The sequence below is a fragment of the Paenibacillus sp. SER-28 genome, assembly GCF_052906305.1.
This window is the reverse complement of record NZ_JBRECM010000001.1, coordinates 403,395-461,065: the sequence shown is the minus strand read 5'-3', so window position 1 is coordinate 461,065 and position 57,671 is coordinate 403,395. Positions and strand designations below refer to the sequence as shown.

The following is a 57,671-nucleotide window of genomic DNA, read 5'->3' as shown; positions in this document are numbered from 1 at the left end:
GGTAACCAATCAGATCAATCAAAAAATCCTTCTTGAAACGATTGCGATATTCACCAGCCATACGTGCCGCTGCAATGCAGGCTTCAGGATTATCCGCGTTCACATGTACAATTGGAATTTCATAGCCTTTAGCCAAATCACTGGCATAACGGGTCGAACGTGAATCGACACTCTCTGTCGTAAAACCCAAACGATTATTCACAATAATATGGACCGTGCCGCCATTACGGAAGCCACGCAAATTCGTGAAATTAAGTGATTCTGCCACGATACCTTCACCTGGGAAAGCCGCATCACCATGCATAATAATTGTAGCTGCCTTGCTCACATCCAGCTTCGGATAACCAGCCTCACTGCGGTCTTCCTGTGCAGCTCGTGAAAATCCTTGTACTACCGGATTTACATATTCCAGGTGACTTGGGTTATTCGCCAATGTCAGACGGGCCTGCACTGCTCCCCCATCTTTTACAAAACGATCAGCACCCAGATGATATTTCACATCGCCAGTCCAGCCGTAGTTAATTCCTGTGGAACCTTCCGACGGGATCAAATCCTTATTCGGCGAATGATGAAATTCAGAGAAAATTTTACTGTAAGGCTTGCCCAGCACATGAGCCAGTACATTCAAACGGCCGCGATGCGCCATGCCCATCAGGACATGACTTGCTCCTGCATTTGTCGTTAGACGAATAATCTCGTCGAGAACAGGGACAAGCACATCATTACCCTCGATGGAAAAACGTTTCTGTCCGACGAATGTTTTATGCAAAAACTCTTCGAACTGTTCTACTTCTACCAATCTGCCTAGCAACGACTTGCGTTCCTGTGTTGTAAGTGGCTTGGAGGACCAGCCAGATTCTGCATAGCTGTTCAGCCAGCGGCGTTCCTCCTCGTTGTGAATATGACTAAATTCATAGGCAATCGGTCCTGTGTACGCTACACGTAACCGTTGAATGGCTTCCCATCCGTTAAGTGTTCCCGCAGGAGCGTTATCCCATATTAAAGAGGCTGGAAAAGCCTTTAAGTCTTGTTCAGTTAAACCGTAAGATGCTGGATTAAGCAAGCGTGTATCCTGCTCTGCATCCAGTTCCAGCGGATCGATTTGGGCGGCTAAATGTCCGTACTCACGGATATTCCACACCATTTTCCCCGCTGTAACCGCTTTCTGTAATGTGTTTGAATCAAGGTGCCCCAAAGCACTTGTGGGGGGGCCTTGCAATTTGTTGTCTATCATGGAAGCAGCCGAATATTCGGATTGTGGCGGCTCACCCCATTGATCAAACAGCTCGCGGTAAGCCGGATCAACCGTTCCGGGGTCCGCTACATACTTTTCATACTGATCCTGCACATAACCTAGATTAGGTCCATAATACGCCTGCCAAGGTACCTGTCTGCTGCTCTCTTCCATTGTCATCTCGTTCCCTCCGTCAAATTTTGAAATTCATAGCTGGACGGAAATCATTTTCATTTTTTATTAAGTCTTCAATTTAAGTTGTTCACAATATGCTCACATTATATGAAATCCTTCATCAAAAGTCGAATTTCACAATTCTTATTCCTCTTCCATTGTATAAAGTTTTCTAGCTAGGAGCATTTCCTTTTTCTCAACATATCCATGCGTAAATGAGATGAATCGGGCTAATCTGTAATCAAACACCTGGCAACTTAAATAACCAGCCGTTGGATATCAACCGTCGGCTGGTTATTTAAGTTTATATTGCTCCTCATACTACGCCAAACCATTTTGAAAACAACTTCCCAGTCCACCTCACTATGATTATCGTTAACAGCAGAATTTAAAAGGTAGAGGGTCCGATACGATGCAAATTCAAACTTAAAGTGACATTAAAGTCACTTTTCTGTACAATATTCCTACTTTTCACTATTATTTTAATTAGGCATCTAAAAACCGCTTTGAAAGCGAAAGGGATGGAACTGTGACTGGATTAAAACAAGTACTCAGAAACAAGAATTATGTCAGGTTTTTTCTGGCAACCTTCGCCTCACAAATGGGAGGAATTATCGGGGTTACTGCATTCATGTTTTATTTGTTGAAACGGTTTACAAATCAGCCATACTATGCAACACTTGCCGAGTTAATGTATTCGCTCCCGATGCTGGTAGTATTTCTCGTGGTTGGAGTGCTGGCAGATCGGATGGACAGACAAAAAATTGCTGTTAATTGTGACTGGATCAGCGCTTTTTTATCCTTATGTTTGCTTATTTTTATTTGGGTCGATTCGATTCCTTTGATATTTGCCCTCCTCTTCATTCGTAGTGCTGCCTCCAAATTCTTCTTCCCAGCCGAAAGTGCCATTATACAGGGGATATTAAGCGAAGATGATTACACCATTGCCGCAGGCCTCAATCAAATGATGGGGAGTCTTTTCATGTTATTTGGAGGAACTCTGGGGGCCGTCGTCTACTGGCACTTTGGAATTACTGGAGCCATCCTAATTGATGCTATTTCTTTTATTGTGTCTGCACTGCTTATTCGTTCCTGCAAAATCCCAAAGGAAGTACGCCTTCCGAACGGGGCACATCAATTCAAACAATTAAAATTCAAACTTGTCATGATCGATTTTAAACAAGGGTTTCTTTACATATTACGCAACAGACTATTGCTTTGGTTGGTTTCAGGCTTTTTTATGTTCGGTATTTTAAATGGTGGTTTTAGCGTTTTACCGATGTTTATTCTTAAATATAAGCTAGCTCCAGGCAACTATGAGCAGTATATGGTTTGGACAGGTATTATTTTTGGAGCTGGTGTGTTGCTTGGTACCCTAATCGCTTCTCTCATCTCCGCCAAGCTAAAGCTACACCAAATGATTGCAGCGGGAGTTCTGGTAGCCGGAATAGGTATGTGCATACTAGGATTTGTTGACCACATCTACGCTTTTCTGATTATCAATTTTGTCATTGCACTGATACTTCCGTTCATTAACATTGGCATAGGAGGATGGCTTCCTCGTATTGTAGATCCTCAAATGATGGGACGTGTGCAAGGTTTGATTAATCCGTTAATGATGCTGTCCCAATCTCTTACATTAGGTTTCATTGCTATAAGCTTTCCTTCATTTATTTCAATTGAGCTCTTGTTTTTATTAGTTGGGGTCTGTACCGTTATTGTAGGAATATACTACACTATTGTGCTTCCCCGTTATGCTGATTACAGCACTTCTTCCAAGACCCTTCAGGAATCTTTATAGGCAAATTAAAAAAGTCAAACAGCAGACCATTCCGCCAGCGATTGTTGAGTTGCCACTTCTGCCTCCATATCCAGTGCAGAGGTGGCTTCATCATATCTCCTCTCAAATGCTCCACAAGTACATACGTTGGTTGCATACGACTAGCTCGTCACAACCCAGTAGATACATAGACCGATAGGGTATGTAATATTCAAAAAAAAAACGCCCGGCAGACGCATTAGCTGCATCAGCAGGACATTTTGATTGAAATCGGAGTAGCGGGATTCGAACCCACGACCTCACCCACCCCAAGGGTGCGCGCTACCTAGCTGCGCTATACCCCGATAACCAAGTGTATGTAGATCGATGCTGTTATTTACCATTATATTCTGGTCATAAAATCCTGTGAAGGGATTATTTTCTCATCCTTCCGTTGCATTTTTAAGTTGTTTTCATTATGGTAGATACAAAAGTTAAGAGGTCAAAAACAGAGATCATAGGAGCTAACCATGCAAAGCAAAAAAGTGCTTATACCCGTTGCATTACTTCTTTTAATACAGTTAAGTGTTCCTATCTTCTATACCTTTGCACAGGATAACCTTGTCATAGATCATGAAACGAAAGAGAGAATCAAAGAACAATATGGCTTGGATGAACCGGAATTTCCTTCATCAAAGCAGCAGCAAAACATATTATTGGGAGGTGATTTTGGATTTACTCCCTCTGGTGATGCTGTTGTAGTGGAATTGACCATATTGATTCGGTATCCGCTCATTTTTATCAGTCAACAACTGGTACATTCACTGAAATCATAATTTTTTTTCTACAAGTTCCATGATATAGAGCATAAGAATCATTTATTTCGTAGCAAGTTGTCTGCCACTCGGGGTCACTTCATCCTTCTTATTGAAAAGGTTTAATTCAATGGGGCCCCTCCCATGTAGCCACAGCAGTTCATCGAATAAAAATGTCAGTCCATCCTTAGCGCGTAAGCGTTCGATGATCTCCGTAACAACTTGCATAACTTCCCCTTGTACACCCTCTGCCAGTTGCAAGCCTCCGCTCTCTCCATCTAGGTAAAGATGCGTATGATATGATTGCTCCACCTTCTTCACATGGCGCAAACACAGTATGCCATTTTCGAGGTAAAAGAAATATTGATGGTCATACAGAATCCCCTCGCATATCTCATACATATGAGGTAAATCATATGGCCCCTGAACCATGGATACCCGTTCCAATCCCATTACCCATTCTGTCATACATCCTCGCTCCATTCCTTTGTTCAAAGTTTCTTATTTGCCAATATACTTTCTTCTACAGGTAGTTTTTCAAACTAGGTGGTTGAACGATAATTAATTGCTAATTGTCAAACGTTTTGGTACGATAAGCATATTACTACGACGTTCACAAATAACATTTCAATAAACCAAATGCACATTACAGTGTTATTTTTGTTGTTTTCAGAATACATCGAACAGTGTTTATTGTCAATACTTTGATGTTGCTTTTTAATACTATAGTATGCATTTAGCTGGAGGAAAATATGATAAAGATTCATCTTTCCCGTATTATGGGCGAAAAACGAATAAATATTGCCGAGCTTTCCCGCATGACTGGATTACATAGAAACGGAATCACCAAACTTTACAACGAAGAAACAGACGGTGTGAAATTTGATACGCTAGATAAAATTTGTAAAGCTCTAGACTGCCATGTTCAAGATGTTATCGAGTATGTAGAGGATGATGCAGACTAGAACTGTTGCTAATTTTAAAACATTTTGATACTATGATGGCATTAAATTAGTTTACTTGTAATCTTGTTAACTAGATTACTTATTTACAAATATATGCCCCTAACCTACACTTATCAACTAGTTTACTTGATTACTTTTGGAGGAATTGTTGTGATTAGATTTTCTCTTGATAAAATTATGAAGGACCGTGGACTCGAACAGAAAGATATTGTTTCTATTACGGGAATTAATAGGAATACGGTTAAAGCTTTAGCCTCCAACGCAAATGCCCGAATTGACTTTCCAACCTTGAATACACTTTGTAGAACCCTTGGTGTACTCCCTGGTGAACTGATCGAATACTTGTCGGAAGACGACAAAGAGAGCCGTTAACATGTTACGGCTCTCTGTTCTTTGTATAATATTCAAAATACTTTTTTACCGATCTTCCCACTCAATTAGATTCGAACATCGTAATCCCTTTCTATCAGGCACTCTTTAAATATATTTCTCCCACGTATGATAAATGTCGAATAAAGCATTGGGAAACGCTCTCCGTCTAGAACCAGATACATTTTATTCGATGCAATCCTGATCACATCCATATCTGTTTCCTTAGTCAAACCAGTGATAACAGGGCGATTAACGCTAACATACGACTTAGGTTTAAACAACTCCCCAATCCAACCCACTGTGATTACTTTTTACAACCTCTCCTAGATAAATGGCAATATCCAGTGTAAAAGCTTGGGATTTTGTGTCGAGTTTTTTTTCATATATAGCTCTTCAACCATTCTTCGGTTTCTGAATGCTCCTCTTCTAATTCCGAAGCACTTTTATTTTGAATCTGTACATTTCTTAGATACCATTCCCAAATGTCTATAAGCGAACGATCACTATAATCCAGATGTATGTGAAAATGTGCCAAGTTGCTCTAAACGCGAAGGTATTTGTTGTTTAAACCAGTTAAAATGTTCTTTCGCTTCTTCTTTACTCATTTCTGAGTATTCTTTTATCTCAAAAGGTGGTTGCATTAATTTATAATCCATTTTGTTTGACCTCCTATTATATACTTTCTCAATTATATATTTAATACCGTTTGCATCAAGCATGTCTAACAAAGGTTTAGTTGCTCCCACCTTTCCAGTAATACCACTTTTGTAAAAATGCCAAACCGCTCCTTCAATGTCTCCCGTCCGAATTAGCTCAGCATCTTTTTGAATCTGTTTACTCACAAATGAAGTTAAAGATGTGTATCCTACCTTACTTTCATGAGCTATACCATTCTTCATAACATCTATATATTGTCTTACAAGTGATGTATTAAAAAACTTACGTTTGCTTAGAGCCAATTGATTTCGCTAAAAATTGTTCACCAGCCTTTCCTCCTTCAAAACCTATTCAATTACTGTTTGTTTAGAAAATAAACGTGAAACTCTTGATAAAGTGATTTACCAATAGATGTTCCACTCTTAATGATAAGACCATCTACTCACGCGCCAATTATGGTATCCGTAATAAATTCAGAAGTATAATCTTCTCTTGCATTTGAATCAGCACGGACTAATTCACTATACGAAAATATATCTTTTGGATTATCTGAATTCGTATCCTCATTCATAAATCTTCCACTATCAGGATCATACCAGCGGGCACGAAGGTATTGTAATTCCGTCGTATCGTCCCGCAGTTCGCCTGAATATCGGAATAGGTTGTGGACTTTTTCTTCCTTTCTTCCGTCCTCTCATGGCACTCTGCCACCACATGCTCGGTCATCTGGGCTTGGCTTGCGACCCTTGATTCAAAACTGCCCCCAGCAGTTTCGTGATCCAACGTATCTTGAGAAACTTCCTAGAAAAGTTGATGCACGAGCTCTGCATCTAGGGGAGTTTGATATAGAGCCATGTCACTACACACCTTGTCCTTTAGAATGTTGTTTCAATAACTCTATTCTAACTGAGGGTTTTGAACATGGCTCTCTGTTCATTTTTTGAAAACCTTTTTTGCACATTTGATATATGGACTCAACTAGGCATAGTGTCCCTCAAGGTTAGCAAAATAATTTCACAACAATTATTTTAATTTCTCTAAAATCTCTCCAGCAATCCGGTCGACTTCTTCAAGTTTATCATCCAAACTGGGATGCATAATAAGCTCTTCCAACTCTAATGCTATCTCTCCAATTACACTATTAGGAAGATATCTACAAAAATCTTCAAGAACAAAGTACTTCCAAGTGCTATCATCAGATTTTAATATTTTTTTCAAGTTTGGAACCAACTCTACATCAAATTGAAATAATATATTCCTAATTTCTGATGAAATCGGCCAGTTACTATCTTTTAACCAAACGAATAGTTCAGATATTATGGGTCTAATTTGTTTTTTTTCTAAAAGTTTCAACTGATTTATATTATTAAAATCAGATTTGTGTCTAGGAATATAATCTCGTGGCTTCACCTCATAGCCCCTTTCCAATAATCAGTATTTTATTGATATACTTTTTAATATCTCGGTTAAATAATAAGGCGACTGGTTAGCTTTTTCTCTGGAAGCTATCCACATTTTATGCTCGTAGGGATCAACGGCGCTAACCGAGACATGCCCCGTAGCAGCGTTATCTATAACTGCTTTAAGTACACCAGTTGCATTGACTGCTTCTACAGTTGTAAGTGTGCCTTTATCCCCCACCACTTTAAGAAAATAAGAAAGTCCAGATGTATCCACAGTTCTTGGTGTCAGATTTACATTCGTACCACTCCCACTTCTATAAATTGTTCTAGGTTTAATGGTATTATTTGTATCTACCTTTGTTTTACTAGCCTCTATTCCAATTGCTGCACTAATTCCTAGAACCTGAATTAGAGAATTAACTGTGGAACCAGCATTATTAACTGGTAAAGCAACTTCATTTTTAGATATTCGAAAAACAGATATATTTCGAGCTTTATCTATTGCCATCAATTTTTGTTTCTCATATATCTGAACAATAGAACTGTATGGCTTATGCTGATTAGCTTTATATAATGAATCAGGAACATATCTATCAATTTTACTTAGATCGTTACATCCACCACTGTGAGATGATTTCCCATCAATTGATTGGCACCAATTTCCAGTTGGATCTACATAAATCAAGGGATTATTATTTACATATACGTACCAGTTCAAGCTTTGCGGATCGCTTATCTTCCCTTCATACGTATCCTCATTGATAAATCTTCCACTATCAGGATCATACCATCTAGCTCGCAGGTATTGTAATTCCGTTGTATCATCCCACAGTTCGCCAGAGTAACGGAATGGATTATGGACTTTTTCTTCCTTGACCTCTTCATTGCCCCAGATATCATACTGATATTGATTCAGCAAGGCTCCAGATGAATCTCTTATTTCAATAATATCTCCGTGACCATTATAGACTGGATAGGCTTCCGATTGATCCGCATAGGTTATAGCGTCTAATTTCAGACCTCGAATATAATTAGCTTTTAAAACAGGCTTTCCATTTTCAATCGTAGCTTCTGCTATGATTTGTGCACTGTTTCCATCGTAGTAGTATCGGGTATGAACACCATCCTGTATACGGTCTGTCAGCAATCCATCCCCGTTGTATCGGTACTCTACGAGTTTTCCATCAACCTTGACTTGAGTCAAACGGTTCTGATCGTCAAAGCTGTTCTCACGTGGCTTCGTGTGAGGAGGTCTCTCCGTTTCCATAGTAAGACGATTCCCTCTGGCATCATACGAATAAGCATCCTGATTTTCGGTGGAGGTAGCAATCCGATTCAGCTTATCGTACGTAAAGGCATCCTCTACACCATTTTGAGTGCGTTTCGTGATATTTTTACCTGGATCGTAGCTATATTGAAAGCTATTCGTTTCCGCATCAGATCGTGTGTGCTTTAATTCAACCAACTCAATGAAGTTATATTGATTTTGCTGACGATAACCATTGGCAGATACTGTTGAATCCAGCAATCCATTTTTGGTATAGGTATATTCCGAAACAGGCTTATCTTTTGTGCTGCCTACGGTCTTCAATCTGTTCAATTGATCATACGTGTAATTTACTTGCTCGCCAAATGGTCCTGTCATTTCGGTTCGATTCCCATTAGCATCATACTGATTGGAGAGCTTTAAACCATCCGGGTAAGACAAGGTATCTAATTGCTCCGTATACGGATCATACGCATAGGATGTTGTACCCGTCTGATCTGTCATACTTAGTCGTTTGCCTGCAGCATCGTATACGTAGCTGACCGTCTCATCTTTTCCTACACGCGACTTCAAGCGATTGTGGCTATCGTATTCAAACGAAGTGACGTTCCCATTGCGGTATGTTTTCTTGGATAAGTTTCCGTTGGTATCAAAATAACGCTTCTCAACCTGGTTTTCCTCATCTTTAGTTTGAATCACTCTACCCAGTTCATCATACGCCTTCACCTTGGAATGACCATCCGGATACGTGATCTGAGTGAGATTCCCCAGCATATCATAAGTGTACTTCGTCGTTTCACCGTTTGGCTCCGTCACAGATGTTTGGTCACCCAAGGCATTATATGAAAATTGAGTCTCATTACCATTGGCATCGGTTTGTTTTAAAATCTGATCGTTTACAGCATCATACTCTACATTGGAAGTTATTTTCTCAATACCGTCCATTGCTGATTTTTCTTTGTTTTGCACCAGACGATTCCATTTATCGTAGATTTGAATTTGTTCATTAAGCTCGCCATCTCGTTGAGTTACTTGACGAAGAGCATCATTATACTCGACTACTGCTTGTGATCCGTCCGCGTAGGCTGTTGACGTTGTACGGCTCCAAGCGTCATAGCCATAACGTGTCAGGTGCCCAAGCGCATCTTCACTGGATACTAATCTGCCATTAGCGTCATAAGCTGATTTGGACTTAATCACGTAATCGTTACCTTCATACAGCCCTGACTCGATATTCCAACCCAAAGCATTGTAACGTGTTTTTGTTCGTATCCCCAGCTCATTCGTAACCGTTACGGTGTTCTCAAGATCATCGTAGGCAACACGGATACTTTTACCGTCCGGATAGGTTACAGCCTTTACGCGATCAAGAGCATCGTATTGATACCCAGTTTTCTGACCTTTCCCATCCAGCGAGGAAGTGATTAAACCAGTTGACTTATCATACTCTGACTGAATGGTTACAATAGATTTTTCTCCATCAATATTTGTAACCCCTACAGTTTGTTGCGTAGGAAAAGCATAATCGTAGGCTGGGCTGTAATCCGTTGTTGTGGTCACGGACTTGTTACCATTTGCAATCGTCTGAATCTTTGTATTTCCGTAAGCATCGTAAACTGCGTAATTTACTTTTTGTAGTAATTCTCCCCCGGAATGATCCTTGTAGACGCTGACCTGCGATACTTTCCCCTGTGGGTTTCGAATGTACTCTGTAACTCCAGTGCTGTTGGAATCAATCGGTTCCGTAACTGTTTTAATCCTATGCTTGTCGTCATACGTGTACGTAGTTTGTGAACCTTTTTCATCCACTGAGCTTGTCATATTACCGTAATCATCATATTCAGCAGTCGTTGTCAAAACGTCTCCGTTTTGATTATTGCTGGACGAAGTACGGGTTGGAACAGGTACGATATAGGGTTTGCCTGTCACCTGCTTGCCATATTGATAAGCTGTGCTCTTTTCAGAATCTCCTGCTTTAACCACAGATTGATCCAGGTAATACTGTGGTGGCGTGTCTGCACTAATAAACTTTTTAGTGTAATTGAAGGTCGAACGAACTGATCCATTGTCTGTTACAGTAGAGAACGAAGTATCTTTCACATAGCTCTCAGCCATATCAGAATTATAATGAATCGTTTCCTGATTATAGTTTTCTGTTTGATTATTTTGATATGTGATTTGATCTACACGTGAGACTGCTCTATATGCCTCGTTTACCGAATTGGAGCCAATATAGCGTTTTACTGGCTGGTCTTCGTAAGTATACAAAGTAGAGGCTCCTGTAGGATGAAAGACTTTGGTTAACAAAGCATACGGATTAGAGATTTGTCTTTCTGGATGTGACGCACTCAAATTAAACTTGGCCGGTGCCAATGTATAGGAATATGTCGTTTTTCTGCCTGCAGCATCTGTCACTGAATCCAGTAATTCAACACCTTGTTCTGTATGTTTATGATAGACAACTGTATGGTTTCCTTTAGACAAAGTAACGTCTGTAGCCGTATATTGAATATCAATCGAGTTGCCGATCGCATCTTCTACCTTACTAAGCAATTTGCGTTTATAAGTAGCATTGAGTTCATAATTGAACTTTATCGTGTTATGATATGCATCTTCAATTTGTAGCAACTGCCCGTCTTTGGAGAAATATTGTTTTTTCGTTCCATCAACAGAAGTTAACACATAGGCTGAATTTTCTCCATTAACTGTTACTGAAGTATCAGGAGCAAAGCTCAGTCCTTTCCAGTCGTAACCTTTGAGCTGGTCGCCCTCAATTTCATAGCTGCCACCATCCCCCAAGTGTACGTACTGTTTGCCTTCTTTGGTTTCTACATAAGGTAAATTCCATGACCACCCCTTGCCAAGAGGGCTCAATTGATCTTCCATAGCAGGATAGGTACGGTTTTGAAAAATAAATGAAGGTTGAAAGGCTACAATCTCGGCGAAAACAGTAGCATCCGCATCTGCTGCAATATAATATTTATTCCCATCGTCACTCGGAATTTCAGTCTGAGGACTACTGTTAATTAAATCCCTATAGTGCTCAGCCTCAGCAATCGTTGCGAACAGGGCTGTCTGTCGACGAACAGCCGTTTCGAGCCCCTCTGAAACAATCGTTTCAATTTGCGGTGAGCCTTCCATGGTAAAGGCCGTTCTTGTCCTTCCGCCTTTTCCATTGCTAGTCCACTCGCTATAACCAATATCGCTAGTATAACCGGGCTTAGTAACGGTTCCGCTGTAATCTTGCCTCCATTCTCGGGTATCATACCCTGGTTTTGAAACAGATCCTTTGTAATATTTAGTTCCTGATACATAGCATATAGAATTTGCTCTAGAACTATCATAACTTGGACAAGTCGAAGAATAATAAGTATTGTAGGCATAAAGTGTCCCACTAAATCCATTAGCAGAAGAGTAATACATTGAATTACCACAATTTGTAATACTACTACCAGAATAGTATCCTTGTGAGTTGTAAGATCCCATACCAAAAAAACTACACGAATCAACTGCACCCATAGAAGCAGGCTGAGATTCGCTCCCAGAAATAACATAAGGTGAACCACTTTGAGAAAGAGTCCCTTTAAATCCATGATGGTCATATTTTATGGAACTAACAAAATCATTTCTGGATTTACTTCTTCTATAATCTGTTTCTGTTCTGGACTCCGAAGGTGTAGTATAGGTTATTTTTTGTCCTGCCGCTTGACTAGCAGCTTCATAAGTTGTGTATGTGCCTATAACTTTGGTTTCCGGCTGAAGATTATAGGTATTCACATCAACATTTCCATCACCGTCTGTGTCCTCTTGCACCCATCTTTTTTGCTGATAGGCTACCTTGTATGACTTGGTGACAGGTTTCATCATCGCCTTAAAGTAGACATAATAATTTTGCACAGCAGCACTGTTGTCAACAATTTCAGCACCTTTGTCAAAAAATTGAGCCCGATTCGTATCATATTGACGCGTCAAAGAAAAGCCCAGTCCGTTTCGTCCGGGCAAAGTTAAATCTGTATTTTGTAACGATAAGCTGCCTGATAAAGTGGATATCGATTCTTTATCATCGCCAACAGAATAAGGTGCTTCATTAAAAGAAGATTTATTGTAAACAGGCGCTTCCTCTCTAATAGGTGGAAGCTGGGGTACATTAGCCATGAGATTTAGTTTCAGAAAATCCGTCTTATATACATCTTCGGTGACTTTGTTCGTAGGAGCAGGATCGTCTGTTGGATAAACATCATCTGTAACACTATGAGAAATCAGGTTATCTAATGGAGCATCCGATAGCTTATTATATACGTCACTTGTTACAGTCTGTGACTGGTTTTCCTCTGAGGGAAATAACGAAGCTACTGCCTGCTCATAGCTTATATGATCCTGCTCAGCCATATATAACGCTGTATAAATTTGATTTAATGAATACCCTTTTCTTAATTGTTCCGAAAGAAAAGATGATGTGGCTCCAAATCGGGCAGCCAATTGGTCCGTCGAATATTGCGAACTGTCATTTCCTGCACCGAACACATTTGGAGGAACAATGCCGCTAATTGTACTGAAAATAAATATGATAATCATGATCTTTGCTATATGACGCCTTATTGTTCTAAATTGCAAGTTCTTCTCTCCATTCCCGACTTTAAATTAAATTACTTATCATTTATTTGGAGCTGCTCACTTTTATAATCTGTATCAGGTTACCATTAGAGTCATATTGATATTGGAAAACAACCTGACCCTCCTGTTCAATATGCTCAAGCCTTCCATTAGCGTCATAAATATATTTATACTTTCTAGATAAGCCGCTTTTAACACTATTGCTAAATTCCGAATAGTTACCAGCCGCATCCTTAGCTTTAACTGCAAACATATATATTTTCTGAGGTTCTAATTGGTCTACTTGAAAGGTTAATTCCTTAGTATTGCCTATCATTTGACCATCACGATACACATCATAGCTAACGACTCCAACATCATCGGTAGATGCTTCCCATGTTAAAACAATGCTGCCTGGCGTAGGTCTGGAGCCTGCTAATTTCTTAGGTTTGGAAGGGCTTGTTATATCCTTGGGCAAATCATCAATAGCTGGTATGCGATCCAAACGGCCGTTAAGATGTACTTTGTCTGAATCATTTAGATTCATTACTAGAGCTCGGGCCATATTAATCTCCGTTTGTAATTTTGAAGATTCTGCTTTTTCAACTGCCTGCGTAGCTATCGTTAATTGTTCAGTATAGGCAGCTTTCGTATCAATGCTTTTCTGTACTGCTACTACCCTTTCAACAAGCTTACCTTTGTCTGGATCACGCAGCTTATTTATTAGCTCTACAGCTGCATTCACATCCGTCTGTATTTGGGTTGTCTCTGCTTGTGCTACCGCTGCTTCAGCTTGGGCCAGTTGCTCTGTATATTTGGTATCCAAAACTTTTACAACAAAATTCTGCGATACAGACTTACCTAACGGGTCTGTAGCTGTAATCGTTATCGTGGATTCCCCCGAGCTTTGGGGTTGCAAATTCAGTATTGAGTTATTTTCCTTTGAATCCTTGACCAATTGATGGGTAACTACAGCTGAGTTGGAATTTGTACTCGAATATTGAAGTTGCTGCTGGTCAGGGTCTGTAAAATATTCGGATAAATCTTTATTTGAGGCTCCCTCATCCATTTCAATCGTGGTAGCTGGAATGCCCTTAATCGTTACTGGCGTTCTATTAATCAAATTTATTACCGATTCCGTAACTTGCGACACATTTCCGGCACTATCTGTTGCCCGTGCCTGTATACGCGTCCCATACTCATTGACATCAATGGGAGAGTTGTACACTTTCCAGTCGCTTTGATTGACACGGTATTCCCTTGTCGATGCATCAGAAGGATAGTTGATTGTCACTCTGATATTATTTGCTACTTCATTCACAGGGCTATTACTGAATGACGGTGGGGCAGGAGGTGTTTTATCAATGTTGTTGATCACCAATGAGTTTTCAGCGCTTATATTCCCGTAATTATCTGTACAACGAGCAAAAATGGTCGTGTTGTCGGATACTTGAAATGGGCTATTATATGTGGTCCACGTACCGTTCGCACCGATTTTATATTCTCGTTGATAATTACCAGGTACTCCGTCCAATTGGATAAGGACATTTTGATTCGTTATTCCTGTCATATTGGAACTTATGTGTGGACTGGCTGGAGTGGTTAAGACAATCCCTGAGTATGTAAAAGTCCCCGAACGTTTAGCTCCATCCCTCTCATCTTTATAAAAGTAACCAACCGTTATAGCATTAGAAGATACAGATACATAGTAAAATTTAACTGATAATGCAAATCCAAGATCTTTGGAATAAACAACTACATTATTGCGAGTGAAAGTGACGTAGGGAGAACTCGCTTGCACATGAACTATCGAACCATCTGACAAGGTTACTGTTTCATGTGTAGATGATGGTTCTGTCCCCGGTGTTTGACTATCCTCCGGTATTCCGATTGATCCGCCCTTGTTTGGTGGTGGATAAAGATTTGGTATCCCACCTGTAAAAGCTGCTGACACTACTGCCTGAGGAAGCACAGCTATGCTCCACGGAGATAAAAAAACAAATAGGCCAATCATTGTTAAAACGAATGTCTTAGCATTCTTTCCTTTTCCTCGCTGCCTCACTTCGTTTAAAAAAAATTTCATTTTCAAAATCATCCCCCTGCATATAGTGGTAATGCCTAGTTAGAAGAATACTAAAATTAAAAATAATTTATAATTCAATCATATTTCGCCCTCTTTCAGAAAAATGTATTTTGATTTACATATGATAACAATGTCGTATTAAATTTGTATATAGCGAATATTGTCGAAATAAAGAAAAATATATAAATATTTTTAAATTGCCATAAATTATGTTTAAAACAATAACATCCTTTTTTAAACATTATATGAATTTGAATATCTAATATACTTTAATAATCATCCCACTCATTGATTTAAAATAAACAAAATGTTATATTGTCTATAAAATAATCATCATTTAATTGAGGTGTTTGCTAAAATGGATCATTCCGAACTATTCTGGAATGCTGGAATTGAAGAACTGAAGCGTGGATATATTCGCCAAGGAGAGCAGGTAATTTGCCTGTTGGATGGACAGCGGTTTGAGCAAGGCATCATATATCAGGATCAAGGGGTATTTTATGACGCGGAGAGGTACATGCGACTTCATATTGAGCGGACGTACGGTTCGGTCTTTGACTATTTGATCGGTCTGGACAAAAAGCTGACTGGACTGACGGATCATCAGAATCGGTTGCTTCAGTTATTTTATCAAGGCATGGGCGATGCGGATATTCAAAAGGAAACTGGAATCGGCAGCGCATCCACCATACGTAATCATCGCTTTGGTCTCAAAGAAAAAGAACGACAGGCCAAGGTATTTCTCACATTAATGGAGCTGCTAAAGGAGAAAGACCGTCACGCTCCCGCCATTGTAGAAGTACCAGTACAAGCACGGATGGTGGACGAACGCTACAACATTACGGAAAACGAGCGGCAAAAGGTACTCACGAAGTATTTTCCGAATGGGACAGACGGACGCCTAAAGACCTTTAAAATGCAAGAAAAGCACAAGCTGATTGTGCTGCGTGAAATTGCGAGCCGTTTTGTAAAGGGACAAATATATCATGAGAAGGATATCAATGCGATTTTACAGGAAGTATATGACGATTATGTCACGGTGCGAAGATATATGATTGAATACAATCTATTGGATCGTAAGCCGGATGGCAGTGAATATTGGTTGAAGGAATCTTGAATCTCAACGTTTATACAATAGGAGGATTCGACAATGAATCGAAGAAAAGAATTGGTGCAGCAGTACATGGAGATGAAGACAGAGGCAGGAATCTATTGCATTCGCAATACACGTAATGGGAAAATTTTCGTCTCTTCCACGCCGAATTTAAAGTCGCTGAATGGACGGCGTTTTGAGCTGAACATGGGTGGATTTAAGAATAAACAACTGCAACAGGAATGGAATGAGTATGGCGAAGATTCGTTTGAATTTGAAGTGCTGGACGTTTTGAAGAAAAAGGACTCAGCGTTCTTTGATGTCAAAGATGCACTGACAAAGCTGGAGCAGACCTGGCTTGATCGACTCCAGCCATACGGAGACAAGGGATATTTGTAAACTTACCGATCCACGGAAAACTCCTTCCGAAGGTAGCCAAAAATAACAGCGTCGACAAACTGACCTTTTTCATAAAAATAGTCTCTCAGGTGACCTTCTTTAGTAAAGCCACTTTTGAGCAGTAGCCGTCTGGAGCCTTCGTTATCTGGATCAATGAAGGCTTCTATACGGTGAACCTGCGGCAATTGAAAGCCATAATTCACGACCACCTTCATCGCTTCTGTCATCAGACCTTGCCGCCAATATTCCGGTGCCAGCTCATACCCAATTTCAATACGGGAGTGCTCCTTGTGCCAGTTATGGAATCCAATTGTACCCACGATCCGCTCAGGAGCTTCTTTTAACGTAATCCCCCAACGAAAGCCCTCTTGCTTCTCATATCTGGTTAGCATCGAACGAATAAATTTTTCGGCTTGCTCTACCTCTGTAAAGCTTTCCAAGTCATAATATTGTGTGACCTCATCCTTGGAAAAATAGCCGAACACATCCGCCGCATCACCTACTGTAAGCTGCCTTAAACGAAGCCTATCGGTTTCTAAAATCGGAAACGTTTCCATTGACATTATCCATCTCCTCCTTTACATCGAAGAACCTATCTTATCAGCCACCAGCCAATCCCAACCATCACTCCATTTATGAAGAATAATACAATACATGCTCTCCACTTGTGGATTCCACTTGTTTGAAAAAAACCTGTGACTTTACTACGACACATGAACAACGTAAACAACAAATTCCAAATAATACGCATACCATATTTTACGTAGTATAGAGCAGGGTTTAGCTGCACACCGCCCAACGTTGGAGGGACATCCGGAATAAACAGAATTGCACACGTATAACGCATGGTCTCATATGTAAAATAAAATACTGCCAGCCACCAAGCCCACTTCTTACCAAATAACATACCGACACCGGCAGTCGTCCCTGCCAAACCGAGTAACGCGATAAATCCTTGAAACATGCCCCTACAAATGCCTACTAACGTAGAAGCCTCATTTAATGCATTAAGCGTCAATAGCTGGGTCACCAACAGAAGTGCCCCATTAAAGATCAATAAAATGGCTGAAATGCTTACACCTAAAGGTCGTTCGAAAACCACGTTCGTTACATAATCTTCTACTTCTTTTTTCGTATACAGATCTGACACTTCTTCTACTCTCCTAACCCAAATTATATACTTCCATTTTCGGGCGGGTATAATAACAGTATGTTCTCGCCTCATTCCCATATATCGGCTTTTAGGAAAATATGATTTAATCTTTCCTGAAAATTCCGTTATCCGTAAGCTAATCATTATTATTCAGTGCAGCCATACAGCTAATGATCATCCTCTAATGGTGTCTAAATAGCTTCATGAGAATCTTTATCATTAACAGAATCCCAAATAGAGTAATATCTATCCTTATACTACCATTCCAAGAATGAATCTGACAAATGAATGGACTACTACTCCCGCTTATGAATGTACACGCGTTATTTTCGTGGCCCTGTAACCTTCAGATGACTGGATATACTCTACTTGATAACCCATTCGGGCATCCAAAAGCTCTTCCATAAACGGAAGGCACGGACTGTAAATAAAACTCCCTCCTGGCCGAATGGCTCTAAGCAATTCCATATATTTGCGAGCGTACTCATGAATATTACCATCTGCCTTCAGATGATGATGTATAAAATGATTGGAGAATGCCATATGTGAAATGATCGTCCCCCATGCACTTTCTCCAAAGGTGGTCTCTAACCAATCTCCTCGAGTGACACAACCTTCTGTTTCAGCCAACCGATCTGTTCCGTAAGCCTCAATTCCACAGGCACGTAAATAAGTAACCAACCGTGCCTCAGATCCGCAACCAACATCTAGAACAGGCTCTTGCAAACGAGCAATGTCCAATCCTAGTAGATTAGCTTGCAACTCCGGCGTATATTCCTCACAAGGTATCCAAAAGGTATACTCACACTCTGCATACTTAGCAAACATTTCACGTCCATTGGTACGAGTTAAAAAATCTCTCAAATGTCCGTAATGCTGCTGAAGCAGCAGGTCCAGGATTGCTCTATCTATAGATTTCTTCTGGAACAACTTTTCAATCCGAGTGAAGAGTCGATCATACAGCTCCGTAAGCTCCCTCGCATGATCTGTGTGAAAATGTAGATACTGATTGGTATTTACAAACTGGGACAGTATTTTAGCCGCTACATCCGTCACAAAAGCGTTATACGTATGCTGGCGCTTCAAGCTTTGAAGCATGAGGATCAGCTCCGAGCTTCTCTGCGTCAACCAGTACGTCATTTCTGTTGAAGGTCCTAACAGAACAGAACCCTCGCGCATATAAAATAAACTCCGATGCTGATTGTACAGGAGTTGACCGTTAATAAGATTATGAAGTTGAGCGACTGTCATTCTCGCTTCCTCCTTAAGATCCAGAACATTAAAGCCCTACCCAAGCCTAAGCAATGCTATCTTTGGGTAGGGCCAGCTTATTTTCTAAGTATACCATGACTATGGAAATAATGTTTTATTGCGAATCTTCCGCCTGTACATAAGAGGATAAAGGAATATTCAACTCACGTATTCCCTGAGCTACCAGCCGAGCTATTTGCTCCGCACCGTATTCCTGAAAATGTGTATCATCCTTCACTCCATCAGGAAATGCAGGATACACCCCTGGCTCCACATGTAAAAATAACGGAAGTGTTCCTTCGAGGCCAAGTGTATCATAGTACGCTACACTCAAGCGGCTAAGATCGACCAGTGCAACATTTGTCTCCGATGCTGTTTCCTTCATGGCCTGCACATATTCCGGGAAACTAATCCGAAACGAGGCACTTGCCGCATCATAATCCCGGCGGCCAACAGGAGTAATTAGCACAGGTGTTGCACCGCGTTGGATGGCTCCTTCGATGTAGGTTTTTAAGTAAACTTTGTAATCCGCGGGTGAAACATAACGCTCTTGGTTGTTGATCGCGGCATCATTATGTCCAAACTGAATGAGCAGATAATCTCCTGGACGGATATTGCGTAAAATATCATCTAACCGCCCTTGTACCAGAAAGGTTTTCGTGCTTCGTCCACCAATAGAACGGTTCACAAAAATAGGCTCATCTGTGAAGAACGGAGCAATCATTTGCCCCCAGCCCGCTTGAGGCTTCATCGTGGATTTATAGGTTTGAACCGTAGAATCTCCCGCAAGATATACCGAAGGGCGTTCTCCAGCCGTTCGAGCATCCTTTGGAGTAATAACCAAAGCGTTAATCTTCGCTTCATTACCTGAGAAATACAATTCGAGCTGACCGTCGATGAGTGCAAGTTCAAATCCAGCCTCGACAAATTGTCCTGCTGTTTTGGTAATAGGTTCTACCTTGACAATGGACTCGGCTTTAACCGTAATGTCTGTGTTTCCGGCAGTATCTCCGGCAATAAGGGAAAGCGTGTAATCCGCAGGTGGTAAATTGACAACAAATGATGATCCTTGAACACGAACAAAGTCTGAGCGTATAGCATCACTTCCACCACGATCCTCTTCATCCACCTTGGAAAGATCGGTAAATCCATAGCCTCGCTCAGGCGTGTAAACATCCTTGGCAGTGACTTGGGTGTAGCCGTCAGCTACGTTCCCTGGGCCAAAGTCGAATCGAAGAGGCGCCGCAAGCTGTCTTTCGGCCAGTGCCTGCCCGGGGATAAGTATGGTTGCAAACAACAAGCTGAATCCTGCGCATAATCCAATCATCTTACCGAACAACCTGTGACGCTTTCCCTTTTGTTTCAAGCGCAACCCTCGCTTTTCAGGTTATTTGAGTGGTTTGTCATTGTCTCTACGTGTATTGCTCCCCGCCAGCTTTTGACAGCCTTGATCCAGCGCCCAGGATACCACAATGCCAACTGTATACCTGATCAGATCCGCGGTCAGAAACCCTTTCCCAAGCACCAAGCCGCCCAGCGTCGTTGCCCGAATGTGGTTAATCCAGGGTGCCTGGTACATCTGGCTGAACTCAATGGCGAAACAAAACAGCAAGCTGCCCCACAGGGCTACAGACAATTGACGATTCACCCACAACATTCTCAGCCCAAAATAAATCATGCACGCCCACAAAGCATCCCCAAAGTGATTAGCAACGAATTCAGGCAACCGGGAGGAGAAAACCCGGCTTCCCAAACCCAACAAAATCGTGACCAGCACAGCAATTAGGTACGCAGCGCGGGCCTTCCAGCGGAATTTCGCCTTTATTTCCCGATTGGCCTTTCTAATGACGCTCTTACGAACGCTCCTCATGCTAAATCACCTGTCCTAATGCTAAATCACCTGTCCTAATGCTGGGACATCTTCGCCAAGCTGCTGGAAATTCGTAAAGCATCCTCTCTTGGATAGCGCTTGCAAGATTGCTGAACCTTTTGCTGATGACATATTGTATGCACACTAACTTGTCTGTATTTTTCATAATATAATTAATCATAATGAGCCTCCGTAATATCGTACAAACCATCAGCAACTTCCAAACTGTTCATGTGAGGATACTAGAATTCAATACCACGCACCTTGGCAAAAACCATTTCGTGTGCCATGCTTCCCTCTTCATCATACTCGACGTTTCTTAAAATCCCCTCCAGTGTAAAACCTGCACGTTCCGCTACCTTGGCGCTGCGTGTGTTTCTGGAATCACAACGAATCTCCACCCGATTAGCATTCAAATGCTGTATGGCAAAATTCGTAATACCGTGCACGGCCTCTGTGATAATGCCTTTTCCGGTCCATGATGTTCTGAGCCAATACCCAATTTCAAATCTTCGTGCATCCCAATCAATACGATGCAGACCGCTGCTGGCTACAAATTCTCCCGAAACCGTATCAAATATATACAACATCATATCAGACCGATCCAGAAATTTAAGTCTGGCTTGGCGCGAACGGATTTCAGATTCCTCTGCCGTAGGAAGATTTCTTGCAAACGGAAGCCAAGGCCGCAGTTCATTCGCACTCTCTCGCATCGCCTCATTGACTGCCGCCCCATCCCCCCACTGCGGGGCTCGTATGGTCAATCGTTCCGTCTGGAATTGTTCAGGGAACGATAAGAGAATGGGATTCGGTTGCTGCTCCATACTCATGATGCACCCTCCTCCTTATTCGTTGAATAACTGCGACGATCCAGCCAACCTGTGATTCCACGCAAACTCCCAATCTGATAGTCCGGTACAATGCCCGTTTCCTGCCACGTCATAAAGCCTTCCAGCCAGATGGTATGCAATCCTGCACTTTGTGCACCACGAATATCATTTGTCGGGTGATCGCCTACATAGCAGGCATGGCCGGGATCGACAATGCCCAGCTCATTCAGAGCCAACTCGAAAATTCGAGGATTAGGCTTCTGGATGTTGACGCCGCCCGATACGATAATAGAATCCACATAATCCCTCAGCATAACTCGGTCGATTTTCGCTTGCTGCGTACGGAGTGAGCCGTTGGTAATAATACCAAGCTTCAAGCCACGCGACCGCAGTTCGGACAGCACTTCCTTGGCCCCGTCCATCAACACCGTAAACTTATGAAATTCACCATACCAAAAGCCCAACATCTCTTGTACTGACGTATCGGGATTTTTCAGTTCCAAGTCTGTATGCAGCTCGGTATACAGTTCCCTCTTATCCCGATATCCGTCCTGATCCGCCAAACGTATCTGTTCAACGACAGCCGCGCGGATCGCAGGTTCTTCTGCCACAATAAATCGTTCTATAAAGCGCTCTGTATATGCCGCAAACGCCTGTTTGCGATGAATAAGAGTATTATCCAGATCAAAAATAATCGCTTCTATGGACATAAATAGCTCCCTTCCTTCATCCTCTTGCACCAATTAGGTTGAAACAAATTGAATAATTCCTATTAGAAATAAAAGAAAAAAAGTAGACAAGAAAATGATGATCATGTACTTCAAGATTCTCTTGGAGGTCGACTTTTGTTCCAGTTTGGTCTCGATCTGGGTCAACCTTTCTTTGATTTCTTCCAAATCCTGCTCCACCTTCACATCATGCTCCCCTTCCTGCGTTTCGACTTATTCATCTTCCTGACACTCACTCACAAAAGTTGCTCCAAAAACGCACCTTTTTTACGGCATTAAAATCAATTTGTTCATAAGGCTTCTCCCCAAACTCCAGCTTGAAATACTCCTGCACACATTCCCCATACACGATAATATCCGTTTGATACACTGAAAATACCGGATTTCCTTCTTCAGATGGCTGCTCTGGGATATATCGATGGCCGTTGATCGGGATTAGCTTGGGCACACGTAAAATCTCACGTTTACATATATCAACGGCTTCCGCCGAATCTGTCGGTTTTTCGCCCCATTCGGGAGGCCAGAATATATGTTGCTCCACATCAAAAATCATACCTTCCAGCGGCCAATTCAACCTTTGCCGAATTACACCCATCCGCTGTGGTGACGTATCTCTCCAAGGGATAAAGCTTTTACCGATGGGAAGAACACTCATCAGAAGCTCCCTCAAATCGGGCGGGAAGTGAATATCATACCTGCCTTCGACATCGGTAACCTCTTGCATGGATAAGCCTGGAGCTAAGGTCACATCGTGTTTACGTAATAAATCTATGATATAAGCGATATCCATCTCTTATCGACTCCTCAGCAGCTAGCTAGTTGACCGGATTGGTCAAGAGGCCTACCAGGCTTGTAACTTCAACTTTACCAACACGGCGCGGGCCTTCCATAAAATATCCCCTCGTTCCTGCGTATGCTGTCTGCTATTTTCATAGGGGTTCCACATTTCATATCATCCCCTTAGGTCTTTTCCAAAAATATGTACTTCATTCTAGTGTAATTCAATAGGAAAAGAAATCCAAGTCTTATCCGCAATACATTGCTGAATAAGCTTGGATTATATGAGAGTCCTTTATTAAAATATATGATTTCTATGCTTGCTGTCCGTTCACCTGAATATCTACGGATACTTGCTGCCCCAACCAAGCCTGCATGCGATTCCACGAAAAAACCTGCTCCATGTGAAATACACCATATGGAAGTTCTGAACGGTACAGGGCGAGCGCTGCAAAGACGGCTGCCTTAGCGGTTAAATCAGACTGATGGTGGCCCCTTAGCCGGCATTCAACCTTCGTCTCTTTGCCATTGAGAGTTCCTTGAGCATCTACCTTGACCGCTACAGCATTCCCTCCTATATGTACCTTGCCAAAGCTGCGAACCACCGCATCACGCACGGTTTGCTGTCGGAGTAAACCTGATACTCCTATCGTTCGAAGCCCTGCCAGAAGCCGGGTGGTCAAGCGCGAATCAAAGCAAAGGCGTGTGCTAACGGTAGGAACTTTGAGCGTACGAGGAAGTGTCTGCTGATCCGAAAAAGGAAATCGATACGCCCGATGGCGCCCCACTCCTGCACCAAAGTCTGCCACTATGCCGTCGGTAAAGCTTTTTCGAGTCACCAGGCGTCCCTGTTCTATAACCTCCAAATCGGCATGAATCTGATCTACTGTCCACTCAATGGCAGCCTGACCGTGTTGATCTCCCAAGCCTAGCATCAAAGATATGTTCAACTCATCTGTCTGATCCATGAGCTGCGTCGCTTGCAGTGCTAACAAATTGGTCAGCCCCGGAGCTAATCCTACACTTAACAGGGCTGTGGCCTGATAAGCTCGGGCCTCTTGATGACACTGCTCCACCTGACTCAAAAAGGCCGCATTCGCTGTAATATCCATATAATGTACCCCATGTTGTAGACAGGCACGTACCAAGGCCGTATTGTCCTGATCCAGACACATGATAACCAATTTAGCTTGCTCTAATATCGACGGGTCCATCGGCTCATGAATATTTAGCTGCAAGGGCCGTATCTCACCATTCGATTGTCTACTAAATTCAGTGGCCCGCTCCAGACTACGACCTGCGGCAAATACCTTGCCGGGAAACATTTCACTTAACTCCGTGCATATAATTTTTCCAACATGGCCATACCCGCCAATGGTGATGATGTTATCCTTTGTCATAAGTCGTCTCTCCCTCTTTAACCGCAAACCATGCATTTATTAAAAAAGCGCCATAATACCGGGTGATATGGGTAAAGCCTGCATCTATCAACAGTTCCTGTATTGCCGCATTGGACACCGGGTTTGACTCACGACCGATGGAAGCAGCGAATCGTTCCCAATCCTCCAGTGAAATGCCCTGACTCAGCATATGACCCTTCCACGCCTGCATTTGGATAGAAAAAGAAGGCTCCTGCGAATTCCCATTAATAGAAGCTAGACAAAAAGGTGCACCCGGCTTGAGTCGAGCAGATATCTGGCGTAGCAATGCCTGTTTACTTTCCAAGCTCTGAAGAAAATGAAGCACCAGCAGGCAGGTTGCAGCGTCATAGATCGGTCCTCTGGATGACTCTTCCAACGTACCTGCAACAAACGATATTGTTGAACTGATGCCCGCATGTGTCACACGCTTACGTGCCAAATCCAGCATGTGCTCAGAGGGATCAACTGCCGTAAAGGACCATGCTTCATGGCGCCCTCCGAGCGTTATCAATTCCTGACCGCCTCCAGCACCGACAATTAGCACATTTGGATCTATATTTCGAGTATGAGCTTGTGCCTCAAGCTGTGCGGTTATCAAACAGTCTGTCATCTCGTACAAATGAGCATATCCAGGTATTTTTAAAGCAATCGTATCCGCGTACTTATGCACATTCGGATGATTCCAGCTCATCGGTTGATTTGAGTCCGTATTTCCAATAGGGGTATGTTTCATATGTGCTTTCCTCCAAACATTTAGCCTTGATCTTCTCAGACCATTCGTTTATTGTTGATTTAATTAAGAATCATTCTCAATTATAAAGACAATACGAATATCCACCATCCCATAAATGTGGGATTTAATAATCGTGCTTGAGAATCTCCAGCTTTCACGATAGGAGTAAATGATGAACGCACATTACACGCCATTTGCACAGCTTAAGGACGCTCGACAGCAGATCATTGATCTGGGGAAAAAAGCCCCCTCATCCCTAACGTACAAGCACACCCTAATCGACCGCTTGCGTACTCAGGTTGCTTTCGATGCGGCGTGCTGTACCTCAGTAGATCCGCGTACGCTGCTTTCCACGGGGGCATTTATAGAATCGGGTGTGGAGGACATTCATAACAAACTGCTAGAATACGAATATCTGCACGACGATATGATGAAGTATGATCAGTTGGTGCGAGACGGACAGTCTGTAGCGACGCTACATGGGTCTACACAAGGCCAACCGGATCGGAGCACACGATATAGAGATGTTTTGCACCCCGCTGGATTCGGGGACGAGCTACGTGTTCCGTTTATGTACAAAGGGAGCTGTTGGGGATTTCTTACGTTGTTCCGTCATCATGGAAAGCCTGTATTCAGCGAGGAAGAGCAACAACTGCTTGAAGCGTTAGCGCCATCCATTGCTTACCATCTGCGTCAGGCCAGTGTCGGTCTATCTCCAGCCCCTGCCATGATTACGGAAAATGAACTTGAACCAGGAGTTCTCATACTTTCTGATAAGCTAGAACCGATCTCATCCAATACAGTAGCAGAGCAGTGGCTACAGCTGCTTCGGCAGCAGGAGGGAATCCATGAAGACAGCCTTCCGGCTCCTGTCCGGGCGGTATGCTTGCGAGCGCTATCCACTGCCACTGCACCAGCCCGACTATGCATCCCTTCCGCAGACGCAGGAACCCCATGGGTAACCATCAGGGCCACCCTTTTGCAAGGCGGACAGGAGCATACGGGCCAGAAACAGCTAGCCGTATGGTTTGAGGCTGCTAAAGCAACTGACATGCTGCCGCTTATGACCGAGGTGTACTCATGGTCCGAACGAGAGAGACAAATTGTCCAGCTCATTGTTCAAGGCTTTTCGACCAAGGAGCTGGCCAGCGCACTTCATATTACTGCCTACACGGTGCAGGATCATCTGAAAGCGATTTTCTTGAAAACAGATGTAAGCAGCCGTCGTGAGCTCGTATGGAAGGTATATTCCAGATTCAACTAACCTATGTAAAAAAGACAGATGACCCGATTAGAGGTCATCTGTCTTTGCTTCACTGCTCTATTTGGACACAAGAGCCTTATTTCTTCGAAGAGGAGTTCGTATCATCGTATGATACTGGTGAGGGCTTCGCAATCCATTCATCAGCCTCAGGCTCGATATCCACGCCATTTTCCAGCTTCGTTTTCTCCATCAAGGAATCTCCGTCCTCGTCCTTCTTGTTGCGGATTTTCGCTTCGTCTTGAGTGTGATCGCTCATGTTGATTCCTCCTTTTTTAATTTCATCTGATGGTTGTACCTTACTCATAATTACCCATTGCCGTCCTGTACAAACCTCTACACGACCAGATGTCCTTTTTTCTCCGCTGGTTCAATGGTTGCCTCAATGCCAGCATTAAACTCCAGAAAGTCGCTTTCCACTCCATCGCTGAAAATAACTCCATTTTCCGGCATCTGCGATGCAATCCGTAACGGCTTTTCGGCTGCTACCTGACCAAACACAAGATCCGCAGCAGTCGTTCGACTGGGGAAGGGTTCTCTCACTGTAAAATAAAGTGATGGCAAACTCCAGGTTGCACGATGATCCTGACTCGTTCCGTCTACTGCCCCTTCCTGACTGAAGGCTGCACCTGGCATCAGCTGGCCTGGAGTCAGCGAGATGGGATGCCGTGTAGCACTGCCAACAATCCCGGCCGCTCCAGCAAGCACGCTGGTCAGCCAGCCTGTCGCTCCCAATCCGGTTGAAACGATAATGCCGCTAGAGGATTGCTGCTCTACCTGATCCTCCAGTCTTAACTCATATCTCGCGGAGACATGAGTTTTGCGCCCAATGAACAAATCATTTACAGCATACAAGGATTGGCCATCATTTAATTGGGCCTTAGCCAGCGTAACTTCCTTAATTGGCCGTCTGTGCACGAACACATCCGGCACCACCCAGCGCAGGTCGGATACAGTAAACGGCAGCAATACCCCGTCCCAGCGCAATGGATCTGGATTCACACCGATAAGCGGCTGCTCGGTCAAATATTTTAACGTGTTGGCTACCAGCCCATCCTGACCCAGCACCACCACTGTATCCTGCTCACCAAAAATAAAGTTCGGCACATGCTCCCGCTCCACAATCTGAACTCGACCCAAGGCCGTTAACTCCGACGTAGCCGTTGCCACCGCCCTGCGGTAATTTTCGTCCTCCAGCACATAATCACTGAAATCCGCACCCAGCCGTTCCATAAAGAAGCGAGCCTGCTGCACCGTATTGTATCGAACAATCAGTTCCTCCAGTCGCGTTTTACGCTTCACTAAAATGATCTTTTGCTCTGTCATTCGGCTGCTCATCGTGTTCTTCCTCCAGACCCTCTCGATCCTGCTGATCCGTTTGCTCCCGTATCTGACATGAGACCTTGCAGCAGATCCGGTGTAATATTCAGCTGACCGATTTTCCCTGCATTTTCTGCAAGCTCCTGGAATGCTATCGCAATTAGCTTATCCGGGCTCATATCCATGTTGGCCATAGCTTGAAGTACGTTCGGCTCAACATCCTGCAACGATTTCATGACTGCTGTCAGCTCGTAGGCCTTGGCATCGGCTTCTGCCTTTTTATTCGTTACGGTCAGCTCAATCAGCTCACGCTTTTTCTCCTCCAAGGCCGTGTCAAATCGTAGCTGCTCCTCTTTCATCTCGCTTTGCTTTTGCTTCACAGAACGCTCGGCATCGAGTTGAGTTTCGCGGATTTGTTTCTTTTTCGTCTCCACTGCAATCTCGGTGTTCAGCTCGTTTTCCTTCACACGCCGCTCTTGCTCAATAGATGCATTACGACGCTCATACAAAGCGTGATCCGCGTTGCGAAGAATCTCTTCCCTCGCTTGAGCCTCCAGCGCTCTCATCGTCTCCTTATTGGGTAGAATCGCCAAAATCGACAACCCCATAACCTCAATGCCGAGCTTTTCCATTTCCGTATGCTGAGCAATATCCTTCGTCATATTTTGGGCCAGACGTTCACTGGACTGAACAGCTTCTTTGAGCGGGACACGCTCCAAATACTTTTTGGTAAGCACCTTGGCGATGTTAATCACCCGTTGGGCCAGCTTGCTCGGATCATCCGAAATGTAGCGTCGTTCCTTTAAGTCATACGTATAGTTTAAAATCTGCGTCGTTCTCCGATAATCTACAATTCGATAAGTCAGTTGCCCCTGCACCGTCACCGCCTGAAAATCATTCGTCATATCCTCAAACATGAACGGTACATCAATGGAAGAGACGGGCACGACGACGACCGAGGTGGTCGGGGCGTAATAATAAAAAGATAATCCAACACCCTCCCGAACCACCTTCCCGTTTTTCACCTTCATCACATATTCACTGGGCTGAAATTTAACAAAATTAAATCCAAACATAGCCGCTTCCCCGCTTTCTTTATAGTTTATAATGTTTTGTTGTTATCATTTTGTTATTAACAATAAAATAACACACATTTTCGATAATATCAATATGACATTTATAAAAAAATAAAGGCTGTTTCCCCTCCGATATACTCGGTTAGAGGAAACAGCCTTATTGAAACACTTTATTTATTATCCACATTCCATTCTCTATAAAATTGCTCCAAGTACATCTCCATCCATTGATGCCGAACCTCCGCCAGCTCTCGGGCATAAGTGGTATTCATTAAATCTTTGAGCTTGAGTAGCTTTTCGTAAAAATGGTATATGGCACTTTTACCTGCAGCACGATACTCATGCTGTGAAAAGTCTTTATCCGGGTGATGCATCATACTGCCTTTTGAGCCTGCATACATAAAGGTTCTTGCAATCCCAATCGCTCCAAGAGCATCCAACCGATCCGCATCCTGCACTACTTGACCTTCCAGCGTCTCCATAGGCGGGTTTTGTCCACCATTGTAGGACATCGTAGCAATAATGGTCATCACGTGCGTGATTACATTCGGATCGCTGATATGCAGACGCAGCCACTGCTCTACTTTATCTAGCCCGGCTTGTTTGGAATCATTTAATTTTTCATCCGCTACATCATGCAGCAGTGCTGCCAGCTCACAAATAAACGAATCTGCGCCCTCTTTGGCAGCAATTTTAAGGGACAGCTTTCTCACCCGGTCTATATGCCACCAATCGTGACCACTATGATCATGCTCCAACTGCTGCTGTACAAAGGGCTCCGCCTTTTGAATAATATCTGCCATCATCGCTTCCTGTTGCTCCGTTCGTCTCTTCATATGTCACCTTTCAATCCCGTCCATACTTTCTATGGTAGGTTCGTTTAATTTTTTAATGCTTGTCCATTTGCTTACTACGAATCATTCTTCATTTTATTCTATAGGGTGTATGGTATCCAACCTTTAGAACGAGAAGTCAGTAACCTGACAAAAAAAAGAACCTCCAAAACCACATCAATCGTAGTCGCGGAAGTTCTTTTTCGTTTGTCTATCTAAACCCGATCCTCTTTAACTTAATTCCGTATCTTACTCTACTCCACGACACCAAGCTCGCGGTTCTTCTCCTTAAAACGGCTGTTATGAGAAGATACATATGCCGCTTTGTCAGCTGCTGGATCAATGTGCAACTTCGCGCTGTTCAATGCAAGGGCGGCATCTGTGAACGCACCGGCAATCAGATACAGCTTACTTCCGTACTCAACAAAATCGCCTGCCGCGAAAATCCCTGGTAGGTTCGTTTCCAGCTTTTCGCTCACTCGGGCATGCCACTCACCCATATCCAGTCCCCAATCCCGAAGCGGGCCGAAATCGGATTTTAGTCCATGATTTACGATGACTGCATCGACATTCAACACCTGTATTTCGTCCGTATCTACATGACTGATCGTCACCTGTTCAATCGTCTCTCCATTGTTGCTATGTAGCTGGCTCACCGCGTATGGTGTGAGAACACGGACCGAAGATGATTTCATACGAGCTACATTTTTCTCATGTCCGCCAAAGTGATCCCGACGATGTACGACAGTCACACTCGCCGCAATAGACTCCAGCTCATTCGCCCAATCCACCGCCGAGTCGCCCCCACCGGAAATCAGGACGTGCTTGCCCCGGAATGGCTCCAGCTCTTGTACCGTATAATGCAGGTTCGTAACCTCATAGCGGTCCGCCCCCTCAATCTCCAGCTTAGCCATTTTGAGAATACCATAGCCTACTGCCAGAACGATCGTGCGTGTCCAATGCTGTTCCCCTGTGGCAGAAGTTAGCAGGAACGTGCCATCCTCTTGCCGATCCAAACCAGTGATCTGCTGTCCCAACACAATGGTAGGCTCGAACGTCCGCGCCTGCTGCTCCAGCTGATCAATCAGCTTTTCACATAAAACCGGGGTAACCCCCCCGACATCCCATATCATCTTCTCTGGGTATATGCGCATCCGTCCGCCCAGCTCATGCTTGGCTTCGATCAGCTTGGTCTTCATATCTCTCATTCCACTGTAAAATGCGGTATACATACCGGCAGGACCACCGCCGATGATCGTTACATCATATAATTCCAAGGATACTGTCACTCTGCAACTCTCCCTATCATAGCGTAATATGTCTGCTCCTATTATAAGTGATAATAATTATCAATATCAATTAAGAAATAGAAACATGACCATTACAGAGTTTTTCGTGACCTTAGAACTGTATTTTATAGGTTTATATAACTACTACTTCCGTTATTCTCGTAAATTTTGCGAGGATTGCTGCACTATCGCATGCAATGCTTTTTCATTAAGTCCTGTCTGTACAAATTGAAAACGGTGATCTGCCAATCTCTGAACTCGGTCTATGATCTGCCCCAGATGATAAGCCGTATGCTCCACCACATGGTATACGTCATACATATTTATTACCCCTGTGTGGTCCAATGCTGCACAGAAGGATGAAAAAGCTTCTTCTACCTCATCCATCAGTTGTTCCTTGTTTTGCATGGAAGGTATAAAGCTATCCTCCATTCCTTGCTTGTATGTAATTGTCGGATTCATGAGCTTGGCTGCGTTTCTACGCACATGCACCATGATATGGTTGATGATCCCACCAATACTGTTCGTTTCGGCCTCACCCACGCGCCATAGCACCTGTTCATCCAAAAGCACTATGCATGCCCGCAACTTTACCAAATATTGATCGTACATTCTGTGCTTGGATATCATTTTAAACTCATGCATGGAAGAATCCATATTCTTAACAGCCTCCTTAGTTCTTCATCTGTCCAATCTTCTAATTTCAATAAAACACATATGTCATTCTGCCGTCATTTAGATTGTTCTCTTATGTTTCAGATTAATCAACATGCATCGTTTTACTATTATTTTCGTTAAAAGGAAGCATAACCATGGTTTCAAAATGATGATTAGACCGTGAACTTTGAAAAAATCCTTCATACTTTTCAACTATACGTTGAATATTAACTAGCCCTATGCCATGAAAATCAAAATCGTCTTCTAAATGGAGCTTCTTAGTTATCCCCGTAGGCTTCAAACAAGTATTCGTTACATGAATAAATAGCGAATGGGCATCAGACCATATTTGCAAATGAATAGACCTCTCTTCCTTTTCAGAAACCAGATCAACTGCTTCAATAGCATTGTCTAAAATATTGCCGATCACTACACACAAATCATAACGATCCAAGCGAATATCTTCACTGTTAATACTGATGTCATGTTTAAAATCCATTCCTTTATCGTTAGCAATATTGAGCGCGTGACTAACCAAAGCATCAATTACAAGATTTCCCGTAGCAATCCGCAAATAAGCTGAATTTATATCTTCCAAAGTTGTATTAATATTTGTTATGGCTTCCTCAAACTGCTGCTCCATTATGCAGGCACGGATGTACACCAGTTGTTTTTTAGTATCATGTATGATTCTTTTAATTCTCTTAAATGAGTGTTTCGTTCTTACATAACTGTTATCCCGCAATTCTATTTGCTTTTGTAACTGGTGTTTTTCATTAACTAATCTAACCTTTTCGATCATTTTGTCGTACAAAAAGACGATAATAATATCAATTGTTAGAATACCACAGCCTGATAGAACATATAGTATATCGTTTTCTACATGGTGAAATAAGGTATTTAAAATAAATAGACTTATTATGAAAATGAGTACAATGTTTAAATAATAATATATACCTATTCTGTAGTTATACACCTTTTTGATAAATCCGATGACTTTAATAAAAAGAAGCTGAATAAACGTGGAGCATAATATAATAAAAAAATTAAAGACGTCACTGGAGAGCTCTATATCTGTTTGCTTCTGATGAAATACAGCTATGTAGTAGTAGGAAAGAGACTCTGCGATAAGCTCTAAAATTAAATATAATATAGAAAAAATAATCTTCCTTTCGATACGAACAGGATATATAAACGCTATGATGAGTGTGCTTATGAAAGATAAATTCCCCATAATAGTAGTGAAAGAAAGTGAAGTTAACGATACGTAAAGTATGCCTCCAGCCAAAAGATAAATGATAAAATTACTTTTTCTGCTCCTTGGCGAAACACGAAATATGATATCATAATAACGATTTAACAAGATGAGTTGGGTTATCGTAATCCCAACGAATATTACATAGTACAATAAAATTACCCTCCCTCACCAACCTGCACAAACATGTAACGAGCATAGGCATCTTTAAGTTTTTTTACTTGTGACCGTCCGACTGGAAACACCTGCTGATTGGATGTGGTAACTGAAGTAAAGTTAAACTTGCGGATATGTTCTAAATTTACAATAACAGAGCGATGAATCTGTACAAAAGAATGATTAAGTTTGCTCGAATACTCCATCAAAGTGCCTGTAACCACATACATTTGATGGTCAGTGATGATCGTAAGTTTGTTTTGAGTCAAATAGTGCTTCACTTTCTCAATAGCAATAATGTCTGAATTACGCAATACCACTTGCTCATCCTCTGTTTTAATTGTAAAAAAGCGATGTGTAGATGAAGTAATGTATCTACATAGCTTTAAAATTTTTTCCTGAAACAACTTATAAGAAACGGGTTTTAATAGATATTGGAACGTCTGAACATCGAAGCTTTCCAACATATATTCGGGATAACTGGTTAAAAATATAATTTGTACATCACGATCCGGCAGAGCACGAATTTGGTTAGCTGCTTCTATTCCTGATATACCATTCATCTCTATATCCAAAATAAGCATATGGAATGTATAACGGTCGTGATCTCTATAGTGCTGTAGTAACTCTTCACCAGAAAAAAAAGATTGAATGTCAAAAGAAAGGGAAGAGTTCTCTGAAATTTTCTCAAAAAAACTTTTGATTAAGCTATGAATCTCTAATTCATCATCGCAAATAGCTACCTTAAACAATGATTAAGCCCCCTTGTACACCAAAATCCATTTAGAATGAACTTAAAATTTACTACTAAGCCACTGTTTAGTCAGATGATGCCTCCCCTTGCCACCGTTCTACCGTTACTACACCACTCCGTCTACTCATTTTGTTTACATTTTAGTAAAATTTTTAAAATACAATCTAATCATATCATAAATATTGGATAAAAAATAATAAAAACCTTTATTTTTTTGTTTTTTTTCTATAAAGACTGTTATTCACATTCTTTTATGTTCTTTTCACATAATTTAACACTTTATGACACTTTTTTAGGATATAATTCTTTACGAGCTTTGATTTGCTGGCCAGCTATCAGTGGCTCTAACTTAGTTGAATAAAGGAGTCCTAATCCAATGAAAAAATGGTTAGTTTCAAGTGTTGCTGCTTTAAGTCTATTCTCTATTGTTGGTGCTGCCTCTGCCTCACCTTCTGATTCTGTTTCAGATTCCGTCTATGATTCTGCTAACGCTCCAGCTAGTGCTCCTATTACACTTTTTGAATCTAAATCTTATGATAGTGGCGGTCGTGGATTTGCTCGTTCATGGGAAGCGAGTGATAGCGGTGGAAGCGGCTTTAATACATGGGAAGTTGAGTACGGGTTCAACAAATTTGCCATAGATGAAGACTATATTCACGGTTATCATAATTCCAAAGGTCACGCAGTCAAGCTTACAAACGGTAATAGTACTTTTTCAGATAGTGACAACGCTGGAAGTTGGTCTAGAGTAGATGTAACTCATTCCGGAAATTCTGTATACTACAATTTTAACTTCTAATTCTCTCAAGAAAAAATAATAAAAATCGTTATAGTTTTCATATAAAACTATCGATTTCCGAATTTATTTGTTACCGTTCGGTTTCTAATCAGAGTTGAACGGTAACTCTAATACATACGGAGGTTTCTTTATTGAAAACAATAAAATATATGATTAGTTTTTGTATTTTCTTTATTGGAGTACTCATTGTTGGAGAAAGCCAAATTTTTTATTTAGATAATTTTTACACTCCATATCGTTATACTTCTCTATATTTACAATACGGTCAAGAAGAGCGTGACATGATTAACGATACGCTGGAAGCCGCTAAAAAAAACGACGTTGACGTTTTTACTTTCACAAAAACTAAAAATAACAACGACATTACAAATATTAGAATTTATGGTTCTCCAGGTGTGGAAAAACATATAAACAACAATTTAGATATTTACTCAGAAAAGTATAAAAGTTTGTTTTTAGGAGACATCCAATTTAGCTTTTATCCATTGGAACAGATTCAAGGAATCAAAGATATTCATGATTTTTATATTATCGCTGACTACAACAAAGCTGATCAGTTTAAAGCAGAGCTAATTAACAAATATGCTGGGAATTTTCCTCAGCCAGGATATATATACAACGATACCAGAAATACAATGATTGCTATTTGGATATTAATGATTGCTGTTACGCTTCTTTTAACGTATTATGATGTCATTTATCAGAAAAAAGAAAATTTAATTCGGATTTCCATGGGTGAACGAATAGCTGCTATCATCTGGAAAAATATACTCAAAGATTCTTTCCTGTACGTGACCATGTTGCTAATCATCTTTACAGTACTAAAATCCGTTACCACCGTTTCGATGAATCTTGAGATATCCTTAATTAGCCTCATCTTACTGCTTATTTTTAATGCTTTGGTCTATCTAAACTTACGTTCTTATCATGTAAAAGAAGCTTTTTCCAATGCAAAAAGCAGCACTAAAAAACTGTTATCGGTGAATTATGGGCTAAAGCTGGTTTCGGTCGTACTAACCATTTTGGTCATCTCAAGCAACCTAGCACTCATTTTTGAATCGTATCTTTTATATAAGCAAAAACCATTTTTTAAAGATCACGCCAACTACTCCTATATTACAGTTCAATATAGACCTGTAATGGGCAAAGATGGTATTGGAGATCCTAAATGGGAGGAAAGCGAGCTTTTGCAAACGGAGTTTTACACCCGGTATTTCCGTGAATCCAAAGCTACTTTGTTATCCATGATCCACATGCCATTAGCAGAATCTGCTCCAACAATCATGGCGAATCACAATGCATTTCCCTATCTAGAAAAAAACATTAAAGAATTATCAGAACTTGACCTAAAAAAAGAAGTTTATTTTATCTTACCTTCGGTATTATCGAACAATGCTCAAGTTGTGACAGACTTAAGAGAAGAATTCAAATTTTTTGAAGGTCGTGAAGTTCAAGATAATTTTAAAGTTATTTACTATGAAAATAATGTTAATCTTGTTGCGATCAATGCAAATAATGCCTATGGAAGCGAATTAATTAAAAATCCAATCATAATCTTTAACAATGTGTCCCCGGAAACACAATCACTTAAATACGAACCAAATAGAGCCGTTTACCTGACAGAAATAATGTATGACATCACAGATGAGGAATTTAAACGATTCGTGCAAGAAAATCAGTTAACGGATACTAATGCAAGCTTAACCAAAACAAATATTCTACAAAAATATAACGATAGTTGGAATATTGCCAAACAGGTATTATATATAAATAGTGTTTTTAGTCTATTAGTTCTTCTTTTAGAGTTTATGATTATTTCATCCATTACTAAATTGGAATATGAAGTAAACGCAATAGAACTTTCTATAAAAAAAGTGTTAGGTTACAGTGTTTGGGAGAAAAATCGCAAAATTATTGGCATGACACTGATTACAACAATAATTAGTATCGGCATAGCAATAATCGCTGCATTTGGATTTGGACTAAACTCTGCCAGCTATTTAATTTGGGGAGGGATTGTGATTTTAGTCTCGGAACTCACAGTCATCCTCTTTCATATTCGTCGAATTGAAAATCTGAAAATTCAAAAAATTTTGAAAGGAGGCAATACGTAATGATCTCCATCCAGAACCTTAGCAAATCATTTGGAGATAAACTTATATTTTCCAATTTGAATCTGGAGATTGACTCAGGAGATTTTGTCATTTTCTCTGGTCCCAGTGGTTGCGGGAAAACAACGTTGCTTAATATGATTGGAGCCATTGAAAATATCAAAGAGGGTAACATTATTATCGACGGTCTAGACATTAAAAACAAAAAAAATCATTTGCAATATTTCCGAACAAAAGTAGGATTTTTATTTCAAAACTTCGCTTTGGTCGACAATAAAACAGTACAAGAAAATTTACAATTGATTCGGAAAGATTGTAAAACCGATTTAACCATATCAGAGGCGCTTAAAAGTGTAGGTCTTGAAGATAAATTAAATAAAAAAGTATACACCCTCTCCGGCGGAGAGCAACAACGCATTGCTTTGGCACGCTTAATGCTGAAAAAATGTGATATCATTTTGGCAGACGAACCAACGGGTTCACTTGATAAAAAAAATGCAGAAGTTGTACTCCACATTTTAAAAACGTTTAATCAGGCCGGCAAAACCATTATCTTGGTAACACACGATGAAGAAATCAAAAAACAAGGTAACAGGGTGATAAATTTATGCGGAAATTAAATGCAAAAACTTGGATGATTATAGGATTAATCATTGTGCTTTTATTCGGGGTTTGGAATGCAGTTTGGTTTATATTGACGAATAATCGATACGATGATTTCCTGAAAGCTGTCCCAAAAAGTAAATTTGGAAATCACATTATCAAAAAAGATGGGTACGTATACAACGTTAAGCGCCCAGATTATCTAAGTTTTACAGGAAACTTGGGGATTAATAATCCTGAAGCTAGAGAAACTCTAATCATTTGGCCTTTAATAGACGGAAGCTATGAATTTGGTGTACGGTTGCAAAAAGACGGAATCATATATGAATTATCTCTGGATGAACAGATGCAACCTGTCGATCAAAACGATAAACAAACCAACATACTCATTCAAGAATTAAAACCAGAGATTACAGCTCTTTATGAAAAAGCAAATTCAATGTGGAAACTGGATTAATTGTTAAAAACCAATTTAGGAGAGTCGCCTTTTTCGGAATACTTTAATGGAACTTTCCATTCCATTACCTGAAAAGGTGACTTTTTTATCTAAAACCTCTACTGTTAGTGAATCCATATTCTTAACAGCCTCCTTAGTTCTTCATCTGTCCAATCTTCTAATTTCAATAGCGCTTCGTCAGCATCGCCATTCAAACCCAGTAGCTTGGCAAATGCCGGTTCCGTCTTAAATCCCAATATTTTCAACTGAATGATACTTTCCATTAAACGTTTCCCACCGAAAGTTAACAATTGTTCCTCGATAACCATATGACGAAATCCATTTTGTCTTGTCACGGAAATCGATTGTCCAAAAATCTCAACAGGCCATCCATCACACCTAAAGTTGACGGTTACCCGCTCCACCTGATTCACAAACTTTGTTCGTGATTCAAAACCCGGATATGTTCCGAACCATATCTGTACGTCATTTTGGAATCCCTGAATATCATGTGCTTCACAAATAATATCCAAGTCGCTACCTTTCTACTTGGATGCCAATTGGAACCGGCCCTACCAATACTGGATCATATGGATGGAGCCATTGCAATATAAATATGCGATATATTCCTTGCGTTGGGGTACCTGTCGACAGATATGCCAGGCTTCGCCATTGATATTCGTCCAAATACCCGCTCCTCTCATATGAATCATTCAAAAAAATGGTTTCCATTTATAATCCAATACCGTTCAGATGAAGGTACCTCGTTCAAAAAGTTTTGATATTCCCCTTTCCACCCCGCTGGGACATAGTGTTCAAACGAAGCTGGCTCAGGAAATAGCGAATAGAGAACTTTCTCGTCAAAGTTAACATACAGAGCAGGACAGAACTCCAACAATTCATCCTGATGCTGAATAGCCTCATCCAGCAACTGAAGCATTGAAGTTAGTTCCCCTGTAGCCACCTTATATTCACAGATGTGATCCAAAAATGCTCCCGCTGTGGTTTCATCCAAAATAGCGATACCGAACCGTTCCTCCATTTCGATAGTCAGAAACCAATACTCTCTTTCCGTCACATACCAGTTCCATTTCCCTTCAAAAATAACACCAACAATAATGTTTTGCGCATATTCAGGCCATAATTTCATGAGCTTCTCGCGTTCCCCTCTTTCTCACTCACAGTTCGATCCAAAACCGGTTTACACGGTTTCCGTCTTCCTCTATGTAATCCTTGTCCGGCGTTCCGCCGTTTTGTATGATTGTTTTTTTGGAGGCAATATTATCGGAGTCGCATACGACCAGGGCTCGGGAAATCCCCAGCTCTTTTGCTTTTTCTAACGCCAAGGCCAGCATTGTAACAGCGTACCTGTTCCCTCGTGCAGAAGGACGGATACCGTAACCGATATGACCTCCGGCATTCATTAGGTGTTCGTTAAGGTCATGTCTGATATTCACTGCTCCCACAACCTGTTCATTCGCATTCACAAGCCAGTATGTTGAGCTTTTGACCCAGCCTTCAGATAGGTTCATTCCATTTTCCTGATTACTTAAAACCGTCAGCATACCTTCAAAATCGTACGGTTCTATAGAAATCACCCAAGGCACCATATGCTCCTGACTCTTTTTCCATTCCTCATAAAATGAAAGATAAGCATCCTTCCAGCCCCGATCCGGCTTTACCAATCTGACGGTCTGCATCCACTCACGGCCTCCTCTTTAAACGTTCAATTCATCTGCTATTTCTCATATACCTCAATATCTATGAACTTTTGCGCCCAATCTGCAAAAGAGAGCTTATCATCCCAGGTGACTTGCTTCATCGCTTTGGCACATCCCCAGTTTAGAACCTGCTGATGCAGCATATGCACCCGGAAACGCTCAGTAAATCCTTCTTTGGCTTCCATCCCTTGTGCGTAAGCAGTAAAGAACCCTTTTGCCAACTCTTCTTCACCATTCTCCAGATGTCGTTGTCATCTCTACACACCATAGCTCTTAATCGTTGCTTCCAGGGTTTCATCCGTATCTGCCAGCCAAACGAAACTAACCTCAAACGTTCCCGGCTCGAAAAACAATGGAAATCTCCGCTTAAACCAATCCTGCATCGGCAGATTTAGCGCTTCCTTCATATCGACCCACAGCAGTTCCCCCTCGGGGGGATTTTTTAATAGTTCACCTTCAGTGGCTGTAGCCAAATAGTTAAAGACCATATACCTCAGCCCTTGACTTGGATCACAATATTCGTCGATTCCTTTAAATACAATTTCCGTCACGGTTAAGCCCGTTTCTTCCTTTACTTCACGAATGGCCCCATTCACAATGCTTTCTGGAAACTCTACTTTTCCTCCTGGAGCAATATAACCCGGAAACCCCTTTCGATTGGGTCTATTCATAAGCAATACCTTGCTTCCGTCTTGAATCATACACATGGTATATATTTTGTGTGTCACTTCTGTTGTCAATCCGATCATACCTTTCTTTATTCACGATTCATGATCTAGCTTTTAACTTTCTCACCGACATATTGTGGTTAAATATGGTATTCACCATACTTTAACGCGTTATTTTGTAGAGCGCAATAACTCTAACCATAGACTAGATTAGAAAACTCATGCCTAAGTCGGTCAAAATCAGCAAAAAAGACCGCCTTTCTGCAAAGCCGTTGGTACTACCAAGCGACTCCAGAAAGGAACGGTCTTATCCATCATGCCAATAATCAGTTTTCTAGACACGCCCCGGATAACGAGAACCTGCTGCGAAGCCTTTAGGCGAAATGCGCTCAATCTCTTGAAGCTCTGCTTCCGACAAGGAGATCTGTAGAGCACCAAGATTTTCACGCACTCTTTCCAGTCTCTTCGTTCCCGGAATCGGAACGATATGGTCGCCTTGCGCCAGCAGCCATGCCAGCCCCAACTGAGCAGAAGTACAGCCTTTTTGGGCAGCCAGTTTTTCGATCAGGAGGACAACTTCTAGATTTTTGTGGAAATTCTCGCCTTGGAAGCGTGGAAAATGACGGCGGTAATCATCCTCTGGCAGATCGTCAAATTTCTTGATCTGTCCCGTGAGGAAACCTCGACCCAGTGGACTGTAGGGTACGAAGCCGATTCCCAATTCGTTCAGTAGCGGAAGAACATCATCTTCCACTTCTCTGCTCCACAAGGAATATTCGGTTTCTACCGCGCTAATTGGATGCACCGCATGCGCGCGGCGGATCTGTTCAGCCGACGCTTCCGACAAGCCGATATAACGGATTTTCCCTTCCTTAACCAAATCGGCCATCGTTCCGACGGTCTCTTCAATCGGAGTATTGGGATCGACTCGATGCTGATAATACAGGTCGATATAATCAATCCCCAGATGAAATAGACTGGCGTCCACGGATTTTTTGATATATGCCGGATCTCCCTTGGGCCCCTGAGTGTGCGTGATTCCGAATTTAGTGGCAATCACGCCCTCCTCTCGACGACCCTTGAGCGCACGTCCAACCAGCTTCTCATTGCCTCCGAACTTCTGCTGTGCGTATTCCTCACCATAAAGATCTGCTGTATCAAACAGCGTTACACCAAGGTCCAGCGCTCCCTGAAGTGTACGCACCGACTCCTCGTTGTTCGGCATCATCATCGTGCCAAGGCCCAGAGCTGATACCTCCAGCCCTTCATGTCCCAATTTCCTTTTCAGCATATCATGGTTCCCTCTTTTCTTTGGGTAAATGGATGGAATGAACATGTACTCATTCTAATGGACCCATATGGAGGCAACCACAGTACGTTTATACTAGTAACAAGATTACCAGGCAGAGGATTGGCTTACTGGCGTGTAGATACAAAAGTGCAGACCCGGTTGGTCCGTAATGTTTGCTAAAGAATTAATATCATAGGAAACTGCCTCCACAGCGCCAGGGATTTGAAAGGAAACCCGATTCACTTTTTTGAGCTGGATATGATGCATCTTCCACATGGTGTCAAACTCCATACTTTCCACACGTAGCCGTTCTACCGTCTCCTCAAACCAAGGATCTCCTAAATACTTGTCATAATAGGTTCTAAAAACAGCTACCGAATAGGACGCAAATTCTTCCCAGTTAACCATCCGACGACGTAATTCGGAATCCACGAACAATAAACGAATCATGACACGTTCAGAAATAGACAGGGAAGAAAAATCGGTAATGACCTCATTCGCCGCGCTATTCCAAGCAAGCACTTCCGCTTTCTCATTGCTGATGAAGGAAGGATAGGACAACTGATCAATAATATGTTGCCACTGTGGATTCAGCGTTGTATGGATGGGCGAAATAGCAACCGTCTCATTGGGATTCCACAATTGAATTAGATGTGCTCTCTCATCATGAGTTAATTGTAGAGCTTCTCCTATACTTTCGATAACTTCCTTAGATGCTGTTACTTCTCTACCTTGTTCCAGCCATGTGTAATACGTCGCACTGACACCTGCCAGCAGAGCAACTTCTTCTCGGCGAAGCCCCGGTGTTCTTCGCTGACCCTGTGAAAGTCTAAGGCCAGCCTGCTCTGGTTGAAGTCGATTTCTACGTGATTTCAGAAAAGCTCCCAACGTTTTCGATTTACTATAATCATTAGACATATGTCACCTCTTTTTTCCAATCAATCGCCATAGAACGATCACAGTCCCTCGTCAAACAACTGTAGGCCTATGATTTCAATGGCGACACCGTCGCCCGCTTTAACGTTGACATCACCATTTATTTCTTCAAAATCCAAAATAAACGTAGTGTCTCCTACTACAATCTCCAGACATTCTATCTCGCCTGCTTCGCCCTGCATCACTTGATGTATCGTTCCTTGAATCCAATAGTCGCCTAGCTTTGGTTGAGGTCGAAAAATCCCTGTCTCTTCAGTAGACTTCAGCCTTCTGAACCCCTCTATACTGGATTGAGAAGTCTCGACCGAAATTACACAACCGGGAATCATCTTATTCAAGCTTTGTTCATACGGGACAACATACGCATATCCGGAAGTCAGTTCATGCCAAAAATATGTCCAGTAGCCGTATACTTTTTCCTCGCCCATACTACGAATGATGATATGCTGATCTTTATTTATTTCCTTGATCTGTACACGCATATATAGAGTCCTCAGTAGATACTTTTCTTATAATAATAGTGTTTAAAGCCTCTCGGAGCATCGTCAATGACACCAACGACTTCATACCCATGCTTTTCATAGAATTTAGGCGCTTGAAAAGTAAACGTATTAAGTTGTATAAAATTACACCCTTTATCTCTAGCAATCTGTTCAATTTCACCAAGCAGTTGTGAACCGTAGCCCTTTCCTCTGTAACGCTGATCTACCCACAAAATATCAACCTCCACCCAGTTCCAACATAGTACACTTAGGAGACCGCCCATGACCTGACCGTCTTCATCTTTGAGCGTAAGATTAATCTCTTCGTATCGGGTTCGAATATCTGCTGGGACGTGTTTCGCATTAAACTCAATCAACTTGTTCCTGACTAAACGCGCTTCCTCTCTACTACTTCGATTCATCTGAGGTTCCAGCGTCATGGCATAAATCCTCCAATTTGAAATGATTACTAGCACTTACTGATTTAAAATATAGAAAATAATAGGGTTAAAATACTTTCATCTTCCTACTGTTATATATTGTATATACTTTTCTATGTTTAGTCACATGATTCCATTTAGATGGACAGAATTATTCTAATCTAAATATCGCTGATTAAAGTCGCTCCCTGGATTCATGCAAAATATTTAGTAAACGAAAAAAGCAGGCCCCTCTGAAACGGAGAACCTGCTATCGTTTATACATCCTCTGTCATACAGGAGAAGAGATGGAATGATTAAATTGAAATATCCAGTGATTTTCCAACTCCCGTAATATCACTGCTGTTAGCGCTGTTGATACGATTTGTTTCCGTGTTACTTGGAGCGGGCTTTTCCATTTTTGGAGTTGACGTGCCGCTGGATTGCAAACTTTGCTGTGCAATTTGAGCTTCAATCTGTTTAATTTGTTGCTGAAGCTGCTTCATTTTTGTTTCTTTTGTATCTTTATTATCCTTACTTTGCTGTACCTTGTTGTACTCCGCTTAAAGTTGAGCTTTTTGCTTTTCCAGACTAGCTGTATCGTTGGTACTGGATGAAGATGAAGTGCTTGCAATAGATATTGAACTGCTGGATGTGGATGAAATGTTCATACGAGATTTCCCCTTTATAAAAGTATGAGTTTTACACGTGTGGGCTAACCGGTTCTAAGCTATGGCATTCGATTCATCTGTATTTCCCCACGCGTCTTTTAATGCAGAAAGCAGATCTGTTTCCTGATCTTTGTCCGAAGCTGTTGACCCGGATATAAGACTGGAACTCAGAACGCTCTGCAAATCACTCAGCAAGGATCTTTTTTCATCAACTGTAAGCTCTTTTTCAGATGTAGTGCTGTTATCCTCTTGATTGGAAGTCTCTTGGATATTCCATGCGAATGGAGGCATAATTCCACCCATTGCCTGCATCATAGGAGGCAGACCACTGCTATCCATTTCAGGATGGGACGGGTCACCTTCAGGCGGCGGTGCAGGACGATTATTTTGGATCGTTTCTGCTATCTTATCGAATAGATCAGATACTTCCTCATCTGTTGCCGTCGAAATATCACATCAGCTAATAACTCTCTAACCGAAGCCAACGGATTCTTCGTGCTATTGGTGAGTTCATCTGTATCAGAGGAAGCACTTGCAGACATCAGGTAACTTTGCAGATCAGACAACAGCGTTTTCTGTTCGTCTGTAGTTAGTGCAATGGTATCCTGGTCATCGTACTTGTAATCATTACAGTAGTTTTCCGTAGGAAGCGGAGCCTGCATTCCTCCCGTGTATTCCATGAATTCCTTGCTCAATTCGAGTGAATCGTTAGATTTCTTGTGTGTGGTATGACCCGCGGTATTTAGTCCATTCTCATTTGACTTCACCATATTCGATTGATCATAGGAAGTCGTGATGAGATGCCTGTTAATGGATAGTGACAAAGTAGATCCCCTCTCAGTGTACATAATGTTTTAAGCTGCCCACCTACCTTTCATCGGTAACAAAACTGAATGCAACCTGAGGGTATGCTGAATGATAACTGAATAAATACAAACTCATATACCGTAACCCTTTTATTATTCCCTAGACCATAGTCAAGGAAAATCCCCTCCGCAAGACGGGGGGATCAACCCTACTTGAGACAGGAGTAAGTAAAGGGATAATTTGTTACTCTTAGCAAAGAATAAATGAACGTATTTTAAAAATTGAAAGTAGGGAAATGATGTATGATCCGTATTAGCCATTTGGTTCACGAGAGACTTATGTTCCTAGTCAAATTTTTGTACTCGCCTGCATACGTGGGTAGTGTAACACCAAGTTCCAGATTTTTAGCTAAAAATATGATAGAATCCATTCCATGGAGTGAAGTTCATGCTGTTGCCGAGCTTGGTGCTGGAACAGGGGCAATTACCCAATACATCCCGTCTGCTGCTGAATTTCACCCCAAGGTTTTACTCTTTGAGAAAGACCAAACCATGCAGCAGAGTTTAAAAAGAAGATTCCCAAATTATCTGTGCTATTCCGACTCGCGTGAACTTCAGCTTGCTATGAAAAATGCCCAAATAGAACAGCTTGACTGCATAATCAGCGGGCTGCCTTTTTTCAATTTTCCACAAGCGATGCGGAATCAAATTGTAGAACAAATTCATCTATCGCTCAGGGATGGAGGAATGTTTGTGGCCTTTCAATACTCTAAACAGATGAAGCAGCAGTTAGGTGAATGGTTTGATATTGAAGAAATCAAGTTTGTGCCAATGAATGTTCCACCCGCATTCGTGTATGTATGCCGAAAGAAAACCTAAGAAAGGAGTACGGGTATGGACGTGGAATATTTAATTTCCATCATCGAACAATACGGCTATGCCGCATTATTCTTTTCTCTATGGCTGGGGATTGTGGGTCTACCCATCCCGGATGAAGTCATCGTGATGACTGGCGGGGCTGTAACAGGCATGGGCATACTTCACCCGTTACCCGCTTTTTTAATTGTATATCTTGGGGTTGTATCAGGCTTGTCCTTAGGTTATGTATTGGGGAGAACCGTGGGCACACCGATTCTAGAACGTTTGCGTCGGAAGAAAAAAATGGACAGGTACATTACGTTTTCGGAAAAATTGATACATAAGTATGGAAATTTCACTATTTGCATCAGTTATTTGCTGCCGATCGTCCGTCACATTATCCCTTATATTGTCGGAATCAATAAAATGAGTTTCAAACGCTATGCCCTCTTCTCTTATTCAACAGGTTTGATCTGGACGCTGATCTTCTTTCTACTCGGACGTATCTTTGGCGATCATGTACAAGCAGTAGGAGAACTAATCCATCGTTATGGCTTGCAGATGGCATTGCTTCTCATCATGCTGACAATTATATTTTTTATAATGAAATTTGTGTGGGGGAAGAAAACAACAGAGGAGTAAAGGTTAAGTATATTCGGCATGTTCATTACCTACATGAAAAAGAAATAGACCGCCCTCACTAAAGTAAACGGTCTACTCTCGACCACCTGATGGCCGACTGCTCTTTATGCAGTTGTTGTATGCTGGGGCCATGTCAGAGCACGGCTCCTTAATTATTCTTACCTCATTATAATCGATTTTATGTAATTGCGTGTTTTTATTGCTTGGATAATTAAATAAGTGAATTTAAAAGTTACCTGTCGTGCCACTACGCAGACGGATGGTGCTTCCCATCGCCACTGCCCCCGGATTTCTGAAATAAAGTCTTCATCGGTAGAAATCCGGGGAGGTGATGCTTCCGAAGTGAGCTTTCCTACGGAAAGCTTTTAAAGCGGTCGCTTCGCTTGTAAAGCACCATTCCGTCTACAACGTTTTGCATGTACATTTTTTCAGTTCAGCTTATATAGACTTTATTCCTCACATGACAGAGCTATAGGATCAGCTCATAATGGTCGCTTGCCTAACTGCAGTTTGTAAAGATCTCATTATTCTCTTCTTTTCTTAACTCGGTTACTAGCCTCAAAATTATACTCATCCAAATCTTTTGCGTCTTTAAAATAAGCCTTGAAGCTCTCGACTACGGCTTGATCCTTACTGAGAAATAAAGTTAAGGTTGAATCCCAGCAAATAATTTCTATATTCGCTTTGGGATGTTGCATTGTGGAGTCCAGTTGCCACCAGCCTTCATAGGCATTTGAATAAAACTGCATAGCTAATGCACCAACATCTACAGCCTCAGATTTTTCAAATCCCATAAGTATTCCCCAAATAAATTGAATCTCATATCTATGTACAAGACGTGTCAGTTGTTCCCCAGTCATCCATAACTTCGTGTTTCCATACCCGTTTTCTTCAAAAGCCAGATTCTGCTTGACATACTCCAAAAGATCGTCCGGTATCCAATTCAGTTCTAACCCAGTAAGTAGCCAATTATATTCCGATTGGATATTATTTATGGATTCGAAAACCAGCTTTAGATCCGTATAAAAGGGAATTTGGCGTGAATTAATTAATATAGCGTTCATGCATATTCCCCCCCCACACATCTTTTATTCTTATCCCCAAAAACTAATTAACCCTAAGTTATTCTTGTGTAATAGAGTCACCTTTCTTATCTTTTGCTTCTTTTCTTCAAACTCATCAATATGCTGTTCAAGTACATATTCAATCTGTTTAGCAATTGATCGTTTGTTCTTATCAGCTATATATTTGATCTTCTCAAAGTTTTCTGGTTTTAATCGCAAAGTAAATGCTTTTTTATTCGTTGTCATTGTCTAAAACTCCTCACAATAGTGATGTCACCTTAAAATAAGATTATGATCTCACTTTGATGTCACCATAATGGAGGAAGATAAATGAAAGCTATACAAGAAGCCCTTAATCAATTCGTTTCTATTCGTATGGAACATGTAGCTGGGTCGATGCTGGCTAATTCTCCAGAATACAAAGACTTAATGAAAGACTGTATTCAACTCTTTTCTATTTTACATGATTGCTTGCCAAAGGAATACATACAAACTCTTTACGATTATGATACCAATACTACTCTACTCCAAGGCATGGTTGAATCTATTATGTATGAACAAGGCTTGAAAGATGGCGTTTGTTTAAACCAAATTTTATCTGATTAATATTTTCTCTTCAAAAAGAAATTTCTAACCTTGTTAGAAGAAATTTAGCCCAAATAATATTCTCGACCAAAACCGCGCACTCTACTTGCGTGAAATTGTCAATTCGGCTAAATAAGTTGAACTCGAAAAATGAACCACAAAAACGGAGTAGGCGGAATGGTGCTGTACAAGCGAAGCGGTCGCTTTTGTCCCCGGATTTACACCTTAAACAAAGACTAATTCAAGAAATCCGGGGGCGGTGGCGATGGGAAGCACCATCCGACTGCGCAGTGGCACGACAGGTAACTTTTTAGTTCAGGTTTGTCCTTTTTAGCAATACTATCCATATGATATACTATAAACTAACAACAGAATGGCTTAGATGGGCGGTCGGCTAGTCTCCTGCAAAGGAGGTGATGCCTGTGGAGGTTAAAGATACATTGATGTTGATGATTCAATTTGCGACATTGGTGATCTTGATTCTTTCCTTCAACAAAAAGAAATAGACCGCCCTCTGGAAAAGGTTAGCGGTCTATTTTACTAATCCAACCCTACAGCCACCGCCCTTATAAGCGGCTGTTGTAAAAGAGTGAGGATGTTGGCAGCATCCTTACTCTTTTTCAGTATATACTTATTAGCTTTAGTTTATCACAGGAAAAACCATATTGCCAATATGGCAAATCTTTTTAAGGGGCTGCTTTCCTTTCACACCATGTTACTTCTTTAATTGAAGCAACTTTACTAACTTGTCATGAATGGCAGTATTCGGATAATTCCCGCTAAACTGAGAAGACCCAGGTCCCATCGCGGTTAACGCCACATCAACAGATGTATGTCCACCCGTGGTCCAGTCGATATAAAACTTCTCATCGGAGCCTTTTACAGTAAAAGGACCATCCTCTTTGGAAATGCCTTCACCGGATTCATCCTCCGCATCTTCGCCTTCAATCGCCAAACCGCCCGTTTCATGATCTGCCGTCACCAACACTAATGTATCTGGATACGCTTTGGCATACTCTTTAGCCACTTTAACGGCCTTATCAAGTTGTTGCCCAGCCTTAATCGTTAACTCCCCTTCATTGTCATGCGCCATCTCATCCGTTCCTTCTTCTTCTACCATCAGGAAAAAACCTTTTTGGTTTTTGGAAAGAACATCAATTGCTTTAGCCGTCATATCCGGTAGAGAAACCGTTGGGTTGTAAGAGTTACCCAGCTTGTTGTGAGCTTGAAACATCTCTTCATTGGCGAACAGTCCTAGCAACTTAGAACCTTTGGCTGCTTTCATTCCTGCCTGATCCGTCACATAGCTATAACCCAGCTTCTTCGCTTGTTCTACCAAATTCCCTTGAGTTCCCTTACTAGCTTCCTCAGGATCTTCTGCCGGAGCATCTGGATGTTTGCCTACTGTTCCGGCAGGGTACCAAAAATCCTCACCACCGCCCAGAATAACATCCAGCTTGCTTTTCTCCAGATACTGCTTGGCAATCTCGCTTTGAGCGGAGCGTTTTTCGACATGCGCACCAAAGGCGGCCCCGGTTGCGTCTGTCACTTGGCTTGTCGTCACGACACCTGTAGACATGCCTGCTTTTTTGGCCAGCTCCATAATCGTTGTCACTGGTTTTTTATTCAAATCCATTCCGATTGCGCCGTTATACGTTTTCACACCTGTTGCAATGGCAGTTGCAGCCGCGGCAGAATCCGTAACCAGGTTATCCCCTGAACTTGTACTAACCAGGCCGGTTACAGGCATGTTATCCATTTCAAGTAATCCCGATTTCCCTACCGTCGCCAAGCGAATCGCGTTGCGACTTGCTTCTCCCATACCATCGCCGATAAAAAGAATGACATTCTTAGGAGCATCGACTTTCGCTGACGAAGTTTTCAGTCCTTTGGATACCTGTGCGGTAGTAGACTTGGTATTAGATGAGGCTGCAAAAGCGTTAGGGATATTAGCAGATAACAATGGCGCACTCAAAACGGTAATGGCACCTAAAGCAAGGATACTCTTTTTCATCGAACGCTTTTTCACAAGGTCACACTCCAATAAATTTGATATTCATATATGATAAAGTAATCATATATTTGTTTTGTAAAGCATCGTAAAGCAATAGATTATGCGAATGTAAAATTTGGAATGAGCGCCTATTTATTTATAAAACAAAAAAAGACACCGACTCTTGGTATATCAAAGTCGATGCCCTCTGGCGTTTATATTTAAATGGCGGCGATATTTTTGCCGATCGGCATGGTGTAGTAGAGCGGTTTTTGCTGTCCATTTTGCTGATAGACTACAAGCAGCAGGGTGTGGCCTTCGGCTGTGAATGGGCTTCCTCCGCTCAGGATATGATCCAGACTGAACGGTAGTACATCCAGCACAGCGTGCTTTTGCAGTTCCTTTTCACTCAGCTTCAAGGAAGCAAAGGCTGGAATAATCTCGCGGTATGGCTGCGGCTGTTGACTGCCTACATCCGTCCCACCTGTACTCTCCTTGCTCGCATCTGCCACAAAATCTGCAACCACAGGTGACAACAGCGCATCCGGATGCTGGAGAACCATTTTCATATAGCTGGACCAATCATTCTTCTCCAAGGTATGCTCCCACCAAATTTTACGCGGCTTATATTTATGGTTAAGGAAATAATCAAGCTTCATCAGTCCAAGCACCATATCCATTCGCTTTGTTCCACGCGATTCTAGAAAGGACTGGAGACGCGTGAACAAGTCTTCGAGCTGATGCCCGATTTTTTGCCAGCCCTGTCCTTCCCAGTAGTCTCCGAATTCCTGAAAGAAATCAAAGGCGGACGAGAATTCACGCTCAATCAGATAGTTAACTGTATGATCCATACGATGAGAGTTCCAGTATTTTTCCAATACATCTTCCAAGCGCTTGAGCCGGACGATATCGGCAAAGGAAAGGACGTCATTGCTCAGCATTTCATACGGCGCAACATCCATATACGTATAGTTATACTTGTCTGCGTCGATACGCAGTCCGGTGCCACGCAGCATTTTGAGGAAGCCAAGTTGAAGCTCTTCCGGGCCGAGCGCAAAAACGTCATTAAACGTTTTACGGAATGTGTTGTAGTCCTCCAACGGCAATCCAGCGATCAAATCCAAATGCTGGTCGATTTTACCACTTTGTTTGACCTTGGTAACAGTACGGGAAAGTTTGGTAAAGTTCTGGCGACGCTTAACCAACTCATTGGTAGGATCATTCGTTGATTGGACGCCGATTTCAAAACGAAACACGCCAGGTGGCGCGTTTTCCGCCAAATAATCCAACACCTCGGGACGCATAATATCTGCCGTAATCTCAAACTGGAAGACACAACCACGGTGATTTTCAATCAAAAATTTGAACATTTCCAGCGCATAATCGCGTTTAATGTTAAACGTCCGATCCACGAACTTAATTAGGTTGGCTCCATTGTCGATCAGATACAGAATATCCGACTTTGTACGCTCGATATCGTAATAGCGCACCCCAACTTCGATGCTCGACAGACAAAACTGGCAACTGAACGGACAGCCTCGGCTCGTTTCAAAATAAACAACCCGTTTCCCAAGTTCCGGTATATCCTCTGCAAAACGATAGGGCGACGGTAGCTCGTTCAAGTCCGCTTTCGGGCGACCGGGCATCTGAATAACCTCTTCTCCCTTACGGTAAGCCAGTCCATACACAAAATGGAACTTGCCATCCCCTTCCAGCTCCTGCAGCAGTTGATGGAAGGTTTCCTCTCCTTCACCAACCACGATAAAATCCACATTCGCCAAGCGCTTCATCCAGTGATCCGTATCGTAGGATACCTCTGGACCACCCAGAACAATTTTGACCTCGGGCATAATCTTTTTCAACACATCAATGACTTTGATCGTCTCTTCAATGTTCCAAATATAACAAGAAAAGCCGATGACATCTGCCCCGCGTTGAAACAAATCGGATACGATGTTCATCACCGGGTCCTTAATCGTGTACTCCGCCAACTCGATATCAAAGTCCTTTTCACTGTAGGCTTTGAGGCATCGAATGGCCAGCGAGGTATGAATATATTTTGCATTTAACGTTGATAAAATGACTTTCATAGGTCACAACCTTCTATAGTTTGCATGAACTGTTATATCCCCTTACCTTAGTATAGCTATTCAAAATCCTCGTACACATCGTCTGCATAAATCTCGTCCTCGCTTACCGTTCCCCCGATACTCCCCTGATTTTGGAAAAAATCAAGAAACGGCTTGCCGTACTTGCGGAACTTCACTTCGCCGACACCCTTGATCCGCAACATGTCTGCCTCGGATTGCGGGCTCGCTACGCTCATCTCACGCAGCGTTGCATCATTGAAAATGATATAAGACGGTACATGCTCCTGAGCGGCCAGATCGCGGCGGATCAGGCGCAATTGCTCGAACACGGTTTCGTTGACTGCAGCCGGGTATGCATCGCGTCCCTGTCGTCCGCGTGAACCTGCTCCACCTGCAAAAGCCGTGGCATGTCGCACCACACGCTGCATGACTTCTCGCTGGCCTTTCAGCACCTCAGCCGCAAGCTGCTGCAAGCGTACGACCGGATATTGTCCCTCGGACAACATTAGATAGCCTTCCGAAACAAGAACATTGATAATTTCGGCAATTTCTTTTTCCGTTCGGTTGCCCATCACACCATAGGTTGGCAGGCTGTCAAAACCATATTGCAGCACTTTTTTGTTACGCGATCCTTTCAACACCGAAGCGACCATCGAGACCCCATAACGTTCCCGCATGCGATGAATACACGAAAAAATCTTCTGCGCATCTATGGTCATATCAACCAATTCCCGCTCATCTGTACATGAACTGCATATGCCGCAAGCTTCATGCTCCTCCGCTTCTCCAAAATACTCAAGCTGTGCCGTACGTAGGCAACGAGTCGTGTAGCAATAATCAACCATCTGTTGGAGCTTGCGATAGTCGTTGCGCTTGCGGTCTTCATCCTGTGGATTTTGCTCAATCAGGAACTTCTGCGTCACAATATCTTGCGGTCCGAACAGTAAAATACATTGACTCGGGTCGCCATCACGTCCTGCGCGCCCCGCCTCTTGTACGTAAGCCTCCATATTTTTAGGCATGTTGTAGTGAATGACATAGCGTACGTTCGATTTATCTATCCCCATGCCAAAGGCATTGGTTGCTACAATGACCCGGATATCGTCGTACAGAAACCCTTCCTGGCTATCTGCACGTTCCTGATCTGTCATCCCGGCATGATAGCGTCCAGCCGCCATGCCTGCGTCACGTAGCCGTTGGTACAAATCGTCCACGTCCTTACGTGTCGCCGCATAAATAATGCCCGATTCACCCTCATGCTCACGGGTATAATTCAGTAAAAAGCTGCGTTTGTCTTCCCCACGCAGCACACTGAACGCCAAATTGGGCCGTCCAAGGCCTGTAACGAACGTCTCCGGTGAGCGCAGACGAAGCAGGCGCACGATGTCATCCATGACCTGCGGTGTCGCCGTTGCCGTAAACGCCGCCACGATTGGGCGTTCATACAGCCCGTCCACGAATGGAGCCACAGCCAGGTAGCTGGTACGGAAATCATGGCCCCACTGGGATACGCAGTGAGCCTCATCTACCGCAACGCAGGAAATCGGCAACTGAGCCATTTCATCGCGAAACCAGTCCAGTTCCAGTCGTTCCGGTGCGACATATAGTAACTTCAAGTCACCATTCCGTGCGGCTCGTATGCGATCATTCACTTCTCGACCACTCAACGTACTATTGATGTAGGCAGCAGCAATCCCCATGGTGGTCAGCGCATCCACCTGGTCCTTCATCAGCGAGATGAGCGGTGACACGACAATGGTCAGCCCCTCATGCAACAACGCGGGGATCTGGTAGCATATCGATTTTCCGCCCCCTGTCGGCATGATGCCCAACGTATCGTTGCCCTCCAGCATACTGGCCACAATTTTCTTTTGTCCCTCCCGGAAATCGGGATAGCCATAAAATTTTTGCAGCAAGTCCTGCGCCCGTTCCAATGTTGGTGCTTGTACACTCATAGTTTCAAAACTCCTCATATTTCTAGCGTCCTTGACGCATATCGGCTTTTCTTTCGTTACCTTTAGTTTACCGGGGTTCAGGGTAATGTTCAACCGCTAGAAGACTGCCAATCTGGTTTAGTCCCTTATGGCGTTCGCTGTTTTCTCATGATATAGTGAACACGGTGCCGCAAATTTGTCCATAATTATGAAGAGACACGGTTCCAAGAAGGAGAAAGAACCCATGAACAATCGGAAACCCCAACGGAAAAATCATACAAAATCTACGTCAAACGCAAGCCATTCCAAACGCAGTCATAAACCTGCCGGAAGATCTGGCTCCCATAGACCGGAAGCTCAACGGAGAACGAATGCTTTTGATAAAGCCCCTGCCAAAACATACATCGTCCAGGAGCCTGCCGAGCTGTTAAGCTTTTTAGTAGAGCATGTGACTGGCATGGGTCGTAACTCCATTAAATCAGCACTGGCTCGTGGGCAGGTGTCCGTCAACGGCATTCCGCGTACCGTGCACAATTTCCCACTGGAGCAAGGTCAGACTGTCGCGCTTTCCAAAGAAAAAGTAACTCCCGTCGTACCACTGACTGGGCTACGTATCTTGCATGAGGATGAAGCCATTATCGTTATCCATAAGGATGCCGGGTTGCTGTCCGTGGCTTCAGCGCAGGAGCAGGAAGTAACAGCCTATCGACAGCTTACGGCCCATGTGAGGCGCGAACATCCGTATAATCGTATTTTTGTACTGCATCGTTTGGATCGTGATACATCAGGAGTGATGATGTTTGCAAAAAGCGAAGCCATACAGCAGGAAATGCAAAAAGCGTGGAAGGAAGTTGTGTATGAACGAACATACATTGCTCTTGTAGAAGGGCAGGTTAAAAAAGCTGAGGGTACAATCACCTCATGGCTGAAAGAAAGCAAGACGCTAAAAATGTATTCCAGTCCTTATCCGAATGACGGACAGCACGCAGTCACTCATTACAAGCTGCTTCAAGCCAATCGTCATTTTTCTTTGCTGGAAGTACGTTTGGAAACCGGACGCAAAAATCAAATCCGCGTACATATGGAGGATATCGGTCATCCAATTGTTGGAGATAAAAAATACGGTTCCAAATCCAAGTCGATTGGGCGTCTTGGCCTACATGCGAGGGTATTGTCATTTATTCATCCCGTCACCGGAGTATTGCTGCGTTTTGAATCCGACATTCCTAAAACTTTTTTGAATCCGTTTCGGGAGTAGAATTGAGCAAAGCATACGGAGATTAGATGGAAAAGTAGAAGAGGAAATGAGGGGGCTGTAGAAAACAGCACCCTTTTTTGATTGATTAAGCGGTATACCTCCGAACACCATCAGCCATTTTCATCAACTCATCCCATATATATATGGGCGTATTACACACTGGACAATCTAGCCAACCGATTAAATAGGGTAATTGAGCAAGAAGCTTGTTCTCTTCAATTTTTTGGGCATATTCGTGTAACCACTGTATATTAGCACCTTTATGGTCCAATGAACGGGGGCGGATTGGGTGGGGAACCAGATTGTCTGAATTTACAGGGTCCTTATCATAGACAACCAGGGTGTCATTCTGTTCATCAGGCCAAATATAGAGCGGGGTACCGCAATGCGGACAATCCAGCGTATATTCGTCACCTGTATCGAAGCTTTGTAGCATATAAGCTATGCAGCGATATCCCTGAAAAGCGGCACCCGCAGCCAGAACATAGCGTTTACCTACATCTCCTTCGTGTTCTTTCGCATAGAGCACCATTTCTTCAGTCAATTCTGCAAGTCGGACAATGGCACACCGATATTGCGCATAAATATATTCAGCCACACTAGAATCCACTTTCACCTGATCCCTTGTAAATTCCAATGGAACTTTGGTATGTAAGGGATTGTTATTCTTCGCTTCGAATATTCCGCAAATGTTATAAATATCTGCACGAATCCCTATATCAGAACTTTTTAACGCAATGTCTACAAGGTAAGGAACAGCCGCAAATGTACAAGTATACAATGTATTTTGGTGATACAGTTCCTCCCAATACAAGGTGTCAGCCATTTCGCCGTCATATCCGGCTTGGAGCTGTTTCAACATTTCTGGGACGTATTGAGAGGAACCGTAGGGGCCTTGGAGTAGAGTCCAGGCCGGATCGGACAAAGCCAGCATCTTGATACTCCTTCCACCGTTTTTTACAGTAGAGGATTTTGCAAAAATCCAATAAGCAAATTCCAATGAACAACATATAGATCGAAATGGTTTAGTTCGTCTATAACTTGCACTTCGGAGCGACTGGAATCGAATTTTGTAAAATCCTTATAGTAATATGCGATCGGTTTATAAAATGAATTTTGCTATCAAAATTCATTTTAACTTCATAATTCTCAGCTTCTTACGTTTATTTCATTATACGCATATTATTAGCTGAAGTTGCTTTTCTCGATTTTCGCAATATACAAAATCACTATTTTTTTGGGTCTATAATCATATTCGGTTAAGCTTTCGGCATTGTGAAGGTGAAACACATTAAATTAATGAATTAATGCAATAACTAACCCGGTTCTTATGTCTTACTACGACTCCTCTGTCCATTCAGTTCCTTCTTCGTATACATAGTTCATATTATAAGTCCTGTTACTTAAAAATTACTGAGTAAGAAATAAAGTATATATACATTAAAATTTCCATACATGTAAAAACAAAGCCACTCCCCTACCTGTTTTTAATTATGCCAAACGGGTAAGACATACTTGTTCAAGCCTTTAATCTAACAGTTACAGAACTGATTTTATGAATCGGTATATGAAAAGGCGTGTTGGGAATATTATGTATGAATACTGCGACTATAAGGGGAAATAGCCTATGACCATAACACCGGAACAGCGGATTACCCTGCACGGATTTAACAACCTGACCAAATCATTGAGCTTCAACATGTACGATATTTGTTACACCAAAACCAAAGAAGAACGCAAGGCGTATATTGAATATATTGATGAACAATACAACTCAGATCGACTGACAGCTATTTTAAAAAATGTATCTGACATTATCGGCGCCCACGTGCTCAACGTAGCCCAGCAGGATTATGTACCTCAAGGAGCCAGCGTGACCGTACTTATATCAGAAGGACCCATTGTGGAGGTACCGACTGAATCTTATGCCGAGTCACCCGGCCCCCTACCTGAATCTGTCGTGATACAGCTGGATAAAAGCCACATTACGGTTCACACCTACCCGGAATATCATCCAGACGAGGGGATCAGTACGTTTCGAGCAGATATTGATGTCTCTACCTGTGGGGAAATCTCCCCGCTCAAGGCACTCCACTATTTGACTCATTCTTTCGACACCGACATTA

58 protein-coding genes, 1 tRNA gene and 2 pseudogenes (2 of these 61 cut by a window edge) are annotated in these 57,671 nt (G+C 42.2%); 17 read left to right on the top strand and 44 right to left on the bottom strand.

The window, feature by feature from the left end:
• A protein-coding gene (locus tag ACUYLD_RS02185) for a 2-oxoglutarate dehydrogenase E1 component (RefSeq protein ID WP_250261977.1) crosses the window boundary here: on the bottom strand, positions 1-1,414 show its 5' end (the start). It extends 1,478 nt beyond the left edge of the window; 1,414 of the gene's 2,892 nt are visible here — the first part of the coding sequence; the start codon lies at positions 1,412-1,414; its stop codon lies off the left edge, out of view.
• Between the two features lie 523 nt (positions 1,415-1,937).
• On the opposite strand from ACUYLD_RS02185, the gene ACUYLD_RS02180 reads away from it, so the two are divergent.
• A complete protein-coding gene (locus ACUYLD_RS02180; RefSeq protein WP_342419732.1) occupies positions 1,938-3,209 on the top strand; it encodes an MFS transporter in 1,272 nt (423 codons plus the stop codon).
• A gap of 249 nt (positions 3,210-3,458) precedes the next feature.
• Here ACUYLD_RS02180 and ACUYLD_RS02175 read toward each other — a convergent pair.
• Positions 3,459-3,532: transfer RNA gene (locus tag ACUYLD_RS02175), tRNA-Pro, on the bottom strand.
• Between the two features lie 165 nt (positions 3,533-3,697).
• Here ACUYLD_RS02175 and ACUYLD_RS02170 point away from each other — a divergent pair.
• Positions 3,698-4,003, top strand: coding sequence for a hypothetical protein (locus tag ACUYLD_RS02170; RefSeq protein WP_076158061.1), 306 nt, complete (start codon positions 3,698-3,700; stop codon positions 4,001-4,003).
• 42 nt (positions 4,004-4,045) lie between these two features.
• Here the strand turns inward: ACUYLD_RS02170 and ACUYLD_RS02165 are convergent, their stop codons facing one another.
• Positions 4,046-4,450 carry a hypothetical protein gene (locus ACUYLD_RS02165; RefSeq protein ID WP_076158064.1) on the bottom strand — a complete coding sequence of 135 codons (405 nt, stop codon included), beginning with the start codon at positions 4,448-4,450 and terminating at the stop codon, positions 4,046-4,048.
• Between the two features lie 284 nt (positions 4,451-4,734).
• Here ACUYLD_RS02165 and ACUYLD_RS02160 point away from each other — a divergent pair, with 284 nt between their 5' ends.
• Positions 4,735-4,947 (top strand): helix-turn-helix domain-containing protein, encoded by a 213-nt coding sequence (locus ACUYLD_RS02160; protein ID WP_442435494.1) that lies wholly within the window; start codon positions 4,735-4,737, stop codon positions 4,945-4,947.
• A gap of 150 nt (positions 4,948-5,097) precedes the next feature.
• Complete coding sequence (locus ACUYLD_RS02155; RefSeq protein ID WP_446674331.1) at positions 5,098-5,319, top strand: helix-turn-helix domain-containing protein; 222 nt, start codon at positions 5,098-5,100, stop codon at positions 5,317-5,319.
• Between the two features lie 503 nt (positions 5,320-5,822).
• Here ACUYLD_RS02155 and ACUYLD_RS02150 read toward each other — a convergent pair.
• From ACUYLD_RS02150 to ACUYLD_RS02130, 5 genes and pseudogenes are all read right to left on the bottom strand, one after another.
• Positions 5,823-6,278, bottom strand: a complete 456-nt coding sequence (locus ACUYLD_RS02150) for a hypothetical protein (RefSeq protein WP_446674330.1) — start codon at positions 6,276-6,278, stop codon at positions 5,823-5,825.
• Between the two features lie 224 nt (positions 6,279-6,502).
• Positions 6,503-6,658, bottom strand: a pseudogene (locus tag ACUYLD_RS02145) (RHS repeat-associated core domain-containing protein); the annotation flags it as partial.
• 341 nt (positions 6,659-6,999) lie between these two features.
• Positions 7,000-7,386, bottom strand: a complete 387-nt coding sequence (locus tag ACUYLD_RS02140; RefSeq protein WP_446674329.1) for a DUF5071 domain-containing protein — start codon at positions 7,384-7,386, stop codon at positions 7,000-7,002.
• A 21-nt stretch (positions 7,387-7,407) separates the two neighbouring features.
• Positions 7,408-13,221, bottom strand: coding sequence for an RHS repeat-associated core domain-containing protein (locus ACUYLD_RS02135; protein ID WP_446674573.1), 5,814 nt, complete (start codon positions 13,219-13,221; stop codon positions 7,408-7,410).
• A gap of 82 nt (positions 13,222-13,303) precedes the next feature.
• Positions 13,304-15,322, bottom strand: a complete 2,019-nt coding sequence (locus ACUYLD_RS02130) for a fibronectin type III domain-containing protein (RefSeq protein ID WP_446674572.1) — start codon at positions 15,320-15,322, stop codon at positions 13,304-13,306.
• Between the two features lie 358 nt (positions 15,323-15,680).
• On the opposite strand from ACUYLD_RS02130, the gene ACUYLD_RS02125 reads away from it, so the two are divergent.
• Together ACUYLD_RS02125 and ACUYLD_RS02120 are read left to right on the top strand one after the other, a co-directional pair.
• Positions 15,681-16,439 carry a DUF2087 domain-containing protein gene (locus ACUYLD_RS02125; RefSeq protein ID WP_446674328.1) on the top strand — a complete coding sequence of 253 codons (759 nt, stop codon included), beginning with the start codon at positions 15,681-15,683 and terminating at the stop codon, positions 16,437-16,439.
• 33 nt (positions 16,440-16,472) lie between these two features.
• Positions 16,473-16,814, top strand: coding sequence for a GIY-YIG nuclease family protein (locus ACUYLD_RS02120; protein WP_069291460.1), 342 nt, complete (start codon positions 16,473-16,475; stop codon positions 16,812-16,814).
• A 2-nt stretch (positions 16,815-16,816) separates the two neighbouring features.
• On the opposite strand, the gene ACUYLD_RS02115 is transcribed toward ACUYLD_RS02120, so the two are convergent.
• The 10 genes from ACUYLD_RS02115 to ACUYLD_RS02070 form a co-directional block, all read right to left on the bottom strand.
• Positions 16,817-17,377 (bottom strand): GNAT family N-acetyltransferase, encoded by a 561-nt coding sequence (locus ACUYLD_RS02115; RefSeq protein ID WP_254327677.1) that lies wholly within the window; start codon positions 17,375-17,377, stop codon positions 16,817-16,819.
• A 29-nt stretch (positions 17,378-17,406) separates the two neighbouring features.
• Entirely contained in the window at positions 17,407-17,964 is a 558-nt protein-coding gene (locus ACUYLD_RS02110; protein ID WP_250261988.1) for a hypothetical protein, read from the bottom strand.
• Positions 17,965-18,273: 309 nt separating this feature from the next.
• Positions 18,274-19,218, bottom strand: coding sequence for a class I SAM-dependent methyltransferase (locus ACUYLD_RS02105; RefSeq protein WP_446674327.1), 945 nt, complete (start codon positions 19,216-19,218; stop codon positions 18,274-18,276).
• A 115-nt stretch (positions 19,219-19,333) separates the two neighbouring features.
• A complete protein-coding gene (locus ACUYLD_RS02100; protein ID WP_446674571.1) occupies positions 19,334-20,545 on the bottom strand; it encodes a rhamnogalacturonan acetylesterase in 1,212 nt (403 codons plus the stop codon).
• A 60-nt stretch (positions 20,546-20,605) separates the two neighbouring features.
• Complete coding sequence (locus tag ACUYLD_RS02095; RefSeq protein ID WP_446674326.1) at positions 20,606-21,088, bottom strand: ribosomal maturation YjgA family protein; 483 nt, start codon at positions 21,086-21,088, stop codon at positions 20,606-20,608.
• Positions 21,089-21,330: 242 nt separating this feature from the next.
• On the bottom strand, positions 21,331-21,918 hold the full coding sequence (locus ACUYLD_RS02090; RefSeq protein WP_446674325.1) for a GNAT family N-acetyltransferase: 588 nt from the start codon (positions 21,916-21,918) through the stop codon (positions 21,331-21,333).
• Positions 21,915-22,628: an HAD family hydrolase gene (locus tag ACUYLD_RS02085; RefSeq protein ID WP_446674324.1), complete on the bottom strand. Its 714-nt coding sequence runs from the start codon at positions 22,626-22,628 to the stop codon at positions 21,915-21,917. The genes ACUYLD_RS02090 and ACUYLD_RS02085 overlap by 4 nt, the downstream gene beginning before the upstream one ends.
• A gap of 250 nt (positions 22,629-22,878) precedes the next feature.
• Positions 22,879-23,436 (bottom strand): SMI1/KNR4 family protein, encoded by a 558-nt coding sequence (locus ACUYLD_RS02080; protein WP_322173872.1) that lies wholly within the window; start codon positions 23,434-23,436, stop codon positions 22,879-22,881.
• Between the two features lie 301 nt (positions 23,437-23,737).
• The gene (locus ACUYLD_RS02075; protein ID WP_250267848.1) at positions 23,738-24,823 is read right to left on the bottom strand and encodes a saccharopine dehydrogenase family protein; all 1,086 of its coding nucleotides are present in this window, start codon (positions 24,821-24,823) and stop codon (positions 23,738-23,740) included.
• Positions 24,810-25,577 carry a class I SAM-dependent methyltransferase gene (locus ACUYLD_RS02070; RefSeq protein WP_250267847.1) on the bottom strand — a complete coding sequence of 256 codons (768 nt, stop codon included), beginning with the start codon at positions 25,575-25,577 and terminating at the stop codon, positions 24,810-24,812. The genes ACUYLD_RS02075 and ACUYLD_RS02070 overlap by 14 nt, the downstream gene beginning before the upstream one ends.
• A gap of 172 nt (positions 25,578-25,749) precedes the next feature.
• On the opposite strand from ACUYLD_RS02070, the gene ACUYLD_RS02065 reads away from it, so the two are divergent.
• The gene (locus ACUYLD_RS02065) at positions 25,750-26,841 is read left to right on the top strand and encodes a LuxR C-terminal-related transcriptional regulator (protein ID WP_446674570.1); all 1,092 of its coding nucleotides are present in this window, start codon (positions 25,750-25,752) and stop codon (positions 26,839-26,841) included.
• A 76-nt stretch (positions 26,842-26,917) separates the two neighbouring features.
• Here ACUYLD_RS02065 and ACUYLD_RS02060 read toward each other — a convergent pair whose 3' ends face one another.
• From ACUYLD_RS02060 to ACUYLD_RS02025, 8 genes are all read right to left on the bottom strand, one after another.
• Entirely contained in the window at positions 26,918-27,097 is a 180-nt protein-coding gene (locus tag ACUYLD_RS02060) for a hypothetical protein (RefSeq protein WP_013309345.1), read from the bottom strand.
• A 77-nt stretch (positions 27,098-27,174) separates the two neighbouring features.
• The gene (locus ACUYLD_RS02055; RefSeq protein ID WP_069291448.1) at positions 27,175-28,176 is read right to left on the bottom strand and encodes a sugar kinase; all 1,002 of its coding nucleotides are present in this window, start codon (positions 28,174-28,176) and stop codon (positions 27,175-27,177) included.
• Positions 28,173-29,234: an SPFH domain-containing protein gene (locus tag ACUYLD_RS02050; protein WP_250261995.1), complete on the bottom strand. Its 1,062-nt coding sequence runs from the start codon at positions 29,232-29,234 to the stop codon at positions 28,173-28,175. The genes ACUYLD_RS02055 and ACUYLD_RS02050 overlap by 4 nt, the downstream gene beginning before the upstream one ends.
• A gap of 170 nt (positions 29,235-29,404) precedes the next feature.
• Complete coding sequence (locus ACUYLD_RS02045) at positions 29,405-30,070, bottom strand: HD domain-containing protein (protein WP_061829093.1); 666 nt, start codon at positions 30,068-30,070, stop codon at positions 29,405-29,407.
• Positions 30,071-30,321: 251 nt separating this feature from the next.
• Positions 30,322-31,356: an NAD(P)/FAD-dependent oxidoreductase gene (locus ACUYLD_RS02040; RefSeq protein ID WP_250267844.1), complete on the bottom strand. Its 1,035-nt coding sequence runs from the start codon at positions 31,354-31,356 to the stop codon at positions 30,322-30,324.
• A 153-nt stretch (positions 31,357-31,509) separates the two neighbouring features.
• The gene (locus ACUYLD_RS02035; RefSeq protein WP_446674323.1) at positions 31,510-32,013 is read right to left on the bottom strand and encodes a DinB family protein; all 504 of its coding nucleotides are present in this window, start codon (positions 32,011-32,013) and stop codon (positions 31,510-31,512) included.
• Positions 32,014-32,116: 103 nt separating this feature from the next.
• Positions 32,117-33,421 (bottom strand): sensor histidine kinase, encoded by a 1,305-nt coding sequence (locus ACUYLD_RS02030; protein WP_254326456.1) that lies wholly within the window; start codon positions 33,419-33,421, stop codon positions 32,117-32,119.
• Positions 33,422-33,426: 5 nt separating this feature from the next.
• Complete coding sequence (locus ACUYLD_RS02025; protein WP_254326457.1) at positions 33,427-34,176, bottom strand: LytR/AlgR family response regulator transcription factor; 750 nt, start codon at positions 34,174-34,176, stop codon at positions 33,427-33,429.
• 378 nt (positions 34,177-34,554) lie between these two features.
• On the opposite strand from ACUYLD_RS02025, the gene ACUYLD_RS02020 reads away from it, so the two are divergent.
• The 4 genes from ACUYLD_RS02020 (at position 34,555) to ACUYLD_RS02005 (ending at position 38,148) form a co-directional block, all read left to right on the top strand.
• The gene (locus ACUYLD_RS02020; protein ID WP_254326458.1) at positions 34,555-34,977 is read left to right on the top strand and encodes a mediterrocin family bacteriocin; all 423 of its coding nucleotides are present in this window, start codon (positions 34,555-34,557) and stop codon (positions 34,975-34,977) included.
• 131 nt (positions 34,978-35,108) lie between these two features.
• Entirely contained in the window at positions 35,109-37,091 is a 1,983-nt protein-coding gene (locus ACUYLD_RS02015; protein WP_446674322.1) for a DUF1430 domain-containing protein, read from the top strand.
• Complete coding sequence (locus ACUYLD_RS02010) at positions 37,091-37,708, top strand: ATP-binding cassette domain-containing protein (RefSeq protein WP_254326460.1); 618 nt, start codon at positions 37,091-37,093, stop codon at positions 37,706-37,708. Before ACUYLD_RS02015 ends, ACUYLD_RS02010 begins: the two co-directional genes overlap by 1 nt.
• Positions 37,696-38,148, top strand: coding sequence for a hypothetical protein (locus ACUYLD_RS02005; RefSeq protein WP_254326461.1), 453 nt, complete (start codon positions 37,696-37,698; stop codon positions 38,146-38,148). Before ACUYLD_RS02010 ends, ACUYLD_RS02005 begins: the two co-directional genes overlap by 13 nt.
• A gap of 104 nt (positions 38,149-38,252) precedes the next feature.
• Here the strand turns inward: ACUYLD_RS02005 and ACUYLD_RS02000 are convergent, their stop codons facing one another.
• From ACUYLD_RS02000 to ACUYLD_RS01945, 12 genes and pseudogenes are all read right to left on the bottom strand, one after another.
• Complete coding sequence (locus ACUYLD_RS02000) at positions 38,253-38,660, bottom strand: DUF4269 domain-containing protein (protein ID WP_446674321.1); 408 nt, start codon at positions 38,658-38,660, stop codon at positions 38,253-38,255.
• 176 nt (positions 38,661-38,836) lie between these two features.
• Positions 38,837-39,277, bottom strand: coding sequence for a hypothetical protein (locus tag ACUYLD_RS01995; RefSeq protein WP_446674320.1), 441 nt, complete (start codon positions 39,275-39,277; stop codon positions 38,837-38,839).
• 28 nt (positions 39,278-39,305) lie between these two features.
• Positions 39,306-39,827: a GNAT family N-acetyltransferase gene (locus ACUYLD_RS01990; protein WP_061829090.1), complete on the bottom strand. Its 522-nt coding sequence runs from the start codon at positions 39,825-39,827 to the stop codon at positions 39,306-39,308.
• A 38-nt stretch (positions 39,828-39,865) separates the two neighbouring features.
• Complete coding sequence (locus tag ACUYLD_RS01985) at positions 39,866-40,069, bottom strand: hypothetical protein (protein WP_254351406.1); 204 nt, start codon at positions 40,067-40,069, stop codon at positions 39,866-39,868.
• Between the two features lie 36 nt (positions 40,070-40,105).
• A complete protein-coding gene (locus ACUYLD_RS01980) occupies positions 40,106-40,597 on the bottom strand; it encodes an 8-oxo-dGTP diphosphatase (protein WP_028542993.1) in 492 nt (163 codons plus the stop codon).
• Between the two features lie 253 nt (positions 40,598-40,850).
• Positions 40,851-41,807, bottom strand: coding sequence for an aldo/keto reductase (locus tag ACUYLD_RS01975; protein ID WP_446674319.1), 957 nt, complete (start codon positions 41,805-41,807; stop codon positions 40,851-40,853).
• Between the two features lie 105 nt (positions 41,808-41,912).
• Positions 41,913-42,725: a helix-turn-helix transcriptional regulator gene (locus ACUYLD_RS01970; protein ID WP_446674318.1), complete on the bottom strand. Its 813-nt coding sequence runs from the start codon at positions 42,723-42,725 to the stop codon at positions 41,913-41,915.
• 38 nt (positions 42,726-42,763) lie between these two features.
• Positions 42,764-43,225 (bottom strand): hypothetical protein, encoded by a 462-nt coding sequence (locus ACUYLD_RS01965; protein ID WP_250267839.1) that lies wholly within the window; start codon positions 43,223-43,225, stop codon positions 42,764-42,766.
• Between the two features lie 11 nt (positions 43,226-43,236).
• Entirely contained in the window at positions 43,237-43,665 is a 429-nt protein-coding gene (locus ACUYLD_RS01960; RefSeq protein ID WP_250267838.1) for a GNAT family N-acetyltransferase, read from the bottom strand.
• 296 nt (positions 43,666-43,961) lie between these two features.
• Positions 43,962-44,315 (bottom strand): annotated as a pseudogene (locus tag ACUYLD_RS01955) (FlxA-like family protein).
• 54 nt (positions 44,316-44,369) lie between these two features.
• The gene (locus tag ACUYLD_RS01950) at positions 44,370-44,630 is read right to left on the bottom strand and encodes a hypothetical protein (protein WP_446674317.1); all 261 of its coding nucleotides are present in this window, start codon (positions 44,628-44,630) and stop codon (positions 44,370-44,372) included.
• 86 nt (positions 44,631-44,716) lie between these two features.
• Positions 44,717-45,139: a hypothetical protein gene (locus ACUYLD_RS01945; RefSeq protein WP_446674316.1), complete on the bottom strand. Its 423-nt coding sequence runs from the start codon at positions 45,137-45,139 to the stop codon at positions 44,717-44,719.
• Between the two features lie 285 nt (positions 45,140-45,424).
• On the opposite strand from ACUYLD_RS01945, the gene ACUYLD_RS01940 reads away from it, so the two are divergent.
• Together ACUYLD_RS01940 and ACUYLD_RS01935 are read left to right on the top strand one after the other, a co-directional pair.
• Entirely contained in the window at positions 45,425-46,000 is a 576-nt protein-coding gene (locus ACUYLD_RS01940; protein WP_250262004.1) for a class I SAM-dependent methyltransferase, read from the top strand.
• 15 nt (positions 46,001-46,015) lie between these two features.
• A complete protein-coding gene (locus ACUYLD_RS01935) occupies positions 46,016-46,621 on the top strand; it encodes a DedA family protein (RefSeq protein WP_322159543.1) in 606 nt (201 codons plus the stop codon).
• Between the two features lie 524 nt (positions 46,622-47,145).
• Here ACUYLD_RS01935 and ACUYLD_RS01930 read toward each other — a convergent pair.
• On the bottom strand, positions 47,146-47,685 hold the full coding sequence (locus ACUYLD_RS01930) for a hypothetical protein (protein ID WP_446674315.1): 540 nt from the start codon (positions 47,683-47,685) through the stop codon (positions 47,146-47,148).
• Between the two features lie 30 nt (positions 47,686-47,715).
• Positions 47,716-47,931, bottom strand: a complete 216-nt coding sequence (locus ACUYLD_RS01925) for an Arc family DNA-binding protein (RefSeq protein ID WP_254351414.1) — start codon at positions 47,929-47,931, stop codon at positions 47,716-47,718.
• Between the two features lie 84 nt (positions 47,932-48,015).
• Between ACUYLD_RS01925 and ACUYLD_RS01920 the strand changes: the two genes are divergently transcribed.
• On the top strand, positions 48,016-48,291 hold the full coding sequence (locus ACUYLD_RS01920) for a hypothetical protein (protein ID WP_254351415.1): 276 nt from the start codon (positions 48,016-48,018) through the stop codon (positions 48,289-48,291).
• Positions 48,292-48,686: 395 nt separating this feature from the next.
• The gene (locus ACUYLD_RS01915) at positions 48,687-48,776 is read left to right on the top strand and encodes a putative holin-like toxin (RefSeq protein ID WP_367988533.1); all 90 of its coding nucleotides are present in this window, start codon (positions 48,687-48,689) and stop codon (positions 48,774-48,776) included.
• 209 nt (positions 48,777-48,985) lie between these two features.
• Here the strand turns inward: ACUYLD_RS01915 and ACUYLD_RS01910 are convergent, their stop codons facing one another.
• From ACUYLD_RS01910 to recQ, 3 genes are all read right to left on the bottom strand, one after another.
• Positions 48,986-50,299 (bottom strand): alkaline phosphatase, encoded by a 1,314-nt coding sequence (locus ACUYLD_RS01910; RefSeq protein ID WP_446674314.1) that lies wholly within the window; start codon positions 50,297-50,299, stop codon positions 48,986-48,988.
• A gap of 185 nt (positions 50,300-50,484) precedes the next feature.
• Positions 50,485-52,353 (bottom strand): B12-binding domain-containing radical SAM protein, encoded by a 1,869-nt coding sequence (locus ACUYLD_RS01905; RefSeq protein ID WP_254351416.1) that lies wholly within the window; start codon positions 52,351-52,353, stop codon positions 50,485-50,487.
• A gap of 56 nt (positions 52,354-52,409) precedes the next feature.
• Positions 52,410-54,308 (bottom strand): DNA helicase RecQ, encoded by a 1,899-nt coding sequence (recQ, locus tag ACUYLD_RS01900; protein ID WP_165176242.1) that lies wholly within the window; start codon positions 54,306-54,308, stop codon positions 52,410-52,412.
• A gap of 223 nt (positions 54,309-54,531) precedes the next feature.
• Here recQ and ACUYLD_RS01895 point away from each other — a divergent pair, with 223 nt between their 5' ends.
• Positions 54,532-55,545 (top strand): RluA family pseudouridine synthase, encoded by a 1,014-nt coding sequence (locus ACUYLD_RS01895; RefSeq protein ID WP_061829078.1) that lies wholly within the window; start codon positions 54,532-54,534, stop codon positions 55,543-55,545.
• Positions 55,546-55,630: 85 nt separating this feature from the next.
• On the opposite strand, the gene ACUYLD_RS01890 is transcribed toward ACUYLD_RS01895, so the two are convergent.
• Complete coding sequence (locus ACUYLD_RS01890; protein ID WP_165176244.1) at positions 55,631-56,479, bottom strand: hypothetical protein; 849 nt, start codon at positions 56,477-56,479, stop codon at positions 55,631-55,633.
• Positions 56,480-57,172: 693 nt separating this feature from the next.
• Here ACUYLD_RS01890 and speD point away from each other — a divergent pair.
• A protein-coding gene (gene speD, locus ACUYLD_RS01885; RefSeq protein WP_446674313.1) for an adenosylmethionine decarboxylase crosses the window boundary here: on the top strand, positions 57,173-57,671 show its 5' portion. Its footprint extends 308 nt past the window's final position; only the first 499 of its 807 coding nucleotides appear in the window; the start codon lies at positions 57,173-57,175; its stop codon lies off the right edge, out of view.

Excerpts from the sequence above, each read along its gene's own strand:
- ACUYLD_RS02095 (WP_446674326.1), bottom strand. The coding sequence starts at position 21,088 with ATGAGGAGCGTTCGTAAGAGCGTCATTAGAAAGGCCAATCGGGAAATA.
- ACUYLD_RS01995 (WP_446674320.1), bottom strand. The coding sequence starts at position 39,277 with ATGAAATTATGGCCTGAATATGCGCAAAACATTATTGTTGGTGTTATT.
- ACUYLD_RS02010 (WP_254326460.1), top strand. The coding sequence starts at position 37,091 with ATGATCTCCATCCAGAACCTTAGCAAATCATTTGGAGATAAACTTATA.
- ACUYLD_RS02020 (WP_254326458.1), top strand. The coding sequence starts at position 34,555 with ATGAAAAAATGGTTAGTTTCAAGTGTTGCTGCTTTAAGTCTATTCTCT.
- ACUYLD_RS01940 (WP_250262004.1), top strand. The coding sequence starts at position 45,425 with ATGATCCGTATTAGCCATTTGGTTCACGAGAGACTTATGTTCCTAGTC.
- ACUYLD_RS02165 (WP_076158064.1), bottom strand. The coding sequence starts at position 4,450 with ATGACAGAATGGGTAATGGGATTGGAACGGGTATCCATGGTTCAGGGG.
- ACUYLD_RS01905 (WP_254351416.1), bottom strand. The coding sequence starts at position 52,353 with ATGAAAGTCATTTTATCAACGTTAAATGCAAAATATATTCATACCTCG.
- ACUYLD_RS02005 (WP_254326461.1), top strand. The coding sequence starts at position 37,696 with ATGCGGAAATTAAATGCAAAAACTTGGATGATTATAGGATTAATCATT.
- ACUYLD_RS01920 (WP_254351415.1), top strand. The coding sequence starts at position 48,016 with ATGAAAGCTATACAAGAAGCCCTTAATCAATTCGTTTCTATTCGTATG.
- ACUYLD_RS01975 (WP_446674319.1), bottom strand. The coding sequence starts at position 41,807 with ATGCTGAAAAGGAAATTGGGACATGAAGGGCTGGAGGTATCAGCTCTG.
- ACUYLD_RS01915 (WP_367988533.1), top strand. The coding sequence starts at position 48,687 with ATGCCTGTGGAGGTTAAAGATACATTGATGTTGATGATTCAATTTGCG.
- ACUYLD_RS02080 (WP_322173872.1), bottom strand. The coding sequence starts at position 23,436 with ATGGATATCGCTTATATCATAGATTTATTACGTAAACACGATGTGACC.
- ACUYLD_RS02100 (WP_446674571.1), bottom strand. The coding sequence starts at position 20,545 with ATGATTGGATTATGCGCAGGATTCAGCTTGTTGTTTGCAACCATACTT.
- ACUYLD_RS02070 (WP_250267847.1), bottom strand. The coding sequence starts at position 25,577 with ATGAAACATACCCCTATTGGAAATACGGACTCAAATCAACCGATGAGC.
- ACUYLD_RS01935 (WP_322159543.1), top strand. The coding sequence starts at position 46,016 with ATGGACGTGGAATATTTAATTTCCATCATCGAACAATACGGCTATGCC.
- ACUYLD_RS02120 (WP_069291460.1), top strand. The coding sequence starts at position 16,473 with ATGAATCGAAGAAAAGAATTGGTGCAGCAGTACATGGAGATGAAGACA.
- ACUYLD_RS02125 (WP_446674328.1), top strand. The coding sequence starts at position 15,681 with ATGGATCATTCCGAACTATTCTGGAATGCTGGAATTGAAGAACTGAAG.
- ACUYLD_RS02105 (WP_446674327.1), bottom strand. The coding sequence starts at position 19,218 with ATGACAGTCGCTCAACTTCATAATCTTATTAACGGTCAACTCCTGTAC.
- ACUYLD_RS02055 (WP_069291448.1), bottom strand. The coding sequence starts at position 28,176 with ATGAGCAGCCGAATGACAGAGCAAAAGATCATTTTAGTGAAGCGTAAA.
- ACUYLD_RS01925 (WP_254351414.1), bottom strand. The coding sequence starts at position 47,931 with ATGACAACGAATAAAAAAGCATTTACTTTGCGATTAAAACCAGAAAAC.
- ACUYLD_RS02075 (WP_250267848.1), bottom strand. The coding sequence starts at position 24,823 with ATGACAAAGGATAACATCATCACCATTGGCGGGTATGGCCATGTTGGA.
- ACUYLD_RS02065 (WP_446674570.1), top strand. The coding sequence starts at position 25,750 with ATGAACGCACATTACACGCCATTTGCACAGCTTAAGGACGCTCGACAG.
- ACUYLD_RS02090 (WP_446674325.1), bottom strand. The coding sequence starts at position 21,918 with ATGAGTATGGAGCAGCAACCGAATCCCATTCTCTTATCGTTCCCTGAA.
- ACUYLD_RS01965 (WP_250267839.1), bottom strand. The coding sequence starts at position 43,225 with ATGCGTGTACAGATCAAGGAAATAAATAAAGATCAGCATATCATCATT.
- ACUYLD_RS01980 (WP_028542993.1), bottom strand. The coding sequence starts at position 40,597 with ATGATCGGATTGACAACAGAAGTGACACACAAAATATATACCATGTGT.
- ACUYLD_RS02160 (WP_442435494.1), top strand. The coding sequence starts at position 4,735 with ATGATAAAGATTCATCTTTCCCGTATTATGGGCGAAAAACGAATAAAT.
- ACUYLD_RS02130 (WP_446674572.1), bottom strand. The coding sequence starts at position 15,322 with ATGAAATTTTTTTTAAACGAAGTGAGGCAGCGAGGAAAAGGAAAGAAT.
- recQ (WP_165176242.1), bottom strand. The coding sequence starts at position 54,308 with ATGAGTGTACAAGCACCAACATTGGAACGGGCGCAGGACTTGCTGCAA.
- ACUYLD_RS02035 (WP_446674323.1), bottom strand. The coding sequence starts at position 32,013 with ATGGATTCTTCCATGCATGAGTTTAAAATGATATCCAAGCACAGAATG.
- ACUYLD_RS01990 (WP_061829090.1), bottom strand. The coding sequence starts at position 39,827 with ATGCAGACCGTCAGATTGGTAAAGCCGGATCGGGGCTGGAAGGATGCT.
- ACUYLD_RS02115 (WP_254327677.1), bottom strand. The coding sequence starts at position 17,377 with ATGTCAATGGAAACGTTTCCGATTTTAGAAACCGATAGGCTTCGTTTA.
- ACUYLD_RS02045 (WP_061829093.1), bottom strand. The coding sequence starts at position 30,070 with ATGAAGAGACGAACGGAGCAACAGGAAGCGATGATGGCAGATATTATT.
- ACUYLD_RS02085 (WP_446674324.1), bottom strand. The coding sequence starts at position 22,628 with ATGTCCATAGAAGCGATTATTTTTGATCTGGATAATACTCTTATTCAT.
- ACUYLD_RS01895 (WP_061829078.1), top strand. The coding sequence starts at position 54,532 with ATGAACAATCGGAAACCCCAACGGAAAAATCATACAAAATCTACGTCA.
- ACUYLD_RS02060 (WP_013309345.1), bottom strand. The coding sequence starts at position 27,097 with ATGAGCGATCACACTCAAGACGAAGCGAAAATCCGCAACAAGAAGGAC.
- ACUYLD_RS01930 (WP_446674315.1), bottom strand. The coding sequence starts at position 47,685 with ATGAACGCTATATTAATTAATTCACGCCAAATTCCCTTTTATACGGAT.
- ACUYLD_RS01950 (WP_446674317.1), bottom strand. The coding sequence starts at position 44,630 with ATGATGCAGGCAATGGGTGGAATTATGCCTCCATTCGCATGGAATATC.
- ACUYLD_RS02050 (WP_250261995.1), bottom strand. The coding sequence starts at position 29,234 with ATGTTTGGATTTAATTTTGTTAAATTTCAGCCCAGTGAATATGTGATG.
- ACUYLD_RS01890 (WP_165176244.1), bottom strand. The coding sequence starts at position 56,479 with ATGCTGGCTTTGTCCGATCCGGCCTGGACTCTACTCCAAGGCCCCTAC.
- ACUYLD_RS01960 (WP_250267838.1), bottom strand. The coding sequence starts at position 43,665 with ATGACGCTGGAACCTCAGATGAATCGAAGTAGTAGAGAGGAAGCGCGT.
- ACUYLD_RS02170 (WP_076158061.1), top strand. The coding sequence starts at position 3,698 with ATGCAAAGCAAAAAAGTGCTTATACCCGTTGCATTACTTCTTTTAATA.
- ACUYLD_RS01970 (WP_446674318.1), bottom strand. The coding sequence starts at position 42,725 with ATGTCTAATGATTATAGTAAATCGAAAACGTTGGGAGCTTTTCTGAAA.
- ACUYLD_RS02135 (WP_446674573.1), bottom strand. The coding sequence starts at position 13,221 with ATGATTATCATATTTATTTTCAGTACAATTAGCGGCATTGTTCCTCCA.